35 protein-coding genes (1 of these 35 only partly in view) are annotated in these 44,915 nt (G+C 50.5%); 18 read left to right on the top strand and 17 right to left on the bottom strand.

Annotated features, from left to right (window positions below):
- Positions 1 to 1,116: hypothetical protein (locus tag HY774_03105; protein ID MBI4747444.1), on the bottom strand; the 1,116-nt coding region annotated here is incomplete at its 3' end.
- A 37-nt stretch (positions 1,117 to 1,153) separates the two neighbouring features.
- A complete protein-coding gene (locus HY774_03100) occupies positions 1,154 to 1,672 on the bottom strand; it encodes a hypothetical protein (GenBank protein ID MBI4747443.1) in 519 nt (172 codons plus the stop codon).
- A 151-nt stretch (positions 1,673 to 1,823) separates the two neighbouring features.
- Between HY774_03100 and acs the strand changes: the two genes are divergently transcribed.
- From acs to HY774_03085, 3 genes are read left to right on the top strand one after another with little or no spacing between them, the layout of a single operon-like run.
- A complete protein-coding gene (gene acs, locus HY774_03095; GenBank protein ID MBI4747442.1) occupies positions 1,824 to 3,794 on the top strand; it encodes an acetate--CoA ligase in 1,971 nt (656 codons plus the stop codon).
- A 41-nt stretch (positions 3,795 to 3,835) separates the two neighbouring features.
- Positions 3,836 to 7,141 (top strand): DEAD/DEAH box helicase, encoded by a 3,306-nt coding sequence (locus HY774_03090; GenBank protein MBI4747441.1) that lies wholly within the window; start codon positions 3,836 to 3,838, stop codon positions 7,139 to 7,141.
- A complete protein-coding gene (locus HY774_03085) occupies positions 7,138 to 8,004 on the top strand; it encodes an SWIM zinc finger family protein (protein MBI4747440.1) in 867 nt (288 codons plus the stop codon). Before HY774_03090 ends, HY774_03085 begins: the two co-directional genes overlap by 4 nt.
- A gap of 112 nt (positions 8,005 to 8,116) precedes the next feature.
- On the opposite strand, the gene HY774_03080 is transcribed toward HY774_03085, so the two are convergent.
- Together HY774_03080 and HY774_03075 are read right to left on the bottom strand one after the other, a co-directional pair.
- Positions 8,117 to 9,295: a beta-propeller fold lactonase family protein gene (locus tag HY774_03080; GenBank protein MBI4747439.1), complete on the bottom strand. Its 1,179-nt coding sequence runs from the start codon at positions 9,293 to 9,295 to the stop codon at positions 8,117 to 8,119.
- 433 nt (positions 9,296 to 9,728) lie between these two features.
- Entirely contained in the window at positions 9,729 to 10,619 is an 891-nt protein-coding gene (locus HY774_03075) for a ferritin-like domain-containing protein (protein ID MBI4747438.1), read from the bottom strand.
- A gap of 367 nt (positions 10,620 to 10,986) precedes the next feature.
- Here HY774_03075 and HY774_03070 point away from each other — a divergent pair, with 367 nt between their 5' ends.
- The 3 genes from HY774_03070 to HY774_03060 are packed head-to-tail and all read left to right on the top strand — an operon-like array spanning position 10,987 to position 14,845.
- A complete protein-coding gene (locus tag HY774_03070; GenBank protein ID MBI4747437.1) occupies positions 10,987 to 11,724 on the top strand; it encodes a 2Fe-2S iron-sulfur cluster binding domain-containing protein in 738 nt (245 codons plus the stop codon).
- Positions 11,721 to 12,716: a xanthine dehydrogenase family protein subunit M gene (locus tag HY774_03065; GenBank protein MBI4747436.1), complete on the top strand. Its 996-nt coding sequence runs from the start codon at positions 11,721 to 11,723 to the stop codon at positions 12,714 to 12,716. Before HY774_03070 ends, HY774_03065 begins: the two co-directional genes overlap by 4 nt.
- Entirely contained in the window at positions 12,713 to 14,845 is a 2,133-nt protein-coding gene (locus HY774_03060) for a xanthine dehydrogenase family protein molybdopterin-binding subunit (protein MBI4747435.1), read from the top strand. Before HY774_03065 ends, HY774_03060 begins: the two co-directional genes overlap by 4 nt.
- A gap of 31 nt (positions 14,846 to 14,876) precedes the next feature.
- On the opposite strand, the gene HY774_03055 is transcribed toward HY774_03060, so the two are convergent.
- Positions 14,877 to 15,023 carry a hypothetical protein gene (locus tag HY774_03055; GenBank protein MBI4747434.1) on the bottom strand — a complete coding sequence of 49 codons (147 nt, stop codon included), beginning with the start codon at positions 15,021 to 15,023 and terminating at the stop codon, positions 14,877 to 14,879.
- 84 nt (positions 15,024 to 15,107) lie between these two features.
- On the opposite strand from HY774_03055, the gene HY774_03050 reads away from it, so the two are divergent.
- The 6 genes from HY774_03050 (at position 15,108) to HY774_03025 (ending at position 23,463) form a co-directional block, all read left to right on the top strand.
- Positions 15,108 to 16,808, top strand: a complete 1,701-nt coding sequence (locus HY774_03050) for a SagB/ThcOx family dehydrogenase (protein MBI4747433.1) — start codon at positions 15,108 to 15,110, stop codon at positions 16,806 to 16,808.
- 104 nt (positions 16,809 to 16,912) lie between these two features.
- Positions 16,913 to 18,304, top strand: coding sequence for a hypothetical protein (locus HY774_03045; GenBank protein MBI4747432.1), 1,392 nt, complete (start codon positions 16,913 to 16,915; stop codon positions 18,302 to 18,304).
- A gap of 547 nt (positions 18,305 to 18,851) precedes the next feature.
- Positions 18,852 to 19,787, top strand: coding sequence for an ABC transporter ATP-binding protein (locus tag HY774_03040; protein MBI4747431.1), 936 nt, complete (start codon positions 18,852 to 18,854; stop codon positions 19,785 to 19,787).
- A 152-nt stretch (positions 19,788 to 19,939) separates the two neighbouring features.
- The gene (locus HY774_03035) at positions 19,940 to 21,523 is read left to right on the top strand and encodes a hypothetical protein (protein ID MBI4747430.1); all 1,584 of its coding nucleotides are present in this window, start codon (positions 19,940 to 19,942) and stop codon (positions 21,521 to 21,523) included.
- 273 nt (positions 21,524 to 21,796) lie between these two features.
- Positions 21,797 to 22,699, top strand: a complete 903-nt coding sequence (locus HY774_03030) for a glycoside hydrolase family 104 protein (GenBank protein ID MBI4747429.1) — start codon at positions 21,797 to 21,799, stop codon at positions 22,697 to 22,699.
- Between the two features lie 188 nt (positions 22,700 to 22,887).
- Entirely contained in the window at positions 22,888 to 23,463 is a 576-nt protein-coding gene (locus tag HY774_03025; protein ID MBI4747428.1) for a hypothetical protein, read from the top strand.
- A gap of 671 nt (positions 23,464 to 24,134) precedes the next feature.
- Here HY774_03025 and HY774_03020 read toward each other — a convergent pair.
- The 5 genes from HY774_03020 to HY774_03000 form a co-directional block, all read right to left on the bottom strand.
- On the bottom strand, positions 24,135 to 24,575 hold the full coding sequence (locus HY774_03020) for a hypothetical protein (GenBank protein MBI4747427.1): 441 nt from the start codon (positions 24,573 to 24,575) through the stop codon (positions 24,135 to 24,137).
- Between the two features lie 17 nt (positions 24,576 to 24,592).
- Positions 24,593 to 25,315, bottom strand: a complete 723-nt coding sequence (locus tag HY774_03015) for a hypothetical protein (GenBank protein ID MBI4747426.1) — start codon at positions 25,313 to 25,315, stop codon at positions 24,593 to 24,595.
- 543 nt (positions 25,316 to 25,858) lie between these two features.
- Positions 25,859 to 26,203 carry a DUF5615 family PIN-like protein gene (locus HY774_03010; protein ID MBI4747425.1) on the bottom strand — a complete coding sequence of 115 codons (345 nt, stop codon included), beginning with the start codon at positions 26,201 to 26,203 and terminating at the stop codon, positions 25,859 to 25,861.
- Complete coding sequence (locus HY774_03005) at positions 26,200 to 26,424, bottom strand: DUF433 domain-containing protein (protein ID MBI4747424.1); 225 nt, start codon at positions 26,422 to 26,424, stop codon at positions 26,200 to 26,202. The genes HY774_03010 and HY774_03005 overlap by 4 nt, the downstream gene beginning before the upstream one ends.
- 38 nt (positions 26,425 to 26,462) lie before the next feature.
- Positions 26,463 to 27,053, bottom strand: coding sequence for an arylesterase (locus HY774_03000; GenBank protein ID MBI4747423.1), 591 nt, complete (start codon positions 27,051 to 27,053; stop codon positions 26,463 to 26,465).
- Positions 27,054 to 27,288: 235 nt separating this feature from the next.
- Between HY774_03000 and HY774_02995 the strand changes: the two genes are divergently transcribed.
- The 3 genes from HY774_02995 (at position 27,289) to HY774_02985 (ending at position 31,535) form a co-directional block, all read left to right on the top strand.
- Positions 27,289 to 28,008 (top strand): ABC transporter ATP-binding protein, encoded by a 720-nt coding sequence (locus tag HY774_02995; GenBank protein MBI4747422.1) that lies wholly within the window; start codon positions 27,289 to 27,291, stop codon positions 28,006 to 28,008.
- 53 nt (positions 28,009 to 28,061) lie between these two features.
- Positions 28,062 to 30,599 carry an FtsX-like permease family protein gene (locus tag HY774_02990; protein ID MBI4747421.1) on the top strand — a complete coding sequence of 846 codons (2,538 nt, stop codon included), beginning with the start codon at positions 28,062 to 28,064 and terminating at the stop codon, positions 30,597 to 30,599.
- Positions 30,600 to 30,845: 246 nt separating this feature from the next.
- On the top strand, positions 30,846 to 31,535 hold the full coding sequence (locus tag HY774_02985; GenBank protein ID MBI4747420.1) for a hypothetical protein: 690 nt from the start codon (positions 30,846 to 30,848) through the stop codon (positions 31,533 to 31,535).
- A gap of 167 nt (positions 31,536 to 31,702) precedes the next feature.
- Here the strand turns inward: HY774_02985 and HY774_02980 are convergent, their stop codons facing one another.
- From HY774_02980 to HY774_02965, 4 genes are all read right to left on the bottom strand, one after another.
- Positions 31,703 to 34,018: a TonB-dependent receptor gene (locus HY774_02980; protein MBI4747419.1), complete on the bottom strand. Its 2,316-nt coding sequence runs from the start codon at positions 34,016 to 34,018 to the stop codon at positions 31,703 to 31,705.
- Positions 34,019 to 34,039: 21 nt separating this feature from the next.
- On the bottom strand, positions 34,040 to 34,207 hold the full coding sequence (locus HY774_02975; GenBank protein ID MBI4747418.1) for a hypothetical protein: 168 nt from the start codon (positions 34,205 to 34,207) through the stop codon (positions 34,040 to 34,042).
- 299 nt (positions 34,208 to 34,506) lie between these two features.
- Positions 34,507 to 34,926, bottom strand: a complete 420-nt coding sequence (locus HY774_02970) for a universal stress protein (protein ID MBI4747417.1) — start codon at positions 34,924 to 34,926, stop codon at positions 34,507 to 34,509.
- Positions 34,927 to 34,960: 34 nt separating this feature from the next.
- Positions 34,961 to 36,187: an ATP-grasp domain-containing protein gene (locus tag HY774_02965; GenBank protein MBI4747416.1), complete on the bottom strand. Its 1,227-nt coding sequence runs from the start codon at positions 36,185 to 36,187 to the stop codon at positions 34,961 to 34,963.
- Between the two features lie 481 nt (positions 36,188 to 36,668).
- Here HY774_02965 and HY774_02960 point away from each other — a divergent pair, with 481 nt between their 5' ends.
- Positions 36,669 to 38,006: a hypothetical protein gene (locus HY774_02960; GenBank protein ID MBI4747415.1), complete on the top strand. Its 1,338-nt coding sequence runs from the start codon at positions 36,669 to 36,671 to the stop codon at positions 38,004 to 38,006.
- A 45-nt stretch (positions 38,007 to 38,051) separates the two neighbouring features.
- On the opposite strand, the gene HY774_02955 is transcribed toward HY774_02960, so the two are convergent.
- The 3 genes from HY774_02955 to HY774_02945 all read right to left on the bottom strand — a co-directional run bounded on the left by HY774_02955 (position 38,052) and on the right by HY774_02945 (position 42,896).
- Positions 38,052 to 38,501 (bottom strand): hypothetical protein, encoded by a 450-nt coding sequence (locus HY774_02955; protein MBI4747414.1) that lies wholly within the window; start codon positions 38,499 to 38,501, stop codon positions 38,052 to 38,054.
- Between the two features lie 38 nt (positions 38,502 to 38,539).
- Positions 38,540 to 39,220: a hypothetical protein gene (locus HY774_02950; protein MBI4747413.1), complete on the bottom strand. Its 681-nt coding sequence runs from the start codon at positions 39,218 to 39,220 to the stop codon at positions 38,540 to 38,542.
- Between the two features lie 640 nt (positions 39,221 to 39,860).
- Entirely contained in the window at positions 39,861 to 42,896 is a 3,036-nt protein-coding gene (locus tag HY774_02945) for a S8 family serine peptidase (GenBank protein ID MBI4747412.1), read from the bottom strand.
- 435 nt (positions 42,897 to 43,331) lie between these two features.
- Here HY774_02945 and HY774_02940 point away from each other — a divergent pair, with 435 nt between their 5' ends.
- Both HY774_02940 and HY774_02935 read left to right on the top strand, forming a co-directional pair.
- Positions 43,332 to 44,216, top strand: a complete 885-nt coding sequence (locus HY774_02940; GenBank protein MBI4747411.1) for a DNA/RNA non-specific endonuclease — start codon at positions 43,332 to 43,334, stop codon at positions 44,214 to 44,216.
- A gap of 188 nt (positions 44,217 to 44,404) precedes the next feature.
- A protein-coding gene (locus tag HY774_02935; protein ID MBI4747410.1) for an aminotransferase class I/II-fold pyridoxal phosphate-dependent enzyme crosses the window boundary here: on the top strand, positions 44,405 to 44,915 show its beginning. 659 nt of this gene lie beyond the right edge of the window; the window shows 511 of its 1,170 coding nt (coding positions 1-511); the start codon lies at positions 44,405 to 44,407; its stop codon lies beyond the right edge, outside the window.

Genomic DNA, 44,915 nt, shown 5'->3' with positions numbered 1-44,915 from the left:
GCTAACCCACGTTTTTGTGGGTAACAGGTAAAACAGCTCAAAACAGGCCATTTTTAGGGCTTTTGGACTCATTTTTGAGCTTACCCCACAAAATCCGGGGGGATTAGCAGGGTTCAGGGTTTGAAAATCACGGTTCGGAGTTGAAGCGGTTGGTAAAGCAAAGATATCAACCGATAAAATCCCTGATTGCAACAGTTCTTGGGTTTCGGCAAGCTGGTTGGGTGTGTTGTAAAAGGTTGGAAGCGCCGTATTTGCTCCTGGCCAGCGATGGGATGGCAGGCCGTTGGTTTCCGGCATGTGGCAATCCTGGCAGCTTTGTCGGTCACGGCGAGCCAGCGGTTGAACCGTTTCATTTGAAAAAGCCGATTGTTGCCATTCGTCATAAATCGCGAATGAGCGCAGCCACTTCCGCTGGTTGAGTTCCGGGACGACCGCTGCTTTGTGACAGGCGGCGCAGAATTCAGGGGTTTTCAACAAGGGGCGCATCATCGCCCGGCGATGGGAAGGAATGTCCTCCAAAATCTCACGGTCAGTCACATCAGCCAGCCGTGCGCCATCAGCGGTTTCAAGCAGCGCCGGTTTGTCAATCACGTAACTCCCGATGCCGGTGGTGTTCGTTGACACGATGCTGTGACAGACCGAACAACTGACTCCTTCCTCATCAAACGGACGGGCAAAGGTCGCTTTTTCTGAGAGTGCTCCGGAAAACAGCGCCACCGGGTTGTGGCAACTCTCGCAGTGGCGGGTGACGGCAATCTTTCGGTCTCGGATCAGGTGCTTGACATTGGTCTGGTAGAACGGTTCGCGGAAGGAATTGCGATGCGCCGACTCGCTCCACTGGGCATGGGCTTCGGTGTGGCAACCGGCACAACGGGCCGCTGGGATAAATTCTTCCTGTTTGATAAACCCACCCGAAACCGTCGCAGCATTGGACGGCGCAAACAGGTTGTCTCCATAGGGAAGTTCATAGTGGTGCGAAGTTGCCTGTTCTTCAGCCATTGTCCCCGCATTGACCGGAAGCGGGTTGGAAATATTTGAAAACATTCCCGTTTGCACAAAGAGCCAGATAGCAGCGCACACCGCAACTACGGCGATTCGGAAGAGTGTTCGACCCATAACCCATTGTTTCCAGGAGACTTCAACGTTGGTGAACTCATCTACACCCGATCTTCAGCCGGGCACGACAAGCACTTTCCGACAGTTTCGAGAATGGCAAAAGAAAAACCGACCGCCTGAAGGCGGGACTCTCAACTGTATTCACCTGAAAGTGAAGTCTGACTTGAGGAAGTGTTCCTTGCTGACTGAAGAATAACCAACCGGCAAAGCAGCTTGGGTTGCCCAGGTAAAAACCCTGACAGGTGCAGGTGGCCAAAATAAAATCTGCAGGTGTCACCATAAAGTTCCCATCTCTTATCGTCAAGTATTTTTTCAGGAGTTTTCCCTTTTTCTTCAGCCGTGCAATGGAACTTTTTCCTTCCCTAAATTTTTCTGTGATGGATCCCTTCAAAATGGGTTGAAACTTCATGAGTTCAGCCTGCGCAGCCTGAACCTGAATTTCCAGCTTGTTCCACAGAAACCCATCACGGAAAAATCTACGGCAGGAATCATTTTCTGAAATGCTGACAGCAGAACAATCGGTGAGTGGATGATGTGAATGATGAAAGGTGGTCAAGTGGCCACCTTCTTTTTTTGGGGTGACCGGCCTGTGTTGAACTCCTCACTTTTCAAAGGGGTTGCTCTTTGCCGGGCAACTGCGATAGTTTTTGCCACCGCTTCATTCCTTCCAGCATTTCAAGACTACCAACCAGAGAGGATCGCCGTTTATGGGTAACCCCGTGCCCGATTCGCCACATTCCGGCATTGAATCAGTTCTCAAAGAAGATCGTTTCTTTTCCCCCTCAATCGAATTTTCAGCCCAGGCTCACATTGGGTCAAAAGAAGTATATGACCAGTTGGTGGCTGAAGGAGAACGGGATCCAGAAGGATTCTGGGCCCGGGCGGCGAAAGAGTTACACTGGTTTCGCACATGGGACCAGGTGCTCAAATGGGAATACCCGCACGCCGAGTGGTTTGTGGGCGGCACATTGAATGTGGCCTATAACTGCCTTGACCGACACCTCTCTGGCCCGCGCCGCAACAAGGCCGCTATCATCTGGGAAGGCGAACCGGGTGAAATTCGGACGCTGACCTACCAGCAGCTTTATACCGAAGTCTGTCGCTTTGCCAATGTGCTCAAACGCCTGGGGGTGAAAAAGGGCGACCGGGTGGCGATTTATATGCCGATGATGCCCGAAGCCGCCGTTGCCATGCTCGCCTGTGCCCGGATTGGAGCGCCACACACGGTTGTCTTTGCCGGATTTTCCGCCGACGCACTCCGCGACCGAATCACCAACTGTGGCTGCGTGGCCGTGATTACGGCGGATGGCGCCTTTCGCCGTGGAAACGAAGTGGCCCTTAAACCCGCCGTTGATCGAGCCATTGATGAATGCCCATCCGTTCAAAACGTCGTGGTGCTCAAACGAACTGGCACGAAAATCCATATGGAACCAGGGCGCGACCACTGGTGGCACGAATTAACTCCAACGGTTTCAAATACTTGTCCGGCTGAAGAACTCGACAGCGAGCATCCGCTCTATATTTTGTACACTTCGGGCACAACTGGAAAACCAAAGGGAATTCTGCACACCACGGGCGGCTATCTGACCCAGGTGGCGCTGACCTCAAAAATTGTTTTTGACCTGAAAGAAACCGATACCTACTGGTGTTCGGCGGATATCGGCTGGGTCACCGGGCACAGCTATGTGGTCTATGGTCCACTTGCCAATGGCGCCACGGTGTTTATGTATGAAGGCGCGCCCAACTTTCCGCAGCCAGATCGCTTCTGGGAAATCATTGACCGGCATCAAATTACGATTTTTTACACGGCGCCCACAGCGATTCGGGCCTTTATCAAATGGGGTGAACAGTGGACCTTTAAGCACGACTTAAATTCATTGCGGCTGCTGGGAACAGTTGGTGAGCCAATCAATCCTGAAGCCTGGATGTGGTATTCAAAAGTGATCGGCAAAGGCCGGTGTCCGATTGTGGATACCTGGTGGCAGACCGAAACCGGCGCAATTTTGATCACCCCCATTCCAGGCGTGACGGCGACCATGCCCGGCACGGCAACCAGACCATTTCCGGGTCTGAGCATTGAAATCCGAACCAAAGAAAACAAACCGGTCGGACCAAACGAAGGCGGCTATCTCGTCATTACCAAACCCTGGCCATCAATGCTACGCACGCTGTGGGGCGATGATGAGCGGTATGTAGCTTCCTATTGGAGTGAAATCCCCGGCGTGTACTTTGCCGGAGACGGCGCCCGCCGTGACAGCCATGGCAATTTCTGGATTATGGGCCGCGTGGATGATGTCGTGAACGTCAGCGGTCACCGCCTGGGTACGGCTGAAGTTGAAAGCGCGCTGGTCTCACACCCAGCCGTGGCTGAAGCCGCCGTTGTGGGCCGACCAGATGAACTCAAAGGACAGGCAATTGCGGCCTTTGTCACGCTGGAAGGTACATTTTCGGCTTCGGAAGAACTGAAAAAAGAACTTCGCGAACACGTCACCAAAGAAATCGGTGCCCTGGCTCGGCCTGATGACATTCGATTTACCGATTCACTTCCCAAAACTCGAAGCGGAAAAATCATGCGACGCTTGCTGCGTGAAATTGCCAGCGGCAGTACGACGGTTGGCGACACGACCACGCTTGAAGATATGTCAGTCCTCGAACGACTTCGCGAGGACGAAGAATAACCCTTTGGAGTGCTGCGGCTCGACACCGCTTTGGATTTGCTATGCTCGTTCTTCACGCCCTCTGGTCATCCCAAAATCGGCTTTGTCTCTGGGGAGAGTCATCCATCAAACTTTCCCCGCCCAAACCCGGCAAGGCCAGCTCTCGGAAAGCTCAATCCGCCACAAATACTCACCCCTTTGCGGCTGAAGTCGAAATGATTGCGAACGCAATTACCTGGGTGTCGTTGGCCGATGCTGCCCCCCAACCAGGAGCTACGGGAAAACATCGCCTTTCAGCTTTGGGCAATGGGTATGCCCATATCTCCAGTCACCTGGAGGTTTTCCTTCCAACTGCTGGTGAACACCCGTTGCCTTCCCCATCCCTTCTGTTTTCAGACCAGACTGATTTGCCTCTACCGCCAGTTGGACTCAGCCCCTGGAAGATCCCAGTTGTCACAATTGACCCTTTGCTGGCCTTTGAACTTTTATTTCGGCTGCCGGGCCGGCCTCCGACGGGATATGTGTTTGGGAGTTCAGTCAACTATTTTTCCAGGCTGGCAAAGTTTGCCCTGGAACTTGTGACCAGAGGCCGCGTGCTCCCTGTGATTCGCCAGCAGGCCGCTGAGTATTCCGCGTTCTGGCAACCGATTTTGACAGCGCCAGAAGATGCCGAACGAATCAAGATTCTGGTGGATTCCCTTCCGGCCCTGTGTCGGGCTGAAGTTGCTTCAGGGCAAAAGGGTGAAACACCTCCTTCACATCTGGTCCGGTCAGCCTTGCATCACCTGGTGGATGCCGGAGTCCGAATGCTCCTTGAAGATTTTTCAATGGACCTGCCATCAAACCGCCAGATAGCCGAAGCTGTACCGGCAGTAGCTTGGTTGCATGGGTTGATGAATCCACATCCGGTGATTCCCACCTCGCCGGCCACCATTGAAAAGCTGAAGAAAACGGTTGACTCCTGGCACCAATCCGGGGCCGCCAGCCACAAAGGCGGACTCACGACCTGTTTTCGGCTGGTTGAACCAGTCGCGGTCACCGCTGAACCTCAGAAGAAAGCCAAAAATCAGCCTGACCCGGATGCCTGGCGACTCGAATTTCTGCTCCAGGGCCATGAAGATAAAAGCTTACTGGTGCCGGCGGATCAGGTTTGGAAAACCAAAGGCAAGGTCCTGCGGTTTTCGACGATTGAACTCCAGAACCCACAGGAAAAACTGCTGGCTGATTTGGGCCGCGCCCTGCGGATCTTTCCCGAACTTGAACCTGCATTGAAAACCGCCCGTCCGGTTTCCGTGTCGCTGGCCGCACCTCATGCATATCGGTTTCTGCGCGAAGCCGCCCCAGTCCTTGAACAATCGGGGTTTAGCGTTTTGATACCCTCCTGGTGGACCAAACCAACCGCCAGACTGGGCGTCAAGATGGTGGCCAAATCCAAAAAAGCGCCGCGCTCTGCCACACCTGGAGTTTTGGGATTTGACGGCATTGTTGACTATAACTGGAAGCTTTCACTGGGTGACGAAGAGCTTTCTTATGACGATTTTGTCAAACTGGCCAAATTGAAAATGCCGCTGGTGCAAATTCGCGGCCAATGGATTGAACTCAAACCAGATGAAGTTGAACGGGCTCTGGCGTTCTTTCAAAAGCGAGCAATTTCCGGCGAAATGCCCCTCACCGAAGTCATGCGGCTGGGTCTCGGGGTTGACGCCGCCAAAATGGGTCTGCCGGTGTTGGGCATTGAGGCCGAAGGCTGGTTAAAAAATGTTTTGAATGAGGCCAGCGACCAGCAACTTGAAATGTTGCCGACTCCCCCGGATTTTGGCGGGAAGTTGCGCCCATATCAGGAACGGGGGCTTTCGTGGCTGGCGTATCTGGGCACGCTTGGGCTCGGCGCCTGTCTGGCTGATGACATGGGACTCGGGAAATCGGTTCAATTGCTCTCGCTGCTGGTCCACGAACGCAAAGCGGCGGCTTCAAAATCAAAAAAGCCTGTCACCTTCCCGCCAACCCTGTTGATTTGCCCAATGTCGCTGGTCGGCAACTGGCAACGCGAAACGACCCGGTTTGCGCCAATGCTCAAAGTCCACGTCCATCACGGAGCGCACCGCACCACGGGGCCAGAGTTTACCCAACTCGCAGAACAATCCGATCTGGTATTGACCACCTATGCGCTGGCGGCTCGGGACCGCGAACTCCTGGCGGATGTCAACTGGGCGCGCATTGTGCTCGACGAAGCCCAAAACATCAAAAATCCAGTGGCCAAACAAACCCAGGCCGTTCGCAGTTTGAAGGCACCGCAACGGATTGCCTTGACCGGAACACCTGTCGAAAACCGACTTTCGGAACTCTGGTCCATTTCAGAATTTCTCAACCCTGGCTTGCTTGGCTCGGAAAAGAATTTTCAATCAACCTTTGCCTTGCCAATTGAGCGTTTTCAGGACGAATCCAAAGCGGCCCTGCTCAAAAAATTGACGGCGCCGTTTATTCTGAGACGACTCAAAACCGATAAATCCATCATTTCCGACCTGCCTGACAAGATTGAAATGAAGAGCTACTGCAATCTGACCCAGGAACAGGCGTCGCTTTATCAGGCGGTGGTCAATGAAATGCTGGAAAAAATTGAAAAGAGCGAAGGGATTGAACGCAAAGGCAATGTGCTGGCAACTCTCTTGCGGCTCAAACAAGTCTGCAACCATCCGGTACAACTGATTCAGGATGGTTCATCCATTGAAGGACGCTCTGGAAAACTCGCCCGACTCGAAGAACTGCTTGAAGAAATCCTCGATGACGGCGACCGGGTGCTGTGTTTTACCCAGTTCACCGAAATGGGCAGCATGCTGAAAACCTATCTGCAGGAACGGTTTGGCCGTGAAGTACTGTACCTGCACGGTCAAGTCAGCAAGGCCAATCGTGATCGCATGGTTGAGCAATTTCAAAAGCCCACGGGACCGCCAATTTTTCTGCTCTCGCTCAAAGCCGGAGGAACGGGCCTCAATCTGACCAACGCCCAGCACGTGATTCACTATGACCGCTGGTGGAATCCCGCTGTCGAAGATCAGGCCACTGACCGGGCGTTTCGTATCGGACAGGTCCGCAATGTTCAGGTTCGAAAATTCATTTGTGTCGGAACGGTCGAAGAACGCATTGACCAGATGATTGACCAGAAAAAACAACTCGCCGAACGCATCGTCGGCACTGGCGAAGGCTGGGTCACCGAACTTTCAACCGATCAACTCCGCGAATTGATTTCGCTGTCTGAAGATGCCGTGGCCGAAGCCGAAGCCGCAACCCAACCGGCGACCAAAGCCAGATCCAGTTCGAAAAAAGCCGTTTCCAAACCCTCGAAAACCAGAGGAGGTCAAGTGGTATGAGTTACTGGAATTATTACCCGAAGCCCTCCAAACCCCGCGAAGCCAAAGGCGGCATCAAAGCTAAAAGTAAGCGGGGTGACATTGGTGAAACCTGGTGGTCCAAACGCTTTATCAAATTGCTGGAATCGTTTGATCTTGGCGGGAGACTGACTCGCGGAAAAACCTATGCCCGCAAAGGACAGGTCCTGAACCTCGGGATTGAGCCCGGTGAAGTCACCGCCAAAGTCCAGGGCTCGGCGCGGACTCCCTATAAAGTTTCGATCCGGATTCAGCCGTTCACCGAGCGCCAATGGCAGGACGTTGAGATCGCTCTCGCCCAGCAGGCGCTGTTTATGGCCAAATTACTGAACAATGAAATGCCAAACGAGATCGAACAGGCATTTAACGCGTGCGGATTGAACCTCTTCCCGGCTTCGGCCCGAGAAATCAAGACGAATTGTTCCTGCCCTGACTCTTCAAACCCGTGCAAGCATATTGCCGCCGTGTATTACATTCTGGCGGAAAAGTTTGACGAAGATCCGTTTGAAATCTTCTTCTGGCGCGGGCGTTCGCAGGAAAAACTCATTACAAACTTACGAAATCTTCGGGGTGCGGATGATGAACCCGACCCAACACCGGAACCAATTATCGAAGCGGTCGAACAGTTTATCCCGTTACCTCAGACACTCAACAACTTTTGGGACATGGGCGAATCAGCGGCCAGACTCCAGTTCAAACCGCAGGCAACCAAAGTTCCAGATGCCATTTTGAAGCAACTTGATCCGCTCCCGCTTGAAATTAGTGGTGTGCCTGTAACCGACATATTATCAGAGCTCTATGAAGTGTTTACCAGTCAGGCGGAGAAGAAAGCCTTTAGCGAGTAGCGAAGTAGAACTTTTCAGATAAATATTTCCTGGGAGCGCCGGCATCCTGCCGGCAACTAATTGAAAATCAACCATTTGGTGCCGGCAGAATGCCAGCGCTCCCAGGTATTCATCACAGCCGGGCAGCTAACCCGTTACAGGTAAACGGAATCCCTGAAATTGTCGTGACAAAGGTCAAGGCGCCAGTGGTCTGGTTGACTCGATATAATTGAATTGTTTGAGGTGCGGTGGTCAATAATGATGCCCGATTTAACGAATACAAAAACTGGGCACCACTGCCATCACGCGGGCTGAGTCCCAAATCAAACGGCCACTGGTCAGTTTGAGCCGCCACGGCCTGACCAACCGTAATTGCCCCAGTTCCAGTGTTTGCATCAAATCGGGAAATCGAGCGCGACAACGGATTGCTGGCATAGACAAAACGAGAATTAAACGTGGCCACAACCCGTGCCGTGCCTTCCTGGCCCGCGGCTTTGATGTTGCGGCTGACGGGTGTCACGCTGCTAAAAGCAGGATTTGTAAAATATGAGTTCACATTTCCGAGTACACTGTCTGCACTGAACACAAACCCCAACCGGTTGAAAGTAATCCCCAAGGGTGAAATTCCTGGCGTTGGATTTGGAATCGCAAACCCTGGACGTCCAGTTGAATCGAGCGAATATGCTGTAATCACATTGGCTGTGCGTTCGGTGACCACCACCAGATCATTGTTCGGAGACACCGCAATTTGAAATGGCTGGGCATTGGTTGAAAGGCTTCGAGCCGCATTGCTCAATTCGACCAACCCGTTGGATGTAATTGAAAAAGCTGTAATTGAACCCCCTTGCCCAGGAAATCCGGCAAAGAGCACATAGGCTTTGTTGGTCGAGGAAATGGCAACGCCAATGGGTTGAATTCCAGGAATGGCTCCAGTGGTCCCGGCTGGCTGGCCGGTCAGTGTCAAATTTCCATTGTTCTGGTTGACACTAAAGAGCGAAACATTGTTGCTCCCTGGGTTGACCGCCACCAGAAACCTTCCATCGGGACTCAATGCCAGCGGCGCCGGAGCATCCAGAAAGGTTCCCGTTCCAGAACCACCAGTGGCAAATCCAACCTGGCGAAAGGGTTTTCCCTCACGTTGTAAGAGTCTCAAAACTGAATTATTTGTGGCATTACTGAGTGTGTAAACGGTGTGGATGATTGGAAGCGCCGCTTCTGGGTCAATTTGAGCTGAGGCTGACTGCGAAAAAGTGGAAAGTATGGAAAGAACTGAAATAACAATACAAATTCCGAACCTGAACAGTTTTTTCATTGAAGTGAAATCCCCTGACGACAAAAATCGAAATAGAATTAAACTCTCCCTAAACTCCATTTGAAGGATAAAGATAAAACCCAGGTATTCCATTGATTTTCATATGGTTATTCCAATATTCAAATCAGAGAATAGACTATCATAAACACAATTAATTGTTTCTTTATCGAGAAACAATTGATGTGCTATGTAAAGCTGGATTTTGGCGCGAACCAGAAAAACTCGAAGAGTAAAAATGTGCTGGAATTCAGAAAAGTTTGGAGTCGGGGGCTGTTACGGGAGAGAATTTTGGATTGGATTTCACCAGGCTGAAAAAAGTAAAAGTTCAGAGCATCGTTTTCAGACGTGAGCGTTTCTGACCCAGGTCTTACCGGTCAAACTCACATCGGAAGGCCGTACCCTGAACTTTTTTTGGTAAAGAGAATTTGATGAATCAGGCTGGAAACATTGATCTTACGGCGTTCCAGGCGTCTGTACCGATACGTCCCAAAATCGAATCATCTTTGAGTTGCTGGCCAGTGACCAGTCGGCTGATATCATCGGAAATCTGGTCGCGCATCCGGGGTGAAGAAACCACATTGGAGACAAATTCCCAGCGGGCTTTGGCCAGTGGAATTGGGTCCGCCGCCCGCAGAAATTGTTCAATCACATATCCGGTGCGTTGTTCGACCGGGAGTTCCTGGGCAATATCGAGGATTCGCCCAAACCGCCGAATCGGCGCCAGCGGCATAATGTCGAGCGATGTTTCATAGGCGGCGGTTTCAATCTTGTTGAATTTCACCTGTGCCTGCTTTACCTTTTCTCCCAACCCACGCTTTTGAAAGTCCTTAATGTAGTCATTTCCCCACCGAACGTGTCCAGCCTCTTCGTTCTTGATCTGGTTGAGGACGGAATAATGTTTGTGGTCTTCACCCATCGCCGCCACGTGGAGTGCAAAGCTTTTCAAGCCGCGTTTTTCAGTCACGTTGATCCCGACGATGATTTCCACTTCATCGGGCGTTGAGTCGTCGGTGATTCCCATCGTCAATGCTTCAAATTCATCAACATAGCGCAAACCTGCTGGTTCAGTGGGCGTCGCGCCCATATCGGCCATCATGCCGGCAATCATCTCGGCATGGCGAAACTCATCGGCGGCATGTCCAACCAGGTGTTCTGAAAGTGCCGGCAGGTCTTTTTCAAGCCGTTTGGAAAGGTCAGCAATGGCGGTCGCGCCTTGAAATTCTGAATAGTAATAAAGATTGAGCGTCGCACAGTGCAAATCAGGGTCGTTGACGACGCGCTTGAAAATCTGATTCAGGGCTCTATCGCGCTGTGTGTCGGGCATGGGTGCAATTCCTCCCAGGAAAAATCTGAACGTGGATCCGTCTTTTAGGGGTGCTGGGGGGTAATCAACGGGGGCGGATGAATGGGAAAATGGATTGTAAATGCCTCCGCCGGCATTCGACCAGCGGGATTGGCATAATTTTCCCAGCCCCAACACTCCACGAGTCGGAAAGCAGGTTGGACAAAGACAGGTTTGGTTCCCTACTCTGATGGCATTCGCCATAAAAACCTCTTGAAGTTTGGTCTTCCCGTTAGTACCAAACTTCAAGAACTAACTTCTTTTAAATCAATTTTTTCCCCCTCAACTCTTCACACCTCCAACTGCGGCCAAAAAAACGCAGATTGGTTTCCGACCGGAGTGAAAACGAATGGAAAACCAGGAAAAAGCTGTACCCAAGGCTTCCCGTCGCAAGTTTCTCAGCCAGGCGCTGACAGCGGCAGGATCCGTGGTTGTTGCCCCAACGCTGATTGAATCGGCGACGGCGATTGGCGCGGAAGCTCCACCATCGCCAGTTCCCGTTGCCCCATCAACCGCAGGTGAAATCTCGGTTACCTTGCACATCAACGGTGCCAAAAAGACACTTTCCGTTGAACCACGTGTCACGCTGCTTGACACACTTCGCGAACGACTTGAGCTAACCGGCAGCAAAAAAGGCTGTGACCACGGTCAGTGCGGTGCCTGCACGGTCTTGATTGACGGCCAGCGCGCCTATTCCTGCCTGTGTCTGGCGGTGATGCAGGAAGGAAAAGAGATTGTAACCATCGAAGGTCTGGCCAAAGGTGAGGTCCTGCACCCTGTCCAGGAGGCATTCATTCACCAGGATGGATTTCAATGCGGCTATTGCACACCGGGTCAGATTTGCGCTTCGGTGGCGCTACTCGATGAAATCAAACGTGGGTGTGCCAGTGCGATTACCCCCGATTTGTCGAGTCCGCCGCAGTTGAGCAATCTTTCCGAAGCTGAAATCAAGGAACGCCTGAGCGGAAACCTGTGTCGGTGCAGCGCCTATAACGGCATCGTGGCTGCCGTCCAGCAGGCTGCCGGTCATACACCACCATCCGCCGCAGCGCTTGTGCTGGGTGCGACCGCAAAGGAGGGTGCATGAACAACTTTGGATATGTTCGCGCGGCATCCGTCAAAGATGCCATTGACCGCTCGGCTGGTGACCCGAAAGCCATGATCATTGCTGGTGGCACCAATCTGGTGGACCGAATGAAGGTTTTCCTGGATGAACCTTCACAACTCATTGATATTTCACGACTTGAACTGAAAAAGATTGAAAAGACCGCTGACGGTGGATTGCGAATTGGTGCTCTGGTGACCAACACCGAAGTCGCCGACCACGCCGAGGTCAGGGCTCAGTACCCGGTGCTGGCGCGTTCGATTTTGTCAGGGGCGTCACAGCAAATCCGGAACCTGGCGACGGTTGGCGGGAATTTACTCCAGCGAACGCGCTGCCCCTACTATTATGACACCGCCTTTGCCTGCAACAAACGGATGCCAGGTAGCGGCTGTCCGGCGGCGAATGGAGTCAACCGTGGCCATGCCATTTTTGGCAATAGCGAGCACTGTGTCGCGGTTCATCCGTCAGATATGTGCGTGGCGTTGGCGGCACTGGATGCAGTGGTCGAAGTCGAGGGTCCAAAAGGACCGCGAAAAATTGCGTTCGGTGAGTTTCATCGGCTGCCAGGTGATACACCCAACCGGGACACTAATCTGGAACCCGGCGAACTCATCACAGCGGTGACAATTCCAGCCTCGCCATTTGCCAAAAGCAGCGTCTATCTCAAACTGCGGGATCGGGCGTCGTATGCGTTTGCTCTGATTTCGGTCGCCGCCGTGCTGGATATGTCTGGGAAGAAAATCAAAACCGCCCGGCTTGCCCTGGGCGGCGTGGCCCATAAACCCTGGCGTACAACCGAGGCCGAAGCCTTTTTACAGGGCAAAGCGGCAGATACAGCCACATTCCAGAAAGCAGCGGAACTGGCGCTCAAGGGCGCGAAACCACTGTCCCACAACACATTTAAGGTTACTCTGGCCAAACGGGCGATTGTTCGTGCATTGACGATTTCGGCCAAAGGAGGAGGTGTCGCATGACCAAAGTGATCGGAACTTCCGTCAGCCGAACCGATGGATTGGCCAAAGTCACCGGCACGGCCACATATGCTGCCGAGCATCAAATTCCTGGACTGGTTCATGGGTATCTCGTAACCGCCAGCATTTCGGCAGGTCGAATCAAAAACATTGACACCAAAGAAGCTGAAAAAGCCCCTGGCGTGATCGCGGTGTTTACCCATCGCAATCCGCCCAAAATGTTTATGCCGGCCAATGACTTTATGAATTCACGAATTTATGAAGCCCGGTTGCCGCTCTCAGATGATAAAGTCCACTATGCCGGTCAAATCATTGGAGTTGTCGTGGCTGATACGCTGGAACGAGCCCGTCACGGGGCCCATCTGGTCAAGGTTGACTATGACATGGCGAAACCCGTGGTATCGGGCAAGGACACCAGTTACAAAGAAGCATCCTCAATGTTTGGCGAAGAACTCAAGTTTCAAAAAGGCAGCTTTGAAACCGGGACCTTCGCGGCTGGTTCGGCCAATGCGGCTGCGAGAGTGGAGGCGGTCTACGGCACGGCCACCGAACTTCATTCCCCAATGGAGCCGCACGCCATCATCAGCCACTGGCATTCGGACGGGTCCTTGACTGTGTACGAACCATCCCAGTGGGTCTATGGCACGCAACGAACCTATGCCGATTTGTTTGGAATTGCCCCTGAGAAAGTGCGGATTGTAACGCCCTTCATCGGCGGTGGGTTTGGTTCAAAGGCGTTTCCCTGGCAGCATTCCGTGTTGTGTGCCGCCGCCGGGCGAGCCATTGATCGCCCGTTGAAACTGGTGGTCACGCGTCGGCAAATGACCGCCAACACGGGACATCGGTCAGAAACAGAACAAACCGTTCGACTGGCGGCCACCGCTGATGGAACCCTGACCGCGATTGAACATCTGGCGAAAACCTCAACTTCACCGGTTGAAACATTTGCTGAACCCTGCACCGGCATCACGCCGGTGATGTACAAAGCACCCAATCTGCGAACCCAGCAGGAAATCGCCGTTCTCAATATTGGAACGCCGACGTTTATGCGGGCTCCGGGCGAAAATCCAGGTCTGTTTGCGCTGGAATCCGCGATGGACGAACTTGCCTGGGCACTCAAAATGGATCCAATCGAATTGCGCCTCAAGAACGAAACGACCGAGCATCAACAGCGAAAAATGCCTTTTTCTTCAAAGTTTTATGCTGACTGTCTCAAAGTCGGTGCCGAGCATTTTGGCTGGAAAGATCGTCCCAAAGTGCCTCGTTCACTGACCAGAGAAGGAAAACTGATTGGCTGGGGTGTTGCCGGCTCGACCTTCCCTGGACTTCGAATGCCCGCGACGGTCAAAGTCCGGCTGCTGGCAAATGGCACGGCTGAAGTTTTGACTGCGGGCAACGATATGGGCACCGGGGCTTACACGGTCGTGGCAATCACCGCGGCTGACGCGCTGGGGATTCCAGTCGAGAAAATCCATGTCCAGATGGGTGATTCTCGACTTCCAGATGGCGGGCTGGCTGGAGGTTCCCAAATGACGGCGACCCTGGCGCCAGCCGTAACGGCTGCCTGTCAGGCGGTGTTGAAACAGGCCAAAGCCAGTTCCGCCTCCGAAGCCTTTGACGGACTCAAAAAGTCAGGCCGTGGCGCCGTTGAAGCGACGGCAACCTCTTCACCAGGTGCAGAAATGCGGAAATGGGCATTCCAATCGTGGGGGGCACATTTCTGTGAAGTGGCCGTGGATGAGGAAATTGGCCGCTTGCGAGTCACCCGCTGGCACGCGGTGATGAACATTGGTCAGGTCATCAACAGCAAAGCCGCCGCGAGTCAGGTCCGGGGTGCAGTGATTATGGGCATCGGTCAGGCGCTGATGGAAGAATGCGTCTTTGATCCAAACCTTGGAAATCCAGTGGTCTATGATCTGGCCACCTATCACTTCCCGGCCCATGCCGACATTCCACGCATTGAAGTCACGTTTGTCGGAGAACCCGACTTAAACTTTAATCCTTCCGGCGCCCGTGGGGTTGGGGAAATCGGCATCACCGGCGTTTCCGCCGCCGTGGCCAATGCCGTCTACCATGCCACCGGCAAGCGGTTGCGAACGCTTCCGATTACACCGGAAAAATTGATTGGGTGAGTTTTAGGGTTCGGGGTTTGGGGTTCAGGGTTCAGGGTTCAGGGTCATAAGCGCCAGGATAAGGATCGGAGTCCCGCAGGGACGGCATCGGGTAGCCGGGGTGCGACAGCCCCCGGTCCCGGTCAGGTCGAGATCCAAGCCCTGCAAAGGCGACATAAAAGACAAGCGGATCGTTCAAATTGTCCTTATCCTGGCGCTTATGCCCCTGACCCCTGACCCCTGTTTTTCAAACCCCGAACCCTGAACCCCGAACCCTGTTCTTATGCGACTCTGGAACACACCCTCAAAACTACCGGATGGAAAATCTGCCCGCGACCTTGATCCAAAAGAAATCGCAGCCATCTATCATCGCGAAACCAAACACCATTTCCATCGCTATGCCCGCTCGCTTGGGTTTATGGATTGGGACAACCAGCCGGACCCATTTCGACGCTATGCGGGCGCTCCATTCATCGAACTTCCGCTCTCAGACACCGACGAATCACCTGCCGGCGAGATGCTTTACACCTCCGGCTCAATTCCCGTTTCACCACTCACCATCGCGACCCTTGGTCTGTTTTTTGAGCGCTCGCTGGCGATTTCGGCCTGGAAAGAATATCGCGGGAATCGCTGGGCATTGCGCATCAATCCATCAAGCGGCAACCTGCACCCAACGGAAAGTTACGCGGTGCTGCCGGCTCTCAATGAGATCAGCGACCAGCCAGGTGTGTATCACTACGCTCCACGCGAACACGGTCTGGAATGCCGAACCCGGTTCTCGGATGATCAATGGAAATCATTGTCCAGAGGCTTTCCAGACAATACCTTTTTTGTCGGATTGACCTCGATTTTCTGGCGCGAAGCGTGGAAATATGGCGAACGCGCCTTCCGCTACTGCCAGATTGATCTGGGCCATGCAATTGGAACTATTGCATTTGCGGCTCGCTCGCTTGGCTGGGAAGCTGTTGTCCTCTCAACTCCGGGAGATGCAACGCTCGCCGCGCTGTTGGGATTGGACCGCAAACTGGAATTTCACGCTGACGAACCTGAGCACCCGGAAACCATTCTGGCGATTGTACCTTCCACCAGTACTCAAAACCTTCCGGCAATGCTCCCGCTATCATCAATTTCTGAAATTGCGGCTGGTCAGTGGTTTGGGAAAGCCAATCGGTTGAGCAAAGAACACGCCGACTGGCCCATCATTGACGAAGTGGCCGCCGCCTGTCAGAAGCCGGAAACCCCAGGATTCACGACTGAATTGCAGCCCAAACCTGACAATTTTCACCTGGTTCCACCCACGGTTGACCTTTCAGCTCACGAGATCTTCAAACAACGCCGAAGCGCCGTCTCTTTTGATGGAGTGACCGGTCTCACGGCTGACCAGTTTTTCCGAATACTGGCGCGGACCATGCCCTGGGCAGGATCACTGCCGTGGAACACGTTTGGGGGCCCGGTCTTTGTCAATCTGGTGCTGTTTGTGCATCGGGTCGAAGGACTTGAACCCGGACTGTATTTTTTGGTTCGCAATCCGGCCCACGAAGCCACGCTCCGGGAAAAAATGCTGGCCGGGCACCTGTGGGAAAAGCCAAAAAACTGCCCTGACTGGCTGCCCTTGTACCTGCTGGATGCCGATAAATATCAGCGAATTGCCGCCCGGATCAGTTGTGGCCAGGACATTGCCGGAGACAGCGCGTTTAGTCTTGGGATGATCGCCGAGTTTGAGTCGCCAATTGCCCGGCACGGGGCCTGGCTGTATCGGCGACTCTTTTGGGAGACTGGCCTGATTGGACAGGTGCTCTATCTCGAAGCCGAAGCCGCTGGTGTCCGTGGCACTGGAATCGGCTGTTTCTTTGATGATCCGGTCCATTCGCTGCTGGGTGTTGGGGTGCAAGGAATGCAGTTTCAATCGCTCTACCATTTCACGATTGGTGGCCCGACGGATGATGGCCGGCTGACAACGCTGCCTGCCTATCCCAACCGGTAAAAGCGCGTTAAGCCTCTACACTCCAAATTTCACAAAGATCTGCCATGAATTGCGGCAATATGCCCCTTAAATCGCACGTTTCTCAATTGGTTTCTGGCCTTTGTTTGTTCATCCTTGCGGTCGCCACCATTGCCTTCACCAGGTTTCACCCACCAGAAACCGTGCTTTCAGCCAACGCCTGGGGCGCTGGGGTTCCCAATGGAAGCTGTATCACGGCCCTGGCTACTTTCAGGCCCTGGTGGATTCGGTACACGCCCAACCCGGTCGTGGTAACCGCTTCTGGAGGAATTGAACCACTGGTCAAAATTCCACGCGATAAAGTTGCCGTTAAATTCCGATATGACGATCAGGGGAATCAAGCGCCAGGAAAAATTCTTCCGGAACGTGGGATTGGTTACGAAGCCATGTTGGGAGGGCTCACCGCACTCCGGAGCCTCTTTTCCACCGACCTGATTTTTGATTTTGCCTTATTTATTCGCCTCCAGCAGTGGTCACTGGTCGGGGCGTTGATCCTGGTGCCGCTGGGATTTTACGGTGTGGGCTTATCTCCAACCGCCCCTCAATCCATGCTGGTGTTCACGCTGGTCTATCTGTTGCTGCTCATTCTGAAACCAAATACAAACGAGTACTTAAATGAAGGCATTATTGATAGTTCTCTGGCCAATACGGCTGCCGTGTTGAGTTGCAGTGCCTGGTTTTTCATTCTGAAGTTTGCCGAATTAAAGTCCTTCAAAGAAATCCTGGGCGTCAGCGCCTTGAGCCTGGTGTTGAGTTTTTCGACTCATATTCGGGGTGAATTTCTGATCGTCTTTATGGCCGTGTTCGCCTTCAATTTCTGTATCTTGTTCAAACACAACAAATTAAAATTGAGAGGTCTTTTGCTGACGCTGGTGATGCTCTTTTCGCTCCCGCTTGGCTATGGACTGATCAACAAAGCCGTTTTTGGCCATTTCATCCCGCTCAGAATGCACTTCGGACAAAACCTGTATGAGCCGATTGGTCAGTTTCCTAACCCCTGGGGTATTGAATACCGTGACGAATGGTTAATCAACTATGTCGAAGAAGCCGGGTATCAATATGGCTCGTTTGAAGACGATACCTTTTTAACCCGACGGTATCTCGAATGCTTGAAAGAAAATCCAGGACTCTTTCTGCACAATTTCACCAATCGGTTGCAGTTCTTTTCAAAAACATTTGGGTATCCGATCAATTTCCTGACACTGCTCCTCACGTTGATTGCCCTTGGGTGGAGTGCCTTCAAAGATGAGAAATTTTTAGGAATCGCCCAGCCGCTGTTGATGGCCCTTGGATTTCTGGCCTATTTTGGATGGATCAATTCAATGCTTCGATGTGTCACGCCAGTTCATTTCTTGATCAATCTGTTTTGGTGCTTGCTGGCAGCCTATCTGTATCAAACAGGTCACGTCAGCCGGTTCCTTTCATTTTTCAAGGACTTGAAAAACAGATTATACCAGTCAGTAGTCAGTAGTCAGTAGTTCACTAAGTTTATTTGATTGAATTACTTAACTGTTTCCTGAGTACCTTGTCATAAGTTTTTCGGAGATATTGGGTTTGGTAAGTGTTTGATCTTTTTCGTGGTTTTCGTGGTTTTCGTGGTTAAAATACCTGGAAATTTTCGGTAAGGGACTTATACCGTTTTGGAATGAAGTCATCGTGTCATGAAACAGTCAAGTTATTCTATCAAATGGAGTTAGTGAACTACTGACTACGATCTACTGACTACAAACTGGTATTATCATCAGCAACATCTCGGGCCTGAATGGGATGGACTCGCCAAAAGCAATACTCCGGGTACAACTTTTTTCATGAATTTGTAAATTTCTTTGAACCTGAATCAGGTTTTTCTTCGTTCTGGGCAGCATCTCAAAATTCAATTCTGAAACCAATCAATCAATTCAAATTCCGACGGATGGGGAACCCTCCACCTGGAGTGCTTTTCCTTTCAAGGAATTCTTTTGCCCAAATTCAGTGATTTTGATGTGTTGAAATCACTGCATTTTCGAACGAAGGTGTATTTTCCCCATGCTGAGCATTCAATCCGTTTCAAAACGCTATAAGACTGGAAATTTTGGAGTTAAAGATTTTTCCCTCAATTTGACCACTGGCGTGGTTGGATTGCTGGGGCCAAATGGGGCCGGTAAATCAACGCTGATGCAAATGATTGCAACAATTACCAAACCGACCAGCGGCACAATCTCCTTTCAAAATGTGGATATTGCGAAGACTCCCGAACCACTCCGACGGACATTGGGCTATTTGCCGCAGGATTTTGGGGTGTATGACAACCTGACCGCCTATGAATTCCTCAATTACTTTGCTTCGCTCAAAGGAATCCACAACCGGAACCGGGTGATGGAAATGCTGGAAATGGTCAACCTGCATTCAGTGTCAAATCGTGCGGTGAGTACTTTTTCAGGCGGGATGAAACAGCGACTTGGGATTGCCCAGGCGCTAATCAACAACCCGCATCTGGTGATTGTGGATGAACCAACCGCCGGGCTTGACCCGGAAGAACGCGTTCGATTCCGCAATATTTTGTCTGAAATCGGTTTTGGCAAACTCGTCATTTTATCCACGCATATTGTTTCAGATATCGAATCTATCGCCACTGAAATCGCGATTGTCCGCCAGGGGTCGCTGGTGATTTGTACAACCCCGGAAAAACTCCTCCAGGCAGCGGAAGGCTTTGTTTGGGAAGCGGTACTTCCGTCCGCTCAATTTGATCAGGTTCGAACCACCCTGAAATTCTCAAATGCCGTTCGCAAATCAGACGGAATCCACGTTCGCATCGTCGCCCCAGAACGCCCCGTCCCCCAGGCAGTCACCGCCGAAGCTAACCTGGAAGACGCCTATTTGTACTTTATGAACTTCTACCAGCCTGGACGAACCGAATACCAGCAGGGCGTTCGCGAAATTGCGCTGAGACATCACTCCGGCCCGCTGACCGTCGGAGTCTGAGCCCGGTAGGGCTGAAGACATCGGGCTGAAGACAAGCGGTTCCTGAATCACCTGGATTAAAAAAACAGGCACGTTATTCAGTCAAATGAATTTAGCGAACGACTGACTACTGACTACTGACTACTGACTCATATCTTATGAATACTGAAAGTTTGACTCGAATTCGAACAATTATTACAACTGATTTACTCATTCGGCTTCGCCGGACATCAACTATTTTTTTGTTTCTGGTGCTGTGTGTGGCGGCCTATCAGTTTATTCCAGACCCGGCAACTGGCAACGCTCTGGGTCAGTTTGACGGTCACCGGGCACTCTATAATTCAGCGTTTCTGGCGGTTGGAACGGGGATGCTCGGCGCATTTTTGCTTGGATTCTTTGGGTTCTATCTCACCAGCAACACGATTGGTCGTGATATCCAGACCCGAACCGGGTTTGTGATTGCCTCGACCGCCGTTCATAACTGGGAATATCTGATTGGGAAATTCCTGGGCAATTGTGCTTTTCTGGGAACGATCATTTCCGGATTTGCGGCCAGTTCGATGGTGATGCAATTGATTCGGGGTGAAGCCCCACTGGAACCACTGGTTTTTGTGACTCATTATGCGTTCATTCTGCTGCCGATGGTGGTGTTTGTGTCGGTGCTGGCCATTACATTTGAATCAATTCCCCTTTTGTCTGGAAAACTTGGCAGCGGCGTCTATTTCCTGGTGTGGCTGGTGACGATTACCGTTCCGGCGATTGGGATGGCGACTTCAGACAAAACTGGAAAACCCCATTTCACGGCTTATTTTGATGTCTACAGCATGACGATGGTGATTCGACAACTCCAGTTTGTCTTTCAAACCGAGTCGGTTTCGATTGGGGCGGCTGAGTTTGATCCAAATCTGGCGACGGTGGTTTTTCCAGGGTTTTCGTTTCAGGCTGGGTTTGTGCTGCCCTGGCTGAGTTCAACCTTGCTTCCGCTTGTGTTGCTTGGGATTGTGTTATTGGTTTTTCATCGGTTTAACCCGGCGAAGCTCAAAGCCTCAACTCAGAAATCAAAAAACTCGTGGCTTGCCAAAATCAATGAACTGGTCAAACCGTTGACCGGTCGGATGGTTGGTCTGATGGAACGTCTTCAATCAATCACACATGGGCCGACGCTGGGGAATTCCATTTTGACCGAATTCTTTTTGACATTGCGATTAAACCCGATGAGCCTGTTGTTGATGGTCGGCCTCGGGGTGGCAGCGCTGGTCAGCCCGGTGGGCAAACTCCAGGCCGGAGTCTTGCCGTTGCTGTGTGCCGTGGTGATTTTACTGATTGCCGATGTATCAACGCGGGATCGTCGCTCAGGTACGTTGGGACTTTTCCTGGCAACTCCGCATATCCGGGAACAGTTTGTCGCCGTGAAATTTGCCTCAACACTCCTGCTGGTGCTGTGTTTTACCATCATTCCACTGGTGAAACTGGTGTTTGCGGCGCCATCGGCAGCCATGTCACTCGCTATCGGATCTGTCTGGCTGGCGGCTTCGACGACCTGCCTGGGGATTTTGACCGAAAACCCCAAAACATTTACCTGTCTCTTTTTCTTTGTCTGGTATCTGGCGATTAACAGTGGAAGCAAAATGCCGGCCCTGGATTTTGCTGGCTGGTATGGAGTGGCAACTCCAGCGGTCCAGGCTACTTATGCCGGAATCGCATTTGGAATGCTGGTGCTGGCGTTCTTTGGCAGAAAATGGAAAGAACAAGTCTGATTGGCTCTGAATATTCACTGGTTATCTGGAAAGGCGGCTGCAAAGTCGCCTTTTTGCTTTTGTGAAGCAAGCGCAGATTGGCTTCATTTAATTTAATTTCAAGAAGATCAATTAAATCCAACCTGGATTAAGCCAAAACCTCCACGAAATAACCTTCAGTTAAAGTTCTTTTTTTCAGCAACTTACAGAGAAAACAAATTCCAACTCAGCGACTGGCACAGGAATTGAGTACTGAAGTGTCCAAAATTAATTCCGAAAAGGTGCAATGTCTTTATGGCCAAATACTATTCGGTCAAATCAGTCGTCAACGGTAAAATGGTTAAGGTCCCATTCCTTCAATCCGTTGGAATGAACAAACCTGCGAATCAAAAACTCAATCTGGCTAACGCGATGGCGGACATTCGTAAACTGCAAAAGATGTTCAATTTTCTTTTGAGGCACAATCCATATGAGCTTCGTCCATACCAAACCTCCATTGATGAAAATGGAATCAATGATGGCGGGTATTTTGTTCAATTGATTGCTGCATTCCAAAAAAATCAGAACATTCAGGGTGCCGAACGGCAACAAACGGTGGTTCTGCAGAATGGACCTACAATTCAGAAGCTTTCAGCCCTGGTCATGGACATCCAATGTACGACACAGACGCCACAAAACGCAGTTGATTTGATGAAACTCCCTGAAGTAAGAGCGATGATGGAAACTACTGCCTGGGCTGAGGGAACAAACGACAATTATCACAAATTAGTCAATGGAAAAGTCATTAAAACGCCGATCTCGAAATATCAGAAATTTATTGGTCAACACAGTAAAGAAGTGCCAATTTCGTTGGATCGGCATCCAGAAATATACATTGAATGGGCAAAAGGTGAAAAACTCAGTACCGCAGCCGGTCGCTACCAATTTTTGCATGAGACCTGGGAAGAAATGAGAAAGCCATATTGGTTAACCGATTTTGGCCCATGGTCACAAGATATTGCGGTTGTCGGCAAATTTATTGAAAAGAAAATGATCCGCCCTTTACTCCTTGGAGAATATTCAACTGCAGTCCGAAGAGGTAATCACACCTGGGCCAGTTTTCCAGAATCCCCTTACAACCAGCACCCAAAATCGATGGACGAATTTATTGGTGCTTTAAAACAGAACTTGAACCGGTTTAGCTATTTAGACGGGTAAAAAATATGAAGCGTCCTCTCTTTATTTTATTGTGCTTTTTGGGCTTGCTTTTTGGCGCACTCCATTTCGTAACTGTGCTTTTGCCAGAGGGACAACTGGAGCCAAGGTTAGCAGAAATACAACCCGAACAAACTCCTATCCCAGAATATTTTCCAGAGTACGATCCTGAATTTGAAGCAATTTGGGATATGTCTGAACCTTCGCAGTACATCAAATCCTTTGAAAAATACCTGCATATCCTGGAACCACATAATCCAAAACATCGTGGGTCTTTTCGAGGCGCCCCTCAAACATCCTTTGCAAACGAGGGCGAAGAGCCACGTGTGGTTCACCCGGTTCCAATCCCTGACTCAGCCATCAAAGCCCTGATTACCACCGAAGAAACCTTGGAAGACTTTCTCAACTGTTTTCATAACAATGAACGAGTAACCGTCCAGCTCCTAAGAGATTTAATCAGGCTTGAATTGATTTGTTCTGAAATTGACCTCAATGATGACGGATTGATTGACCTCCTGGCCATTGAAAGCAACAACGGTGATTGCAGTTTTGGTGCCAGCAATGGGGTATTTTGGGCACTCTTAAACTCTCCAAAAGGATACAAAGTGATTATGGCCGCGCAGGGCGCCGGTTTTGATGTGCTCAAAACAAAGACCAACGGAGTCAAGAATATCAGGCTCGTTTTCGTAGGCGGGGGCGAATTCAATGAAAGCCGTCTTGTGTTCAATGGAAAAAAATACGTGCTCAAAAGAGCCAAACGGCACTAATACCAGTTTGTAGTCAGTAGTCAGTAGTTCACTAAGTTTACTTGGTTGAATCACTTGACTGTCTTCTAATCACGAGGGTTTCATTGCAAATTGGTATACTCAGATTAGGCACGGAGACTGGGGCTAAGAAAAAGACCGATTTCTCCCAGGGCTCCGTGCCTCTGTTTTCTTCCCAAATTTCGCTTCCCACGCTTCGTCAGAGATTTCCCAAATCGAAAAAATCCAGCCCCAAAATAATCCGGCCATCCCGCCCACGAAAGTTAAAAACATGATAACCAGGGCCATACTTACTGCCAGCTCGAACCAGTATTGTAGCCTTGGTTGAGGAGCAGCATGATGACCATGTGAAAGAGAAACAAAACCCCAAAAGACTACACCTAAAAAGAATGGGGATATGCGTAAGCCAACCTTGATTCCTGTTAAAAATCCTCGAAAAGTTGTTGTCGGTTTAATGAAAACAAACCCCTGATCAATAAAAATCGAAGGTTTGGCTGTTTGGTGTTCCGTGTTGGTGGTCAGGTCAACCGAAGTACTGCTACACCGCGAACAAACTTCCTGCACCGGGTCAAAACAATCGCTCTGGTGGCAGATTTCGCATCGTCGCGCATGGGTGGTTCGGGCAATCTGAAACGTCGGTTGGTCCATGGGGTTTCCTCCAAAGCGTATAACTTTCACTCTTCGTCATATTCCTTCATAATTCCGAAGGTCGCTCCCCAAAATAGTCCAACTAAGCCACCAGGGAGTGCCATGAGTGAACCAACTATAACACTTGCCGATAAAAGCTCTAAAATACTGAATTCATAATTCCTGTGATGGCAGTAAATGAGCCCTGATGTCATCAGGTAAGCTACAAATGGAGATAGCAGGAACGCACACCCAACTCCATATAAAAACCCTCGAAAAGCAGTTGTTGGTTTGGGAAGAATAAAACCTTGCAGTGAAAATCGAGAAGTTTTACTTATTTGACCTTCTGAATGAACGACAGTGTCTTCCACTACACTGCTACAGCGCGAACAAACTTCCTGCACCGGGTCAAAGCAATCGCTCTGGTGGCAGATTTCGCACCGTCGCGCATGGGTGGTTCGGGCAATCTGAAACGTCGGTTGGTCCATGGGGTTTCCTCCAGAGCTTATCGCCGCCACTCTTCATCAATCCAAAAGGTGTGACCAGGAAGAATCAAGGTTACTTCGGCGCTGGTTTCAGCAACCCGCCGATTTCCGCCGGTTCCTTCAAGGACAAGTTCGGTCTGCTCGTTGTCAGGCAAGCCAAAGTTGAGCAGTAATTCGGCAAAATTGGCGCTTCCTTCGTCGGTGCCACAGCCCAAAACCACATCCCGGTTTTGCCAGTCTGACTCAGTCAATAGACGTTGTTTCTGGTTGGTCAGAGCAAAGTCCGGCAAATTCCAGTTACAGTGATGGCAAAAACTCTGCAAATACCTGGCTTTCCCTGTTGGCCGTTCTGGCCAGTATGCAAAGGCTTTTGGCTGAGTGTGAAAACCACCAGTGAGTCTTTTCAGCTCACGGAAATTATTTTCAATCCGAAACTCACGAATCTGACTGACTGGATGCAAAAACTCTAACCGAACGGTCATTGGTCTGGGCTGGAAAATCGTCGCCAGAATTAAAATTCCAAGCTGCCGAAAAGTACCCTTGTGCGCTTTGAAATAGAGCAAATCATTGCGAAATGAACCATAGTGATGCTCTGTCTTCACCACAATGATCTGGTCGGTTGCGAGTTTCTCTGGTGGAGCAGCCAGAGTTTCCCACGAGACAACAAATTCCTCGCTCCCATCGGTTACCGTTGGAAGCTGGGTGACAACCTCGCCATAGAGTCGTTCAAGGTCACAGGACATAGCGGGTGAGACTGGGGAGAGATTTCTCTTCTGGTGTCTTGCTTGTTTTTTCTTCCCACAGAATGCTTCCCATTCTTTGTCATATTTTTCCCAAATTGAAAAAATCCACCCCCAAAATAATCCTGCCAAACCGCTTGAAACAGTAAAAATCAATCCAATAAAAATAAAGCTCAGGAGAGCGGTAGACCCTCTTACTGGATTTGGTTGGTAATGGCGCAAGCCAAAAAAACACTCAGATGTTTTATGACTTACCATGACTAAAAAGGTCGGGGCAATCCAAAAGGTACACCAAACGGCAAATTTGACCCCGCAAATAAAACCGTTAACCGCATTTGTTGGTCGAATAGAAACCAGTTCTTGCCACAGAATGCGAGGAGTTACCCCAGCTTGATCTTGTAAATGAATGACAGCTTTTTCTGCTGTACCGCTACACCGCGAACAAACTTCCTGCACCCGGTCAAAACAATCGCTCTGGTGGCAGATTTCGCATCGTCGCGCATGGGTGGTTCGGGCAATCTGAAACGTCGGTTGGTCCATGGGGTTTTATCGGTGCCTCAATCCGCCTGGAGTAATCACAGAAAAAGCACCCGCTAACTGGTCCTGGTTGGAGATGATAACGGCTGAAACAATTTCTGCTTTCGATTGATTTGTAATCCCGGTTAACCTCAACAACAAAACACCCTGGTGAACTTTCTTCTCCCGAAAAACTAACTCGCCAAAATCTTTATCACCAGTGATGAGTATACAACCAAAGGTATTGGCGGTTTGAAGAACTTCATCATCAGAAATGCCTGGATTCATCTCCGCCACATACCAGACTTCATGCCCATCAAAACGGAGACGTTCAATAATTTGCGATTCAACGCTTTCATCCCCCACAAACTTCATGCGGCTTGCTCCGTGGTTGGTTCGCTCATCTTTTCAGCCGCATACGCCAAAGCCGATCTGATACCGTCTTGAGTCAATCGAGGAAAGGCTTCCAGAATTTGTGATTCGGTTTCCCCAGCCGCAAACCGCTCGAGAATTGACTGGACAGTAATTCGAGTTCCCTTGATGACCGGTTTTCCCATCATAATTGAAGGATCTGACTGAATAGCATTCTGATTCATTGCCTTCTCCTTTGTACTCTGTAAAAGCTCAATTCCACTCACTTTACCAAAGGTTCTATCACCTTCCACACGTTTTCAGTCACCTGCCGGGTGCCTTCCGGGTTAGGATGGATGCCGTCCGGTTGATTGAGTTCAGCCCGACCTGCGACGCCATCCAGGAAAAATGGCACGAATGGAAGGTTGTATTCTTTGGCCAGTTCACCATACACGGCTCGAAATTCTTTCACATAATCGGGTCCAAAATTGGGCGGCGACTCCATCCCGGTCAAAATAACAGTCGCACCCTTTTGGCGAGATTTCTCGATGATTTTCGATAAATTTGATTTGAGTTCTTTTGGTGGCAGACCGCGCAAACCATCGTTGCCGCCCAGTTCAAGAATCACAAATTTCACATTGCCTTCCAACGCCCAGTCAAGGCGGCGGACGCCTCCAGCCGAAGTATCACCCGAAACACCAGCATTGATAACTTCAAACTGTAAGCCCGCTTCATCCACCTTCTTTTGCAGCAACGCCGGGTACGCCTGATAGCGTTCCAACCCATATCCGGCGGTCAGGCTATCGCCAAGCGCCACGATTTTTGGAAAACTGGAACGGTCCACTGTCTTTCCAACGGGTCCGGGCAAGGTCATTTCCGCAGGTTTTGGACTGGTCGCCGGCGAGTTTTCCTTCACAACCGGTGGGCTTGTGCTGCATCCTGTGGCAGCGCAAACCAGAAAAAGAAATACCAATCTCACACAAGGAATGAGGCTAACGCGTTGAAATCTCTGCAAGGCGTTGAACCCTGAACCCTGAACCCTGAACCCTGAACCCAATGGCTTCATATTCACACCCATTTCAATTTTGATTTTTGATTGACTTGACCCAATGATACAGCTTTTGAACGTCTCGAAAACAGTCACCAGCGGAAATCAACCCCTCACTATCCTGCATCCGCTCGATTTGGAAATCCCCCAAAGCCAGTTTATTGCGATTGTCGGCCCGTCTGGAAGCGGGAAATCAACCCTGCTTGGACTCGTCGCCGGATTGGATACGCCTTCGTCCGGGGATATTTTGCTGGACGGAACCAACATTTCCCGCCTGGGCGAAGACCAGCTTGCAGCGTTGCGCGGTGAAAAAATCGGCTTCGTTTTTCAATCATTTCACCTGATTCCATCGCTCACAGCTCTCGAAAATATTCAGGTGCCGATGGAAATTGCCGGAGTCAAGCAGGCCAGTGCGCGAGCCAAAGCATTACTCGCCGAAGTTGGGCTGGAAAATCGCGGTCATCATTACCCATCTCAACTTTCCGGTGGTGAACAACAACGCATCGCCATCGCCCGCGCCTTTTCCAACAATCCGCCGATCCTTCTGGCCGATGAACCAACGGGGAATCTCGATAACCAGAACGGCGAACACATCATTGAATTGCTGCTCCGATTCAACCGCGAAGGCGGCACCACGCTGGTCCTGGTCACTCATAATCACGAACTGGCTGACCTGGCCCATCGGAAAATCTCTCTCCGCGATGGCCGGGTCATCGAAGATACTACCAATTTGCAATGGAGTCCCCCGATTAAAGAACAATCAAGTGATTCAACCAAATAAACTTAACGAACGACTGACTACTGACTACTGACTACAAACTGATATACATCCTTATGAATTTTGTTCTGAAAATGGCACTCCGGGAACTGAAAGCTTCCTGGAAACGGCTGGTTTTATTCTTTGTGTGCATTGCGATTGGAGTTGGCGCGATTGTCACCCTGCGGTCACTGATTCAAAGTGTGCGTTCAAGTGTCACTGGCGAAGCCCAATCATTGATGGCAGGTGACATTGAGGTTTCCTCCAGTCGGGAATGGACGCCAGAAGTGCTGCAAAAAATTCAGTCCACGCTGGCTGCTTCGCCACAACCCAAACAAATCCAGCAACTTGAAGTCATTGAAACGCCAACGATGAGCCGGGCGACCAGTGATGAAACGGGGACAAGTTCACGGATTGAGTTGCGGGGCGTACCACCGGGATATCCATTTTATGGAACGATTCAACTAGAAGATGGAGGTGTCTTGTCGCCTGACCGACTGGCCAACAACGGGATTGTCGTTCAGCCAGCGCTCCTCACTCAACTCAATGTCAAAGCTGGCGACGAAATCAAAATCGGAACGCTCAATTGCCGGATTCAGGGTGTGATTCAGTCTGACCCGGCTTCAACCCTGAGCGCACTCAGTTTCGGGCCACGCGTGTTTATGAGTCTGGAAACACTCAAACAAAGCGGTTTGATCGTTTTTGGCACCCGGGCGCGCTATCGCCTGCTGTTGAAAGTTCCGGAATCTCAAGTCGAGACGCTTTTTAACAGCTTGAAAGAATCACTCAAAGGCCAGCTCGTCAGCGTCAATTCCTACCGAAATTCACAAAATCGAATTACAACCCAGTTTAATCAAGCGGAAGACTTCCTCAGTCTGGCGGGTCTGATTGTGGTCATTTTGGGAGGAATTGGGGTTTCGAGCGTGATTCGCGTCTACATCACCCAACGCTTTAAATCAATTGCCATTTTGAAATGCCTGGGGAGCACCAGTCGTCAAATCATCGGCACCTACCTCACCCAGGTGCTGCTGCTGGCACTGGCGGGAAGTGCGCTGGGGATTGGCGTGGCATATCTGGCCGTTTGGGCAACGCCACGGTATTTTCTCACTGATTTTCCGATTCAGGTTGATTTTCATTTGACCGCTTCGGCGATTGGACAGGGTTTGGGAATTGGAGTTTTGATTGCCCTTCTGTTTTCACTCGTTCCATTGCTTGATATCCGGTCAGTCAAACCCAACCTGCTGCTCAGGGGTGAAAGCGGAGATCGAAAAAAACGGTTTGACCTCGTTCAGATGACAGCCGTGACGGTGGTGGTCTCGGGTCTGCTGGGCATTGCAAGCTGGCAGGCTGGGTCCATCAAAATTGGAGCGGCGTTTCTGGGCGGTCTGGCCGTAACCGCCTTGCTGTTATTTGGCGTGAGCCTGCTGCTGGTGAGTGGGCTACGGAAAATTCGCACGATTCCCCGGTTTGTTGTTCGACAAGGAATTACCAATCTGTATCGGCCCGGAAATCAGACCCGGCTCATCTTGCTCACAACGGGTCTGGGCGTGTTTTTCATCATTGCGGTCAATTTGATCCAGACCAACCTCCTCAAAGAATTCAATTTCTCGCTGCTGCAAAATGCCTCCGACATGTTTTTGATTGATATTCAACAGGATCAGCGCGTCGGACTGGTGGAGCTGGTTCGGCCAGTGATTGGAACGGATATCGAACTGGTTCCATCGCTACGTGCCCGACTGATTGCGTTTGACGGGAAGCCGATTGAACTTGAAACCGTTGAAAATGCCTCGGAACGCAATCGCCTCGGACGTGAATACACGGTGACCTACAGCAACAAACTCGGCCCGAATGAACAAATTGTGGAGGGAAAATTTTGGGATGCGACCCCAAGCACCGAGCCGGAAGTTTCAATCGAAGAAATGCTCTATCAAAACACCGGGCTCAAAGTCGGCAGCACCCTGACGGTTGATATTCTGGGACGTCGGATCACGGCCAAAGTTACCAGCCTGAGAAAAGTAGACTGGCGAAACTCGCGCACCGGCTTTGTGATTTTGTTTCGCCCAGGCGTTCTGGATGAAGCTCCGCATACTTTCCTGGCCGGAATCAAAGGCCCGACTGATCAACGAGCCCGCAGCCAGTTTCAAACCTCAATCATCAAGCAATTTCCCAATATCACCGTCATTGATGCCCTCGACATCATCAACCGCACCAAATCTATTTTAAGTGGGTTTACCCTGGCGGTTTCCTTTATTGGCGGCTTTGTTTTCTTGTGCGGCGTGCTGATTCTGGTCGGGTCAATCGCCATGACCAAATATCATCGGATCTATGAAACTGCGATTTTGAAAACCCTGGGCGCCAAACGCAACGCCATCATTTTGATCACCCTGGTTGAATATGGCCTGCTTGGGCTGCTGGCTGGAACTATCGGTTCAAGCGCCGCTCTTGGGTTAGCCTGGGCAGTTTCAACCAAAATCTTAAAAATTGACTGGCACTTTTATCCTTCGATCAATATCGCTGGTGTGGGAGTGACCATGTTGCTGGTGGTTTTTGTCGGAGTCGTTTCAACCCTCGACATCATGGTGAAAAAACCATTGGGTGTGTTGAGGGGAGAATAGAACCGGGGTCAGGGGTCAGGGGTCAGGGGTCAGGGAAATACAGTTTTTTCAATAGTTTAACCTTGCCGTAATACGGTGGGTTCATTCCAAAATGGTATCAGTTGGTCACCTTGTCACCTTGTCACCTTGTCAGTTGGTCACCTTGTCACTTATCTGGGTTCCGGGTCTTCGAATTTTGGTCCTTTTCGTCCTTTTTATCATTTGCCAAACCAGCCCCCAATCAATTTTCAACTGAAAGGCAGTGCCATGGAAAATATCAGTGAACGACGAATGGTGCAGGAATTTGCCTGCTATTATGACCTGTATGTACCTGAAGGAAATCAACCTCGGCCACTGGTCATTGCAACTCACGGCTATGGCGGAGACAAAAAATCAATGCTCCGACTGACCCAGCGGATGATCAAACAGGACTGTGTCATCGCAAGCCTTCAAGGCCCGCACCAGCATCTGGTTTATCCCGACGAAGCTAAACCTTTATCGTTTGGATTTGGGTGGCTTACAAACTTTAAATCACACGAATCAGTTGTGCTGCACCATACCAATGTCAACCAGATCATCACCGACCTGTCTGCCGAAGGCATCATTGATCGTCCCCAGACATTCCTGATTGGGTTTTCGCAATCGGTGGCACTTAATTTTCGATATGCCTTCACCCATCCCGAAAAAGTTCGCGGCGTAGTGGGCCTGTTTGGTGGAATTCCAGGTGATTGGGAGAGTGAAGGAAAATACCAGGCGGGAAATTTTGACGTGCTCTATCTCGGTGGTGCCACTGATGAGTTTTATACGCCGGATCGGATGGGTGAAAATGCCGAAAAGCTCCGACAGCGTGCCCGTTCAGTTGAGTTTCAGGTGTTTGATTGCGGACATATCATCCCCCGCGAGGCCGACCCGGTCATTGATGGGTGGGTCAAAAAACGAATGAAGAATGAAGAATGAAAATACAGGAAGGAAGAATTGAGAATGGAGAATGTATACCATTTTGGAATGAAATCCCCGCATTATGGAAAGGCTAAGACATTGAGACTATTGTATTTCCCTCAGCCCTTAGCCCGATACCCTCAGCCCAAATTGGTATACCCCTTCTGCAATCAAACACTGTCGGATTACTTTTCTCCAAACCGATAGGTCACTCCAAAGGTCAGCGTGAACGGATACCCAGGTGTTCCGTGAATGCGCTCGACCGCCTCCGCACCAGGGCGCACACGCGATTCACCAAAGTTCTGCACCTCGAAATACTTCTTGTTGAACAAGTTATCAATGTTCATGCTGAGTTCGACACCTTTGGGGAGTTTCTTCGCCAACTTGAAATCAACCACATCCAAACCGCTGGCCCGGATTGATGTATTCACCGAATCCAGAATATAGCTGTTGATATGCCGGTAACTGAGCACGCCGCTGAAACCCGCCAGACTTGAAAGAATCAGGTTGGCATTGAACGTGAATGAAGGAGCGTTTGAGAGATATTCACGCGGCTCTGTTCCTTTGAAAAAAGCATTGATAACTCTAGTTCCAGAGGCATTCAGGCTCAGAAAACGCAGGAGTTTGGCCGAACCCTTGATCTCGTAGCCGTAACTCCGGCTCGGCCCCTGGAGTTCAATGGTGTTGTCATCGGTGATATAGACCTGTGTCTGGGACTGGTCAATCAAAAACGTGGTGGTCGAGAGCCCAAACCGTTCTTTGTTCAAGGCAAAGCCCGTCTGGTAAAAGTCTGAGGTGGCTACCTTTGGGCCTTCTGGACGTTGGGCCACGCCGCGCGCGTCCTGCGAAGTAACACTCCGTCCATAGTTGAAATACAAGCCGAACGGAAGGCGCTCCACCGGATGAAATTCGACCGCAAATTTCGGCTGGGCTTTGGTGGAAGTGGTGGAACCGTCAAACTGCGGTTCGTTCCGGTCTTGGACGCCAAAATAAAAGGTGTCGAGCCGCAGACCCAGATCAAGATGCACTCTCCCGAAATGGAAGTGGTTTTGGACGTATTCGCTGAAGGTTGCAATTTTGGCTCGCACGTCAGTGATATTGAGATATGGGTCACGTTTGAAACTTTTGTTGAGCGTGACAAAAATCTGATTCGCCAGAAATCCGCCGCCAGTGGTCAGCAACGCATCATATCCGCCGATTTTGTAGGGCTTCAGATATTGCACGTTGGCGCTTTGCTGCAATCTCGAATCGTGCTGGTTGAACTGATCGCCAGGTGCTTCATTTTCCAGGAAAAACGTGAAATTGTTGTAGAGATCAAAGAGCGACCGGGCCATCAGGCCGTCTAGTTTCAAGGACGATCCGTCCTGGAACTCTTTCTTGAATAACACCGAACCGTTGAAGGTCCGCACCCGACCACCTTCCGTGCCGTCAATTGCCCCGAAACGGTCCAAATCGCGGCTGGCAATTAAGTCAGTTGGAAGCTGACCGGATGAAAAGAAGTCGTTCCGGCCAAAATTGAACTTGAACGCCAGGCTTTTTTCCGCTCCCAGGTTGAACTTGTAGGAACCAGTGAGGTTGTCGCGGTCATAGGGTTTATCAAACGGGGTGTCGGTGCGGGTCAGTTCGTAGGCCAAAAATCCGTTTTGCGGACTGATTGCAAAAAAGCCGCGCTTGGTGTTAAACGAGCCGCCCTGCAACCGGACAATGGCGGTTTCTGCAAGAGATTCCTTGAGTGAAATCTGGACCACGCCGAGACCGGAATAATTGCCGTATTGGGCCGAAAACGGACCATTCAGGATTTGCACATTATCCACCAGTTCGCTCGAAAGCGATTTGAGTTGCCCGAGATACCCCTGGCCGTGCCCCTGGGTGGACTGGTTTTGGTCAAAATTATCCACCCGCACGAGCAACCCCGGTCCAACACCGCCATGGTCGAGGTTGAATCCGAAGCGACGGATTTCAAGGCTTTTCCCGCCGCCTTCGTGCTGGCCGGCGTTGATGCCGCTCCCGAATTGGAAAAACAGTTGGTCATCGCGAGCCGGAAAGCCTTCACGATACAATGTATCATCCTGGCGGTTGATGGTCGGCTCGGTCGTATCGCCTTTGATGACAATCGTGTCGTGAACCGGAGACACGATATAGTCGGCTTCGATTTCGAGGCTCTCGACTTTCTCGCCTGGACTGATCGTTTTCTCGATCCGTATCAAATTCTTCCCTTCCACCACCACCGCTGTGACCTTCTGTGTGACCTCACACCGGAAATGACCTTGCTTGTCAGTTGTCACCGATTGTTCACTGGCGGCGGTGCGAATGATGACCGTGGCGTCGGCAATCGGTGCTTGGCGGGTATCAACCAACATCCCGGCGACTGTATACGGAGTTTGGGCCGAAACCCCGAAACAGGAACTGACCACCAGCATTGCCGGCAATAACCAGGTGCGTGGGAGACACCAGGTGAAAGGGGTGAGTCTTCCATAAAAGAACATATCAAAATCCTTCATAAATGATAATGTGCTACAAATTTAAATTTCGTAACACGAATTATGAAAAAAACTGGCTATCCTGCAATCAAAAATGTTTTCTTCTCTGAAAAAATTAGTCAGTGCCTGAATCTCAGCCGCGATGCCGCACAAAATGGCTGTTTCCAGGCAATAGTGATGGTCAAGGTACAGATCGGTGATGGGGACCACCAGGCCGTAGTGGTGTGCTGCCGGTTGGGATCTGGTGCTCCAGGTTGTGAGTGTGATGATCGTAGCCAGAGATGAACCTGCCTACGGCTTCACCTGCATTTTTGGTTTCATGCAGGTGTATTTCCACAACTGAATATTCCAATCTGTCGTCAAGTAGCGACTGTGGCTGGGAAAAACAAAGGGCCTGACCCACCTGTCACCCTTGTTGGTTTCATTCGATTCCGTATAAGGTAAAAGATGGACCAGGCCCATTGCCTCAAAAAGCAATCCCAGTCAATTCTTCATTCTGCTCTTGTGCCTCACTTGACCAGCATGACCGGGCATTGCGCCAGGATGCCGACCTTGTAACTGTTGGTGCCCCAGTTGTATCCCGGATTGCAGGGGTCAATCCGGTGTGAGGCCAGTACAATCAGGTCGCTTTTGTTTTCTTCGGCAAACCGGACAATCTCCTGAGCCACCCGGCCATAGAGAATGATCTCTTCAAACGGAATCCCGGCGCGTTCCAACTGGTTTGACAGCCGGTCAAGGTGCTCGTGGGAAGTTTGCTCCAGGCGATCATAGAGGTCCTTCCCTTCTTCCAACGACAAGCCGACGATCAACTCGATCACGTGCAGGAGCGTCACCTTTCCGCCGTTTTGTCTGGCTAAATCGCTGGCAATTTTGAGGGCACCAGCATAGCGTTCTGAAAGTCCGACGGGGACGAGAATATTTTTAAACATATGACCCTCCGTTCCGTCCGCAGGGCGACTTTCCTCATAACTCTTCAGGACGTTCGAGGGGTGGCGCCACTGCGGTAAAATCCTCAGAAATCCGCTCCTCATAGTGAGAGAGCAATTCCTGTACCCGCTGATAACTGGGTGAAGCCACGATAAAACCGGCGTGATAGCGTTTTTTCACCCGATGAACAATCTCTGGATCAGTATATTCCGAAGTATCTGGCCATTCCTGACGGGCCAGCGACATAATGATCCCGGCGTATTTGTTGGCCGCAAATGGTGGTTTATAGGGATTTTGCGGGGTGGCAGTCTCAAGTTTTGCCCATTCGGTCCAGAGACTGATTCCGTTGGCGGCTTCGCAAGTTTCGGCAATAAAGGCTCCGCCGACCCGCGAGGCAATCTCTAAAAAGTAAAACTCCCCGTCAGCCGCGCCTTTGATAAATTCGACGTGAGCCACACCGTCCGTCAGCCCCATGCTGTCCAAAATTTGCTTGTTATACTCAAAAAGCTGGTTTTCCTCATCGCTGCCGTGCTCAATGATACAACTGATGAAAATTCCGCCATGATGATAAATGTCAAATGGTGGACGGCTATACCGACTGGCCGAACAAAACACAATTTGCCCGCCCGAAATCAATGAATCAACGTGATAGACATCTCCTTTTATATATTGTTCCATCAGGTGATGAGATGGACGTTCGTGAAGCAGCGGTCGGTGTTCAAGTTCTTTTATGGTATTCCAGACCTGATCCTCACTGGTTAATTTGCGGATGCCAATTCCCCCGGCGCTCGACCGGGGTTTGAGCATCCACGGAGGCGGTACCCGATGCAAAAACGCATTGATGTCATCGTGATTGAGGACCTGTACAAAGTCAGGAACCCGAACGCCCGCCTTCTGTGCCGCAACTCGCATGGTGTATTTGTCACGGAAAAACCGAGTTTGGGAGGCCGTCATGCCGGAAATAGTCATGTGCTCACGGATCAAGGCCGCGGTCAACACGTCAAATTCGTGCAATGCCACGACATGGTCCAATTTGAATTTGGAGGCAATATGGCTGGCGGCTTCAATGAACAGGTTGTTTTCAGCATCATTGGGCAAAGCGAGCAGGTCTTCCAAACTTTCACGAGGCCAGTTTTCTTTGAGTGCTTTTTCTTTGGTGAGTAAAAATACGCGATGCCCCAACCGGCGACATTCGCGCATAAATTCCGCACCAGCAAACAAACTTGAAAGACACAAAATGTTGAGGGCGTTTGTTTGAGCCATAAGTATTTGAAAATGGAAAAATTACCAGGGTTAATGGGGCAACAAAGCTTTCATGGGAATGAGTGACGGAGGTAACGCGGGGCAATTCTACGGGTTGACCGCCGCTTTTCCAAGTGAAGAAAGTGAAAGCATCAGGGAACCTTTTTGAAACCGGCGAGACTATGAAGAACGGGCTGAGGGCTGAAGATTTTGAGCTGAAGGCTGAAAATCCAATGTATCCAAAAAACCTCAAACCCCAGGCCCAGCCGCCAAATACCAAACACAAGGAGTTCCTATGATTTTCCGGAGAGATTTGATCATCATTGCTCTCATTCTGGCCACAGCATTCGCCAGTGGTTTTGTTTATCGAAATTTCAACCGCTCGAGCACCTCAATCCCAACGGCGTCAGCTCAACCGGGTTTGGTGGTTGACGAACTGGCAACGTCTGAAATCATTCCCCAACCTGATCAACCGGAAAAGAAACCAGTGGAAAAGAAAAAGCTGGTACCGCTTTCGGCTCAAGAATTTGCGGCCTATACCAGAGTTGTTTCAGATACGGCCCAAATGGTTTCGAATCAACAGGCGATGGCACTGGCCACCAAACATGGGCTGGATATTTTAAACGTTACCTGGGAAGACACCGGACGCTATAAAGGCTCAGCAGTCGGTTCAAACATCAGTGATATGACGATCCAGGTTTCAGCCCGCGACCCGAAAACCGAACGATTCACCGTCACCTGTATGCCGGTGATCCGATTTCCAAACTTTTCGGATAAAAGTTGCGACCTCGACCCACGTGATTTCACGCTGCTGGTCGGCAATCAAAACGATCAACCGCTCCAGCGGATTTCGCTCTATGAACTCCTTGAAAATCCGACGCTGTACCTGACCAATCCTGGTTCCTGGAAAACCCCAAAGAAAACATTGATTGCCCCACGCGATAGCAAAGTGCTGGTGAGTGCCCAGGCGTGTTTCTTGCCAATTCCGAAAAACGGCTCGGCCACATTTAACCCGGTGGTATTTAATTATCAATCCTATGCCGGAGACCCCGCCGTGCTGACTGTTTTGGCCACCCGCGAAGGCACCAGCGTCACAGTCATTGATAACAAACGAGATGCGTTTGAAACCGGCGCCGTGTGGGGCCAACGGTTGTTTCACAATGCCGGAGGCCAGCGTGCCAGTCTGACCGGTGAACGCGAAAGTGATTTCCGGGCAAAAGCTTCCGATCCTGGGACGGCTCCAACCGTTGGGACTGAAAAAACTGAGACAGGACTCAACATGGTGTTGCTGGTTCAAATCCCGCTCAAACAAAAGCGTCCAATGCAGTTTGAGGATGTGGAGAGCGATATGACCGTGGCCTGTGCGGCACCGCCTGAAATGGAATCGCTTCGAAAACGCAGCGATGTTGAAAATGCAGTCATTGGCCACGGAGACATCGAAGGGCCCTTCACTGAAATTGACAATCTCGAAATCGAACGCGATGAAAATTTGCCGGTTCGGGTGACCGTGCAGTTTTACAAGGCAACTTCAAACGGCGTGGTCAGCCCTGCCGATCTGGCATCCATCAAACAACAAATTGACCGGGTGTATGCCCAGAGCGATTATGTCGGAAGTCTCGTTACCGAAGGCGAAACCGGGCGCGTGACCGAATATGTCGGGGCGAAAATCCAGCCGGCTGACTGGTGGGAAAAATTCTGGCAGCGGCATCAGGCCAACACCGGCGATTCCCCCGAAGTCGCTATGACCAAATTACAGGCTCTGCTTGGAAAGAACTATCAGCAGCAACCCGTGACCGAACTGTATGTTCGGAATGTGCTCAAGGCTCGAAAAGGACGATGACCCTGTGTGGAGTGCGGTGGCTTGACACCGCACTCCGCAGTTTTTTCAGCTTGGCCCAAAATCGAATTTCCCATCTTTACGTTCCTCAAGGCCACCAGGAATAGCTCCAACTGGTAACCAAAACCGCCAAACCCGAACGCCAGCACATCGAAACGCATTCCGGATCTGCTGTTCAAGGGAAGCATCAAGTTTCATATCTGATTCAAACTCATAGTAGGTATCAGGGCACTTTTGTTTGTGCTCCCAGAGTGCCTGGCACAACTCGTTCGGGGCAAAACCATACTGTTTATCTTCAATCATGATGAAGGCTCTATCGTGTGGTCGCACAAGATGAACAACCGTTTTTCGGGTGAGCTTTGGCTGATGCGGTGTAACCAAATTCGCCTTTTCAGGAACTGGTTTGGTTTCAAGCGATGGTTTTTGAGGAACTGGATTTGACTGGCAAGCCCCAACATACAGGCCAAACATCACCAAAAATAAAGATCTTGTCTTCATGGTCACTCCTTCACGGTTCAGGGCTTCATTACCAGAAATTATTCAGTCACGGTCAGGGAAATTTGGTTTGAGGACACCCTTGTTTTTTCCAGCCAGTAGGTTACTTGACCATCTTTGTCTATTGGGTCGTGAATCGATTTACTGATAACAAATTGAAGTGTGTGTTTTCCGGTCGAAACCAGCTCGCCAAATTGTTTATTTGGCCATTTAGTTCTGTGGTAAGTAGAGTTCCAGGCTAACCGTGAGAGATCCATTTCGATTTGTTTTTTTTCGTTTTTTCGCAAAACCAGGGGTGTTTGTTCTACGGCGGGTCCAATAGTTTCTCCAGTCCCTAAATCAACTGGCGCCAAACACATTCCCGGAGGCAAATTTCCATTTTGATCAAGCTGGTCCACACTGCCTAAATCCAAAAAAAGGGTTACTTCCGGGTCATTGATTTCAAGTAATTTTCCGGAGATATTCTGAATTTGAACCTTTACGGCGCAGGCACTGTTTATTGAACAAGGTTGGACTGGTGGAATTAACTTGATGGAAATCAATTTTGAAAGATCCAGTTTTGGCTGGTGAGTATTTTTTTGAGTTTGAATCAATTCACCACTGCCATCCAGAACCGCAAACGGGAAATTCACCAGATATTCCCTTCCTTTAGCTGTGGCTGGAATCAACTGGACGATACAAAACCCGAAACACAAAACCGTTCGAAAAAACAGGTTCCTCATACAACATCTCTCCTATGGACTTTCACCCAGATAAGGAAAGGCACACCAACCCAGCCAAAGAAAAATCCAAAAGTGAAAAGCCAGGTTTAAGCCAAATGAAGGTTTAACACTCTGAATGCATGCCATCAGGATGAGCATTAACCCAAAAAATACATTCAAAAGGCACATCCAAAGCGTGTGATGAAACCCTTGATATGCCACACCATAGGGCCAGCAATAGAGCAGATCTATTCCACTCAACACTATCAGGAGAATACAAAGAACGAGTGAGCGAAACGGGGTTTGTATTTCCCCTTTCAATAAATGAAAACTCCATAGCCAAAACAAAACGGTGGGAATAAGCACGATGATATATCGTGGTATTTCGAGAAATAACGGGATCACCAGCACCATCGGACCGGGTGACAGAAATGAAGGCGTATTTTCCTGAAGTGAAAACCAGGAGACAGGAATCAGAAGGAACCCTGCCACGAGTGATAACCAAATGTATTGGCTCATATTGACCTCCAATCAAATTTACGTCTATTGAAATGTTCTCAATGACGACTTTGCTGAAGCCAACAGAGTGTTCTTTCCTTTTCATTAACAAGTATTATTCTGTACCCGTTGTATCCTCCTCTGAAACAAGATGTTGCACTAATTATTGTGCCCCACATCCAACGCCCAAAATCCGGATTTTGTACGGACAGCCTGTTCCGTCATTGTCTCCGACCCGGTTCACCGCGACCGCCAGAATGACAAAATCAGAGTTAGCTGGAACCATAAATGAATAGGTCTGCTCCGCTGACTGACTCGGGGAACTTAACGTTGCATCTCCAAGATAATTTGAAATTGCTTTTTTCGGGTTGTACGCCGGAGCATAAGCGGCTGAGAACAAGTCGGAACTCCCGCAGGTGCTTGAAAACGCAACGGTTACACAGATCGGGCTGCTGGTTGGGTTTTTGAGCGTGTAGGCATCAAATTTTCGTTGCCCCTTTTCATCATCAAAAAGCTGCCCGCGTTTCGGCGTTTCACAGGTCGAAAATTCAGTCCCAGACCTGGCCAATCGTTTTTTCACCTGAATCCCGGTCGTGCTGGTAAATAAGCTTGAAGACATTGGACTTCCAAGCGTTCCGTCAATGGCAACCACAAATCCAGTTTGGAGTGAAATGGTGTCGGTGCTGGGCGAGGGACCTCCAGCAAACGAAGCAGAAATATTGATTCCCAGATTGGCGCCGCAAGGTGCAGTTGGCGACAGGGTCACAATCACCGGCACGGTTGCCGTTTTTTGTTCAAATGGGGCCACGGTTCCATAACTGATAGCACTGCCTCCATTTAAGGTCACGCCTGGAACAGGACTCGCCAGCGAAAACGAAGACATCACCTCCGTTGCCGGACCGCCACCGACATTTTCAACCGTCACCAGGAGTTCACCCGATTCACCGGGTTCCACAAACCCGTTTCCATTCCCGCCGGCAGCTTCGCGGAAGGTCACATTTTTTAATTGAATAACTGCCTGTTTTTTGACCTGCGCCAGTGCGACAAAGGCGTCAATCAATCCAAACCCTGAATCCCGATCAACGCCAGTTCCGGGACGCGGCCCAGGTTCCTCGATGTCGAGTGCCGAAGTTTGCAAAATGGTTCGGATATCAGTTGGCTTGAGCGACCTGTCTGCTGATTGAATCAACGCTGCAATCGCCGCCGCGTGCGGGGCCGCCGCTGAAGTACCAAAAAATGGATTAAATCCATCTGTTGCGGTACTGACTCCGTCTGCTGCGGCAATATCCGGCTTTTGGCGATTGACGCCGCCATTGGTTGCAAACAGAAGATTTCCTGGGGTCAAGGGGTTACTGGCTTCATCAAAAAACAACCGCCGGAGCCCATCGGTACTGAAGGTCTCAACCGGATTGGCAGGGCCTCCGCGAAAGATACCGCCCTGTGCCGTGGCGACATTCACGGCGGCGACACCATACGCCTCACCGGCACAGGCGTGACCATAAATCTGACCGGAAGTGCTGATTTCAAGTTCTCCGCGATTGGTACTGATATGGAGAGCCCGGACAGCCGCCCCTGGACGCTTCACCACCACCAGCCGGATTCCGGTATTCACGGTTGAACCGCCATTAAACGGAATAATTTCAAAAGGGTCGCTTCCTGGGCTGCCATCCTGAGGGTTGGTGGAAAAACCAAGAATATTTCGTCCTGTGGCATCCAACAGGAAAAAGTCATAGTCGTTGGCGGACCCGCCCATCGGGTCTGACCAGTTGAGCGTGAAAAAGTCACGGCTTCCGCCAGACAATTCGGTGATGACATTAAAGTTTTTCCCTGGGGCAAAGGCATGCAGCGAACCAGCCCCCTGGATTGGTCGCCCAATGGGGCCGCCGTCCACAAAGTCACCTTCCCAGGCCCCCGACGTGCCATCATTTTTATTCCCTGAGTTTCCAGCCGATGAAAAATACAGTGCGCCGTCTCGCGACACATCAATCACTGCCTGGAGTGGAACACCGCCATTCGTCCGTGAAATGACATTTGGCGCCTGACCATCCTGAAAAACGGTTTCGGCAAAATACCCCACGTCATCCACAATGATGTCACAGCCGGCATCCCGCAACGCCCGGATGTTATCGCCAAAACTGGTGATTCCGTTAAAGGCCGTGGCGAAGAAAAGCTGTGCTCCAGGAACAATGTCGTGGATGATTTCAAGCATCGCCAGACCTTCGTCTGACCCTTCGCCTTCCTGGCCCGGCAAAATGGTCACATTGGCGGGCAGATCGCCAGTTCGCTGGAGGCTCCGCAACTGGGCAAAACTGGCGCTGTCTGACAACACGCCAACTTTGATTCCCGTTCCATCAGCGTTAAAGGTCGTTCGGGCCAGTCTGGCACGATGGGCAACATCGGCTTCGGTGGTGTTGACCTTCGATGGCTGACGAAGCGCTCCGTTCTGGGTTTGGACGAGTTGTGGAATCGCACTGGTTAAAAATGACTGAACTCTTTTGGATCGAGCTTCAAAACTATCATCAGTTTCCGGTTGGATTTGAATCTGGCTGGATTTTGGAGATTGTGCCCGCCGGGTGAAAGCTTCCTGCCGGGGCTGGATAAAATACACTTCCGGGAATGCAGCAATCTTTTCCAAAGAGGCAAGCGGAAGTCTGGCCTGGATCGTTCTGTATTTGGGAGATTTATAGCTGATCTGTCCGCCAGCAGCCGTAATTGTCTGCAGCACGGTGTCAGAGAGTTCGCTACAGATTTCCACTTCAACCCGGCCATCCGTGCCAGTTTGAACCGCTGGTTTCAGCATCTGATTTGGAATCCGGGTTTGATTCGTTCCCTGACTCGTTTCAAGCAAAAACAGCAAATTTGAATCAATTTTCCGTTGAACTGGTGTTCGTTTTGCCTTGGCCTCAATCAACCACTGCATCTGCTGTAAGGCTGATTCAGCAATCGGACTCTCCTGGCTGGCAGTTGGGATCTTTTGGGTCGGCTGGTTCTTTTGAGCACTTGTTGAAGCGAATCGGGCCTGGGGGCCAGTTGCGGCCTGGAGTGCGGCTTCGTTTCGATATTGAACTCCAGCAAGCAAGAGACAGCTCGTCAATAGAAAGAGAAAAAATCGGGATTTGGTGCGTACGCGCTGAAAAATCTTTATTTTATGAAGTTTATCTGTTTGTGTTTGGCGTGGATTTTGGTTCTTAGGTGACATAAATCGGGGTTCCAACTGAGTTTCTGATTTTGGTTTTTGGAGTAAAACAGGTCGGTTGACGTGCAGTGCGATGTATAGGCAAGTTAACCCAACTCTAAACCAATTCAGTCCAAAAAATCATTGAAAACCGCGATAAAGTTGACCGGTGAAAGCCAATCAGGGCTCAGGGTTCAGGGTTCAGGGTTCAAAAAAATACAATTTTCCCAACAAGTTACAGGTACTTCGCCTGGTTGTTTGAAAAGGACTTAAGGGACATCAAGGACCAAAAGAACGAACTGGGAACAAATCTCATGGAGGCGAGTGCTTTGATTTTTGGACTCAACCCGTGCTTTGCGCTAGAGTGTGAAGAATCAATTCCCTGTGCAGCCTCATCCGTGTCATTTCTGCCCAACTGGCTGCAAATCCTCTTTTTCAACCAGGATCGAGAAATCACTTATGCCAAAGTCTGTTTTTAAGCTTGGATTGATGGCTGTTGTACTGAGCCTGTCACTTGGATTAACCGCCTGCCTCCCACCAGAACCCCCTTCAGACAACAAAAAAGGCGGCACGGAGAAAGAGTCTTCGACTGACACTTCAGGTGGAAACACCAAAGCTGGCGCCAATTCAAACCTGGCGCTTGGGAACCCAAGCAATGCCAAACCGGATACTTCCAGCCCGGCGAACTTCTTGAGCGAACGCAAACAATTTGCGATGAGCTATAACCGCGATAAAGGAATTCCAAACTGGGTTTCCTGGCATCTGGACAAAAACGATTTAGGCGATGTTGAACGCAGCCAGTTTAAAGCTGATCCAGAGCTTCCGGCGGGATGGTACAAAGTGACTCCGCAGGATTACACCAACAGTGGCTATGATCGGGGCCATATGTGCCCGTCAGCCGACCGGGACAAAACCGAAAAAGACAACGAAGCCGTGTTTGTGATGACCAATATCATCCCTCAAGCTGGCGGAAATAATCAGGGCCCCTGGGCCAATCTGGAAAAATACTCTCGCCGGCTCGTCGAAGACGGAAATGAGTTGTATATCATCTGCGGCGGAAGCGGCGAAAAAGAAAAAATCGCCAACGGGAAGGTGTCAGTACCCAAGAAAACCTGGAAGGTGATTGTGGTTCTGAAAAACGGAAGCAATGACCTGAACCGAATCACTGAAAACACCCGCGTGATCGCCATTTCCATGCCAAACGAAGAAGACGTCAGAACCCGCGACTGGCAGGAATTTCGCACCACCGTGGCCGCCATTGAAAAAGACACCGGGTACAAATTGTTGTCCAATCTGCCAGCCAATGTTCAAAAAGCCCTGAAATCAAAGATGGATAAGGAGTAGGGCGGAAGACCTGGGGCTCAGGGCTCGGGGCTTGGGGCTAGAAAACCAGGGCTTGGGGCTTGGGGCTGAAGAAACCGGGGTTCATACCCCAAGCCCTCAGCCCTGGTTTTCTTTCAGCCCCAAGCCCTCAGCCCCGAGCTTGCGAGTCTTCAGCCCTGGTTTTTCCAGCCCTAAAAAGAGAGACAACCATGACCAAAACGTACAAAAACATTGAAACCAAACTCATCCACGCCGGAGAACCGCACCCCAAAATTGAAGGTGCGGTCGCCATGCCCATTTTCCAATCCTCGACCTTTGAATATGAAGGCACGAGTTCGTACCACGATCTGAAATACATCCGCCTCAACAACACTCCCAACCACGCAGCGGTTCACGCCAAATTGGCCGCATTGGAAAATGGAGAAGCCGCGCTGGTGACAGCCAGCGGGATGGCAGCAATTTCTTCCACGCTCTTGACGCTGCTTTCACCCGGCGGCCATCTGCTCGCGCAAAACTGCCTGTATGGCGGAACGCATAATCTGGTCACTGAGGATTTTGCGGAATTTGGGCTTTCCTACGATTTTATTCAGCCAAACACCCCGGAAGAATGGGAATCACTGGTCAAGCCAAATACCCGCGCCATTTACGTCGAAGCCATGACAAATCCATTGCTCCAGGTTATTGACCATCGGAGGGTGGTTGAATTTGCTCGCGCTCACG

It is taken from the genome of Acidobacteriota bacterium, from assembly GCA_016208495.1.
Lineage (GTDB): Bacteria > Acidobacteriota > Blastocatellia > Chloracidobacteriales > Chloracidobacteriaceae > JACQXX01.
Note: the sequence above shows the minus strand (reverse complement) of the source record. Positions and strands in the feature narration are given on the sequence as shown.

Bases quoted from the DNA above. Each gene is read 5' to 3' on its own strand.
- HY774_03010 (MBI4747425.1), bottom strand. From the start codon at position 26,203: ATGAAGTTTGTGGGGGATGAAAGCGTTGAATCGCAAATTATTGAACGT.
- HY774_02940 (MBI4747411.1), top strand. From the start codon at position 43,332: ATGCCAAAGTCTGTTTTTAAGCTTGGATTGATGGCTGTTGTACTGAGC.
- HY774_03020 (MBI4747427.1), bottom strand. From the start codon at position 24,575: ATGGACCAACCGACGTTTCAGATTGCCCGAACCACCCATGCGCGACGG.
- HY774_03050 (MBI4747433.1), top strand. From the start codon at position 15,108: ATGCGACTCTGGAACACACCCTCAAAACTACCGGATGGAAAATCTGCC.
- HY774_03025 (MBI4747428.1), top strand. From the start codon at position 22,888: ATGTCTGAACCTTCGCAGTACATCAAATCCTTTGAAAAATACCTGCAT.
- HY774_03015 (MBI4747426.1), bottom strand. From the start codon at position 25,315: ATGTCCTGTGACCTTGAACGACTCTATGGCGAGGTTGTCACCCAGCTT.
- HY774_02980 (MBI4747419.1), bottom strand. From the start codon at position 34,018: ATGAAGGATTTTGATATGTTCTTTTATGGAAGACTCACCCCTTTCACC.
- HY774_02955 (MBI4747414.1), bottom strand. From the start codon at position 38,501: ATGAAGACAAGATCTTTATTTTTGGTGATGTTTGGCCTGTATGTTGGG.
- HY774_02970 (MBI4747417.1), bottom strand. From the start codon at position 34,926: ATGTTTAAAAATATTCTCGTCCCCGTCGGACTTTCAGAACGCTATGCT.
- HY774_03075 (MBI4747438.1), bottom strand. From the start codon at position 10,619: ATGCCCGACACACAGCGCGATAGAGCCCTGAATCAGATTTTCAAGCGC.
- HY774_02950 (MBI4747413.1), bottom strand. From the start codon at position 39,220: ATGAGGAACCTGTTTTTTCGAACGGTTTTGTGTTTCGGGTTTTGTATC.
- HY774_02965 (MBI4747416.1), bottom strand. From the start codon at position 36,187: ATGGCTCAAACAAACGCCCTCAACATTTTGTGTCTTTCAAGTTTGTTT.
- HY774_03030 (MBI4747429.1), top strand. From the start codon at position 21,797: ATGGCCAAATACTATTCGGTCAAATCAGTCGTCAACGGTAAAATGGTT.
- HY774_03005 (MBI4747424.1), bottom strand. From the start codon at position 26,424: ATGAATCAGAATGCTATTCAGTCAGATCCTTCAATTATGATGGGAAAA.
- HY774_02995 (MBI4747422.1), top strand. From the start codon at position 27,289: ATGATACAGCTTTTGAACGTCTCGAAAACAGTCACCAGCGGAAATCAA.
- HY774_03065 (MBI4747436.1), top strand. From the start codon at position 11,721: ATGAACAACTTTGGATATGTTCGCGCGGCATCCGTCAAAGATGCCATT.
- HY774_03040 (MBI4747431.1), top strand. From the start codon at position 18,852: ATGCTGAGCATTCAATCCGTTTCAAAACGCTATAAGACTGGAAATTTT.
- acs (MBI4747442.1), top strand. From the start codon at position 1,824: ATGGGTAACCCCGTGCCCGATTCGCCACATTCCGGCATTGAATCAGTT.
- HY774_02990 (MBI4747421.1), top strand. From the start codon at position 28,062: ATGAATTTTGTTCTGAAAATGGCACTCCGGGAACTGAAAGCTTCCTGG.
- HY774_02945 (MBI4747412.1), bottom strand. From the start codon at position 42,896: ATGTCACCTAAGAACCAAAATCCACGCCAAACACAAACAGATAAACTT.
- HY774_03085 (MBI4747440.1), top strand. From the start codon at position 7,138: ATGAGTTACTGGAATTATTACCCGAAGCCCTCCAAACCCCGCGAAGCC.
- HY774_03060 (MBI4747435.1), top strand. From the start codon at position 12,713: ATGACCAAAGTGATCGGAACTTCCGTCAGCCGAACCGATGGATTGGCC.
- HY774_03070 (MBI4747437.1), top strand. From the start codon at position 10,987: ATGGAAAACCAGGAAAAAGCTGTACCCAAGGCTTCCCGTCGCAAGTTT.
- HY774_03090 (MBI4747441.1), top strand. From the start codon at position 3,836: ATGCTCGTTCTTCACGCCCTCTGGTCATCCCAAAATCGGCTTTGTCTC.
- HY774_03000 (MBI4747423.1), bottom strand. From the start codon at position 27,053: ATGACCTTGCCCGGACCCGTTGGAAAGACAGTGGACCGTTCCAGTTTT.
- HY774_02985 (MBI4747420.1), top strand. From the start codon at position 30,846: ATGGAAAATATCAGTGAACGACGAATGGTGCAGGAATTTGCCTGCTAT.
- HY774_03080 (MBI4747439.1), bottom strand. From the start codon at position 9,295: ATGAAAAAACTGTTCAGGTTCGGAATTTGTATTGTTATTTCAGTTCTT.